Origin of the sequence: uncultured Tenacibaculum sp. (assembly GCF_947499065.1) — a bacterium.
Taxonomy (GTDB): Bacteria; Bacteroidota; Bacteroidia; order Flavobacteriales; family Flavobacteriaceae; genus Polaribacter.
The window spans coordinates 1-57671 of record NZ_CANMMT010000014.1 but is presented as its reverse complement, the minus strand read 5'-3'; the positions used below and the strand labels follow the sequence as shown (position 1 = coordinate 57671).

The window sequence follows — 57671 nt, the reverse complement described above, 5'->3', positions numbered from 1 at the left end:
GTAAGAGTAATGAATCTGGAGTGATGACAAGACCTATATGGCAATTAATGAATAAACTTCCTATGTTTGAAAAAAACATAAAAGGAGATCTTAAAAACTCAGAATGGTTAGAAGAAAGGGTAGTAAATATACCAAGCAGTGTTAGAATTAATGAGTAAGCCTGAAATTGTTTTAATAGGAGGAGGTGGGCATTGTATGTCCGTTATTGATGTTATAGAACATGAGAATAAATATACAATTAAAGGAGTTTTAGAATCTAGTACCGAAAAAAATAATGTTTTAGGATATCCGATTTTAGGAACAGATGATTTAATTGAAGGTTTAGTAAAGGAAGGAGCTTTCTTTTTAATAACAGTAGGACAGATAAAGTCATATCAAATTAGAAAAAAAATTTCGGAAAAGTTACAGAGTTATGGCGCACAAATTGCAACAGTAATTTCTCCAAGAGCGTATGTGTCAAGACATTCTCATATAGGAAAAGGTACTGTTGTAATGCACGATGCTATAGTTAACTCTGGAGCAAAAATTAAAAAACATTGTATTATTAATACAAAGGCAAATATAGAACATGGAGTTCTTATTGAAGAATATTGTCATATATCAACATGTGCTGTTGTTAATGGCGATTCTATTGTAAGAGGAGGGACATTTATAGGAAGTAATGCAACTATATCAAACGGAATAACAGTTAAAGAAAATAGTATAATTAGTGCTGGAGAATTTATAAAAAAATGAAGAGAACATTAATAATAGCTGAAGCTGGAGTAAACCATAATGGTAGTATTGAACTCGCAAAAAAACTTATAGATGTTGCAGTTGAAGCAAAAGTTGACTTAGTTAAATTTCAGACTTTTAAAGCAGATAGCATAGTTAGTAAGAAGGCTAAAAAAGCGGATTATCAGATAAATAATACGAAAGAGGCTGAGACAACTCAATATGAAATGCTTAAGAAATTAGAATTAAGTCATGAAGACCATATTGAGTTAATAAAATATTGTAGAGAAAAAGGGATAGAGTTTTTTTCTACCGCTTTCGATACTGAAGGTGTTAGCTACTTGGATAGTTTAGAATTACCGTTATTTAAAATACCTAGTGGTGAAATTACCAATTATCCATATTTAAAATCTATTGCTCAAAAACAAAAGCCAGTTATCATTTCTACAGGTATGTGTAATTTGTCTGAAATTGAGCAAGCTATTAATGTTATTATTGAAAATGGAGTGCCACGTTCTAAAATTACCGTTCTACATTGTAATACAGAATACCCAACACCAATGAAAGATGTTAATTTAAAGGCAATGAAAACTATCGAGAATGCATTTGGTGTAAAAGTAGGTTATTCAGATCATACGTTAGGAATTGAAGTGCCTATAGCTGCAGTGGCTTTAGGAGCTTCTGTGATTGAAAAGCATTTTACTTTAGATAGGAACTTACCGGGGCCAGATCATAGGGCTTCATTGGAACCCTTAGAGCTAAAAAATATGGTGTCAGCTATTAGAAATATTGAAAAAGCGATGTCTGGTAATGGGATTAAAAAACCAAGCGAAAGTGAAAGTAAAAATAGAAGTATAGCAAGAAAAAGTATCCATATAAAAAATAAGATAGAAAAGGGAGAGGTAATAAAAGAGGAAGATATTATTTCCCTGAGACCAGGTGATGGTATTTCGACAATGAGATGGAATGAGGTAGTAGGCAAAAAAGCTAATGCAGATTTAGATGAGTTTCATAAAATAACATGGAATGATTTAATATGAGAGTAGGTGTTTTAACTAGTTCAAGAGCAGATTTTGGAATTTATCAACCATTAATAGATGAATTAATCAAGGATAATAGTTTTCAAATAGAAATAATTGCTTTTGGAACTCATTTATCTAAATTTTATGGCTATACATTAGATAATATTAATAAGTTATATAGCGGTATAAAAGTACACAAGATTGGTTCTTTAATTCAAGGTGATGATGAGGTTTCAATAGCTACTTCTTTTGGTTTAACAGTACTTAAATTCGCAGATTTTTGGAGTTTAAATAATTATAATTTAGTTTTTTGCTTGGGTGATAGATTTGAAATGGCAGCGGCTGTACAAGCTGGTATACCTTTTAATGTTAAATTTAGTCATATACATGGAGGAGAAACAACATTAGGGGCAATAGATAATATATATAGACACCAAATATCACTAAGCTCATTATTACATTTTACATCCACTAAAGCGTATAAATATAGAGTTGAAGAATTGATAGAGTGTGATGAAAATATTTTTAACGTTGGAGCACTAAGTTTATCAAATATAAAAAACTTCAAACCAATAAAAAAGGAAGAATTATTTTATAGGTTTAATATAAAAGATGAACCTTTTTGTCTTATAACATTCCATCCAGAAACGAATGCTTTTAAAAAAAATGAGCAATATGCATTGGAAATGCGAAAAGCATTAGAAGAAATATCAAAAGAAATAAACCTTGTTATAACGATGCCTAATGCAGATACAATGGGGACAATTTATCGAGATCAATTGTATTTATTAGAGAAAAACAATAATAATGTCTTTCTAATAGAGAATTTTGGGAAAGAAAATTATTTTTCAGCAATGTTCTATGCAAGTTTTTTATTAGGAAATACATCAAGTGGTATTATTGAAGCTGCTTCTTTTAATAAATACGTTGTAAATGTAGGTAATAGACAAAAAGGTAGAGCACAGAGTAATAATGTTATCAATTCAAAATTTAATCACAAAGATATTATAGAAGCATCTAATAAGAGTTTAAATCTAGGTGTTTACAGTGGTGAAAACATATATTACAAGGAAAACTCTGCAAAAAAGATTGTAAATAAAATAAAGAATTATGAGAAGTTATAAGGATCATTTACTTTTAGACTCAAGTACTATTAAGGAAGCATTATTAAAATTAGATATATTAGCGAAGGACGCTATATTATTTATTGTTAATAAAAATCAAGAGCTAATAGGTTCGTTGACAGATGGTGATGTTAGAAGAGGGTTGTTAAAAGGAATAACTATAGATAATGTGGTGACAGATATTATACAGTCAAACCCTAAGTTTATTAGGAAAGGGGAGTATGATATTGAGAAAATAATAAAATATAGAGAAGAAAATTATAAAGTTTTACCCGTTATTGATAAAAAAGGGGTTGTGTCTAATGTTGTTAACTTCAGGGTGTTAAGGTCTTATTTGCCTGTTGATGCTGTAATAATGGCTGGAGGTAGAGGTAGTAGATTGCAGCCTTTAACTAATGATACACCTAAGCCTTTACTAAAAGTAGGTGATAAAGCCATAATGGAGCATAATGTAGATCGGTTAGCTTTATATGGTATTGATGATTATTGGTTTTCTGTTAAGTATTTAGGAGAACAAATCGAAAGTTTTTTTGGAAACGGAGAAAATAAAAATCTGTCTATAAATTATGTGTGGGAAGATGAACCACTTGGGACAGTTGGAGCTGTATCTAAAATAGATGATTTTAAACACGATTATGTTTTGCTAACAAATTCAGATATTTTAACAAACTTGGACTACGAACAGTTTTATCTTGATTTTATAGAAAAAGATGCTGATTTTTCTTTGGTTTCTATTCCGTATCATGTTAATATTCCCTATGCTGTACTTGAAAAAGGAAATGATGGGTGTGTAACAAACTTTAAAGAGAAACCTACTTATACTTATTACTCAAATGGAGGAATCTATTTAATGAAAAGATCTGTGCTAGATTACATTCCAAAAAATCAATTTTTTAATGCTACTGATTTAATGGAAAAATTAATAGAAGAAAATAAAAAAATTATTTCTTACCCGTTAGCTGGATATTGGTTAGATGTAGGTAAACATGAAGATTTTAAGAAAGCTCAAGAGGATATCAAAAAAATAAAGTTTTAATTAGATGAACATAATAATTACAGTTTGTGCTAGAGGTGGTTCAAAAGGTATTCCAGGGAAAAATATAAAAGAGATTGGAGGTAATCCATTGATTTATTATACCTTAAGGCTAGCTAAGGAGTTGAAAAAGAAAAGGACTTTAGACAACATAGATATCATTTTGTCTACAGACTCTAAGGAGATTAAATCTGTTGTAGAAGGATTAAATATTAGAGAGATCTGTTTAGATTACGTTCGTCCAGCTAAATTAGCTACTGATGATTCTGGAAAATTAGATGCTATAATAGATGCAAAGGACTTTATGGAGCAAAGAACAAAAACTAAATATGATTATTTAATAGATTTAGATGTTTCTTCACCTTTGAGAACTATTGAGGATATAGAGAAAGCATTAGATACAATAGTATTAGATAAAGAAGCGTATAATATTTTTTCAGTGAATAAAGCTCATAAAAACCCTTATTTTAATATGGTTGAGAAATCAAATGAGGGGTATTATGAGTTGTGTAAAAAAGGTAATTTCTTAACAAGACAATCGTCTCCAAATGTTTTTGAAATGAATGCTTCATTTTACATATACAGAGATGTGTTTTTTAAAGAAAACCTGAATTCAGTTATAACAGAGAAATCATTAATTTTTGAAATGAATCATATTTGTTTTGATTTAGATGTTCCTCTAGATTTTGATTTTTTAGAGTTTTTAATGATGAATAATAAACTAACAATAGAATTTTAAAAGTGAAAGTTGTTATAATAGGACTTGGTTCTATAGCTAAAAAACATATAAACTCTCTTCGTAAATTGGATTCAGAGGTAGAATTATATGCCTTAAGACACAGTGAAAAATCTTTCCCATCAGAAGGTGTTAAGGATTTTTATGATATAAAGTTAATAAAAGACATTAACCCTAGTTTTATTATAATATCAAATCCTACATCAAATCATTATAAGACTTTAAAAGAAGTTTTAGAATTTGATATTCCCTTATTTATTGAAAAACCTTTGTTTTCTGGAATAGGAAAAAAAGAACAAGATTTGGTTTCCCTAGTATTAGAGAAAAAAGTGAAAACATATATTGCTTGTAATTTAAGGTTTCACAAAGGAATAAGATATTTAAAAGATATACTAAAAAACAAAAAAATAGAAGAAGTAAATATATATTGTGGTTCCTACCTTCCTGATTGGCGACCTGGTAAAAACTTTAGAGAAATATATAGCGCTAATAAAGAAATGGGAGGAGGAGTACATATAGATTTAATACACGAGATTGATTATTTATATTGGATTTTTAAAGAGCCTAAATTAATAAAAAAGGTATTTAGAAGTAATTCATCGTTAAATATCTCTTCAATAGATTATGCAAATTATATTTGGAATTATGAGACTTTCTCAGTCAATGTTGTCTTAAATTATTACAGAAAAGATCCTAAAAGAACTTTTGAAATTTTAACGGATCAAGGAACTTATTTATTAGACTTGTTAACTAATACAATAACATTTAAAGGAGAAGTAATCTTTGAATCAAAAATGAGTGTAGAAGAGATGTATGTTGAACAAATGAAATTCTTTATTAGTAAAATAATTCCAGGCGATGAAGAAATGAATACTATAGATGAAGGATATAAAATATTAAAATATGTACTTGAATAAAAAAGTAATTGTAATCACAGGAGCTGCTGGGCTTTTAGGAAGTGAGTTTTGTAGAGAAGTCATAGATAACGAAGGCGTTTTAATAATGGCTGAATATGATGTAGAAAAAGCTAATGAGTTAAAAGAAGAATTGAAAAGTGATAGGGTACATGTTTATCAAACGAATATAATATCAAAATCATCTGTAGAGAACTTAGTTAAGAATATTCATGAAAAATTTAATCGAATAGATGCTCTTGTTAATTGTGCTTACCCAAGAAATAAAAATTATGGAAGGCATTTCTTTGATGTAGAATACAATGATTTTTGTGAAAATGTAGGGATGAATTTAGGAGGATATTTTTTAACATCTCAGGTGTTTTCAAAATATTTTTTAGAACAAGGTTATGGTAATATAATAAATATATCTTCCATTTATGGAGTCATAGCACCTAGGTTTGAAGTATATGAAGACACAGAAATGACTATGCCTGTAGAGTATTCAACTATAAAGTCTGGATTGTTACATTTAACAAAATATATGGCTAAGTATTTTAGAGGGAAAGACATACGTGTTAACGCTATTTCTTTAGGAGGATTAGAGGATGGGCAGCCGAAAGCTTTTATTGAAAGTTATAGGGAATTCTGTTTAAATAAAGGAATGCTTAGTCCAAAGGATATATCAGGAACTTTATTGTATTTATTGTCTGATTTATCTAAATACGTAAATGGCCAGAATATAATAGTAGATGATGGGTTTACTTTATAGATTTTTAATAAAAATTAATTGTCATAATATACCAAAGTGTTACTTTTGCAAGCAAGTTTAATAAAAGCAAAATGAGTTTCTTAACTCAGATATTATAGAGAGAATAGTAACTATGTTTTTATTAAATTGAATGGAGTGCTCTAGAAATGATTGAGTTTAAAAAGATAAAGATTAAAAAAATAATTAAAAGCTAAATGATTGAATTACTGAATTACCCGTTTGATAATAATATGATTCTTAGAAAGCGTAGAAAAATACGTAAAGAATTGTTAAAAGAGCCTATTAAAAAAGAATTAAAAGTAGCCGTTTTAGGAGGGTCTACAACTAGTGAGATAATAAATATCATTGAATTATTTTTACTAAAAAATGGTTTTTCAGTGTCTTTTTATGAATCAGAATATAATAAATATTACGAGGATGCAGTGTTTGAAAATGAAGAATTATTAGCGTTTAAACCTGATGTTATTTATATTCATACAACTCATCATAATATAATAAAATTTCCAGATTTAGGAGCTAGTGAAGAAGACGTAGAAACTATGTTAGAGAATGAAGTTTCTAAATTTAAGAGTATTTGGGATTCGCTGAAAAAGTATAACTGTCCTATCATTCAAAATAACTTTGATTTGCCTATAAATAGAAGTTTAGGTAATTTAGATTGTTATGATATTCATGGGAAAACGTACTTTTTAAATAGGTTAAACCTTAGTTTTGGAAAAGAAGCTAGAGAGAATAAGTCTTTGTATATTAATGATATAAATTATTTGTCAACTTTAGTAGGTTTAAATAATTGGCATGATAAAAATTTGTGGTTTACAGCGAAATATGCAGTTGGTTTTGATGCAATACCAACTTTAGCCAATAATATTGTTAGTATTGTCATGTCAATTTTAGGAATGTCTAAAAAGTGCCTTGTGCTAGATTTAGATAATACTTGTTGGGGAGGAGTTATAGGAGATGATGGTTTAAACGGTATTAAATTAGGTAATGAGACTGCAGCTGGTGAAGCTTACATGAAATTCCAAAATTACGCAAAAGAGTTAAAGGGAAGAGGAGTAATATTAGCTGTTTCTTCAAAGAATGATCACGATATAGCAAAAGAGGCATTTACACATTCAGATAGTGTTTTATCGTTTGAAGATTTTACTTCTTTTAAAGCCAATTGGGAACCTAAATATTTAAACATAGAAAAAATAGCTAAAGAAATTAATATTGGTTTAGATAGTTTGGTTTTTATAGATGATAATGCAATGGAGAGAAATATTGTAGAATCTCAACTACCAGTAGTTTCTGTGCCAAATGTTGGAAACGATGTGTTAAATTATATTGATTTCATAGAAAGAAATGGATATTTTGAAACAGTAAACCTTTCTGCGGATGATATTAATAGAAATAGATTTTATTCAGATAATAAACAGAGAGCTAAGTTAGAATCTACTTTTGAAAATTATCAAGATTTTTTAGGCTCTTTGGATATGAAATCAGAAATAAAACCATTTTCTAGTGTTTATATAGAAAGAATAACTCAATTAATAAATAAAACTAATCAGTTTAATTTAACAACTAAGCGTTATAAGCTAACTGAGGTAAATGAGATAGCTGCAAGTGAAAAATTTATACCTTTATACGGTAAACTTACTGATAAGTTTGGTGATAATGGATTGATTTCTGTTGTAATAGGAGAAATAGTAGAAGATGTTTGTGTTGTTGATACTTGGTTAATGAGCTGTAGAGTATTAAAGAGAGATATGGAGTTTGCTATGTTAGATGAGTTAGTTAAAGAATGTAAAAACAGAGGTATAGAGAAAATAAGAGGGACTTATAAAAGTACACCTAAAAATAAAATGGTGTCGAATTTATATCCTGATTTTGGGTTTGAGTTTATAGAAGAAAGAATAGATGGAGCCATGATTTGGGATTTAGAAATAGATAATTACATAAAAAAAGACATAAAAATAAACTAAAATGACTAGAGAAGAATTATTTACAAAGGTAGAAGAGATATTTAAAGATATTTTTGATGATGAATCACTTGTGATACAAGATTCTACTAATTCATCAGATATAGATGAATGGGATTCTCTTAACCATATAAACTTGGTAGTAGCAATAGAAAAAGAAATTGGAATCAAATTCAATTTTGATGAACTTGCTGAGTTAAAAAATGTTGGGGCGATGATTGATTTAATGATGAAAAAAAAATAAAGTTTTAGACTTTGTTTTTATTGCGTAATAAAAAAGTAAAAGTAAAAGTAAAAGAAAATGAAAACATATTCATTTCTAGATATTAAAATAGGATTGAAGCATTCGTTTGAAGTAGAAGTAAATGAAGAAAGAATGCGAAAGTTTTATGAGATATCAGGTGACAATAATCCTATGCATATAGATGAAGATTATGCTAAAACTAAAGGAATGAAAGATAGAGTTGTTTATGGAATGTTAACATCTTCTTTCTATTCAAAATTAGTTGGTGTTTATTTGCCAGGAAAGTTTGCTTTACTACATTCTATAGAGGTACAGTTTTCAAAACCTGTTTTTATAGGAGATAAATTAACTGTAGTAGGAGAAGTGACAGCTATTAATGATTTGTTTCGCCAAATAGAGGTTAAAGCTTATATTTTAAACGATAATAATCAGAAAGTATCAAGAGCAAAAATTAAAATAGGATTAGTAAATGAGTAATATAATATTTATTACAGGAGCTTCTTCAGATATTGGAGTAGGACTTATAAAAAATATAGTTGAAGAATGTGTAATCGTAGCACATTACAATAGTAATGAAGAAAGGTTACTTGAGGCTCAAAAGGAAACTAAAAATAAAATAATAACTATACAAGCAGACTTTTCTTCAACGAGTAGTGTGGTTTCCATGTTGGATGAAATAGAGAATAATATAGGAATACCAAATAAAATTATACATTTAGCTTCTCCAAAATTTGAAAATATACGTTTTAGAAACGTCAATTGGAGTGATTTTGAAAAAGAATTAACCGTTAGTTTGGGGTCAATTACGCAAATTTTGAATAGATTTCTTCCAAAGATGGCAATCCAAAAAAGAGGAAAGGTACTTACAATATTATCTAGTGTAACAATAGGAGTGCCTCCAAAAGCTTTAGCTCAATATACTAGCGTGAAATATGCAGTATTAGGTTTAATGAAGGCGCTGGCGTCAGAATATGCAAGTAAGAATATAGCAATAAATTGTATATCTCCTTCTATGGTTGAAACACAATTCTTGTCTCTTCTTAATGAAAGAATAGTTGAATTTACAGCTGAATCTCATCCACTAAAAAGAAATGCTACAGTATCAGATCTTATTTCAGTAATGTTGATGTTAATTTCAGATGAGACAACTTATATAAATGGTGTTAATATACCTGTTACAGGAGGTAGTAATTTTTAATTAGTTATGAGTATAGCTTTAGCTTCTCAAGAAGATATTAAAGATATAATGTCATTTATCGATTCCGAATGGAAAGAAGGACATATTTTATCAAGAGATCAAAACTTTTTTTTATACGAACATAGAGAAAAGGATAGGATAAATTTTGTTATTTCGAGAAATCTAGAAAATAAGATAGACGGAGTTTTAGGTTTTATTCCTAGTGCTTTGGGAGAAGTTTCAGATGTTTGTACAGTTATTTGGAAGGTTTCCAAATCTAGTACAACCCAAAACCCTATTTTAGGTATCCAGCTATTACAGTTTTTGGAAACCCAAAAGATAGTAAGAAATGTATTAAGTTTAGGAATAAATCAAAAAACGATTGGGATATATAAATATCTTAATATGTATACTAATTCACTTGATCAGTTTGTAATAATTAATAAAAATATTAAAGACTTCAAGATTGCAAAAATTAATAACCTAGATGATAGGTTATTAGTTAATAAGTTAGTTAGTTTAAAAGAAAACTATGTTGTAAATCGTGTAAAAAACGATGTTGAACTGTCTAGTTTTGAGTTCGAAAAATATAGGGAGTGTATTCCTTATAAAAATAAAGAATATTTTTATAAACGGTATTTTGAACATCCTATATATGAATATCAGATTTATGGGGCATACTCAAATGAAAGTATTGTAAGTCTTATAGTGACAAGAGTGCAAACTTGTAATAATTCAAAAGTGTTAAGAATTGTAGATTTTCTAGGAGAGGAAAAATGTCTTCCTAATTACGGAAGGTTTTTTTCTGATTTGATAGAAGAGAAAAATTATGAGTATGCAGATTTTTATTGTTTTGGCTTAGAAAAAGAAAAAATGATAGAGGCTGGTTTTCAGTTAGTTGATTGTTCGAGTGAAGATTTAATAATACCAAATTATTTTTCACCTTTTCTACAAAAGAATGTACAAATGCATTTTTTTACTAATGCAAATGAAATAAAATCTTTAAAGCTTTTTAAGGCTAATGGAGATCAGGATAGACCTAACTAATAAATATACTATGTCTGAATTAAGCGTTGTAATGTATCATTACGTAAGGGAAATAAAGAATTCTTCTTTTCCTGATATTAAAGGCTTGGAGCTTAAAGATTTTAGGGAGCAGATTAAATATCTTAAAGAAAATTATAATTTCATAACAACTGAAGAGTTAATTGAAAGTGTATATAATAATTATAAGCTGCCACCAAAATCTGTATTACTTACATTTGATGATGGTTACGTAGATCATTATACAAATGTATTTCCTATTCTTAAAGAGTTTGGTATTCAAGGAAGTTTTTATATACCAGCTAAAACGGTAAAAGAGCATAAAGTTTTAGATGTTAATAAAATTCATTTCATTCTAGCTTCAGTGCCTGATAAGAGTAAAATAGTAGCAGATATTAAGGATTTGTTAATAGATATTAAAGAGAGACATGATATTAATGACTTTGAATATTATTATAAAAAATTAGCTATTGAAAGTCGTTATGATACTGCTGAGGTTATTTTTATTAAAAGATTATTGCAGGTAGAGTTAGAAGAGGAAATCAGAATGGAGATAGTTGATTTTTTATTCAAAAAATATTTAAAGGTTAGTGAACCCAATTTTGCTAAACAATTATATTTGAATGAAGATCAGATTAAAGAAATGATAAGTGAAGGGATGCATATTGGTTGTCATGGTTATAATCATTATTGGTGGAATAGATTAAAACCAAATGAGTTAGAAAAAGAAATTGATCTGTCTTTAGATTTTTTAGAAAGTTTAGGGGTTGATTTATCTAATTGGACAGCAGCTTATCCATATGGTTCACATAATGAAGATGTAGAAATATTCTTAGAGAAGAAGAAGTGTAAGTTAGCGTTTACAACAAAAGTAGGGATAGAAAATGCTTCATTAAGTAATAGATTACAATTAAAAAGGTTGGATACTAATGATATTACTAAAGAACAACTTCTCAATAAAAGATTATTATAATAGTTGGCTAATATTTTTTTAAGGTGTTTTTATCAAATAAATTAATAATAATAGAGATGAGTTTGCCTCATAAAGCTCTTTAAAAAGAGAGGATTTCAGTTGCTGTTTTAAAAAGTGTTTTATGACTAAAAAAAAAGAGACTCCCATAAAATCGATGTTATGGAGCATTTTAGGAAGATATCTGCCTAGTTTGATTCAAATAGTGTCTACTATTATTATAGCAAGGCTAGTTACCCCAGCAGAGTTTGGAGAAGTAGCTTTAATAACAGTATTCATTCAAATAGCCAATTTACTTATTTCTTCTGGTTTTGCTGAAGCACTAATTTTCAAGGGTAACAATACTAATACCCTTTATTCTTCTGTGTTTTTTTTAAATATATTCATATCAATATTTCTTTATGCTCTGTTGTTTTTATTTTCAAGCACTATTGCAGAATTTTATTCTATAGAAAGACTAGAACTTTTAACGAAAGTTGTAGGGTTAAATATTATTGTTTACTCTTTTACATACATTCATAGAGTTTTGTATATGATAAATCAAGATTTTAAAACCCCTGCAATGGTGGTATTATTATCTTCATTTATAGGAAGTATAACAGGGATCATATTAGCTTATAATAATTATGGTGTTTGGGCATTAGTTTGTCAAACTCTACTGATTAATATAGTTCAATTATTGCTATTTTGGAAAATAAATCATTGGAAACCAAATCTAGTGTTTTCCAAAACAGAAATAATGGAAATAATTCCTTACTCTTCAAAAATATTATTTAACAATATAGTGCAGGTTTTATACGATAATGTTTATACTTTGGTTATAGGTAAGGTTTTTTCGTCAAAAGTTCTAGGGTATTATAATAGAATGCAAACTCTTGTGTTTTTTACTACAACTAATTTCATGTATGCAATAGAGAGTGTTTTTTATCCAATGTTATGCAAAAAAAAGGAAGATATAAATCACATAAAAGAATCTTACGAAATCTTGATGAGAATTTCTACATTTATAGCTTTCCCAATATTAGTAATTTTGATAAGTTTGGGGAAGTTTATTATAATCATATTACTTTCCGAAAAATGGTTAGGGAGTTTGCAGATTTTGAAATTAATTTCGATAGCATATTTATTCATACCTATCATTTACATGAATAACTCATTTTTAAAAATAATAAACAAACCTAATGTTTTGTTTTATACAGGTGTAGTGAAAAAAATAATAGGAATGTTAATTTTATTTTTAACTATTAATTATGATATAGAGTTTGTAATGTATGGAATAATACTTTACAGTGTAATTGATTCTATAATATCAATGGTTGTAATTCATTTACTTATGAAAGTAAGTGTATTTAAACAAGTATATTTTATGTTGAATAATATAATTTTAAATACAATATTGTTTTTTGTTTTAACATATGTTTCATCTTTTATGACTGGAGCGTTTATGAAGGTTCTAATAAGTCTGATTGTGGGAGTTATGGTTTATATAACTATTCCTGTTTTTTTGAAAATGAAAGAGTTTCAAATTTTCAATAAAATAATTTTAAAGAAAAGATAGAAAATGGATGTTATTTTAAGTGTACCTTTATTTGTGTCATTTTTTTTAATGTATAAAAAATATAAGAAAGCATATCTTTCTTTAATTTTTTTACAATTTGTATCCTTGTTTTTACAACCATTTGTAGGTAATTCAACTGAATTTGATTCTACAAAAACTTTGTTGAATATTATTTTTGTAAACCTTAATTTATTTTTAATAATAGCTCCATGGAGTTACTCAAGTTTTTCAGTAGTTTGGATAGAAGATAATAATTATTTTCTTTTTTTTAAGAAAATGCTGTACAGAGTTCTAAGGTTAAATTTAGTACTTAATGTTTTTGTATTGGTAATTGTCTTAATCTACATACCAGACATTGCTGCTTTCAAAGCACAACAAGCTTTTAAGGATTTGTATGAGAGTATACCTTATTTTGCAAATATATTTAGATACGCATTTGTTTCACAAAATTTAGGATATGTAGCCATACCTATTTTTTTTCTGCACTTAAGCAGGGGTGAGTATAAAAAAAGTAAAATAGCATTACTTTATGCAAGTTCGTCTTTGCTATCTGGTTTTGCATTCTATTCAAGAGCACAAATTTTTACGTTTGTATTAATCTTCTTTATCTATTTTTTTCTAATAAAAAATACACTTCCACTATTTTTGCAAAGAAAAATAGGAGTAATACTAAAACGAGTGTCGGTAATCATTGTTTCATTATTTTTACTAATTACTGTGGTTAGGTTTTCAGCAATGGATTATTATTCTGATCGTATACCTAAGAATTCAATAATACAAAATCCTATTATATATAACATAGTAGATTATGCATCTCAAGGATATTCGAATGGAATTAATCAATTAGAAGTATATTCAGAAGAGAAAAATTTAGGAGGAGAACAATTATTTCGTGATGTTTATCAAATATTAAACTTTGTAGGTTTAAAAAAATGGGATTCAAAAGAGTCCCAAGCTATGATTGACAAAGCATATAATTATGATGGAGGAGCTTTTAATGGTTATACTTGTTATTTAGTGTTTAATACTGGGTATTTTATAACAATGTTAATAAGTTTTGTTTTTTATTTAGTTATCAAGTTTAAATTGAAAGGAAAACGGAAAATACCTATCACTTCATTGTATGGAATTGTTTTGTTGTTGATTATACCAGTAGTTTCAATATTTTATTGTGGTTATTCACTGTTGTATTTCCCTTTTTTGTTTTTATTGTTTGTTAAAGTCCTATATTTTTTTAAAAAATAAATCTAATGAAGAAAGAAATGTTTAATGGTTACCTTTATGGATATTTAAATGAATACTATTTAAATAAAACTTATCTAACAGAAGAAGTTGATTTTTCATACAAGAAACTGAAAGTTAATAAAATATTGAGTTACTTGAAAATTCCTTCAAAATATTTTCAGAAGTTTTCTAGTTTTATTTTAATTATTTCAAAAATAGAAATAACTATTTCGATATTAATTTTATTCTATAGGTTAGTCAAGTATAGTTTAAAGTATATGTTTACTTCTAAAAATTATATTAAAAATTCAAAACTGATGCTAGGGTTGAATTGTGATAAGATGGTTTTTTTTAAGATGTTGGAAAGCGTTAATGTAACCAAAGATGATTTCGTTATAGTTGAAATTCCAACTGTGAAGACAAAATATACAGATTTTAAAAGAATCTCTATTTTCAAAGGTATAAGGTTTCTCGATATATTGAAGTCATTTATGTTTTCTTTAGAAATGGTGTTTTTGATGAAAAAAAAATATGGAAGAAGAGATTTTCTTTTTAGAGCGCATTCATCATTTGAGTATTTTTTATGTTATTTTTTTGTAACAAGAAGTGATAGAACGAATGTTTATTATTTTGATGCTTTAATAGATAGGTGGGCTTATTTATTAGGTAACATAAATCATACAACATACCTTATACAGCATGGAATATTGGGTGATGCATTTAAAAAGTTGAAAAAAATAGGTTCTGTAAATTACGCATATTATATAGATGAAGAGCAAAAAGAAATATGTGAAAAAAAATTATTTGAAAATAAACCTGTAGCCTATTTTAGAAATAGTTTGAAGTTTAATTCGAATGAGAAGCTTGTAAAAAATGAATTTAAAAACGTGTTACTAATTTGTAACATGATTTTTTACGAAAAAGAGAAAGAAATTATTAAAGATTTAGAAAAAAAAGAAATTAACTTGTACGTAAAACCTCACCCAGCAGATTCTTACGATCCGTATAATAAATTATTAACTAATAATAATTTTATTTTACTAGAAAAGAAGGATTTATTAGAAGTAGATGTAGTAATTTCTTATATTTCGACGTTAGCTACAGAGTATGAAAAAAATAATACTTTAGTGCTTAGATATTCAGATGAATCTTTTTTAGAAGATTATAATAAAGTTTTTGGAAATAATAAAGTTAAAGCTTAAAACTATGTGATATTATTCGCATTGTTTAATAGATAATAAATAAAAGTTAAAATTAAAATAAAACAATTATGGGAAAGTACCAGATCTGTACTAAAACAATAATGGATACATCGGATCCTAATATTATTTTTAACGAAAGGGGAGAAAGTGATTATTATACAAACTATATAGAAAATATATTACCGAATTGGCATACTGATGAAAGAGGGTATGCTGAATTAATGAAAGAAGCAGAAAAAATAAAAAAAGACGGTAAAGATAGAGATTTTGATTGTATTATAGGGTTAAGTGGAGGACTAGATAGTTCCTATGCTGCTTATGTAGCAAAAGAAATAATGGGTTTAAGACCTCTTATATTTCATGTTGATGCAGGTTGGAATACAGATAAGGCAGTTGGAAATATAGAAAAGTTAGTTAACGGACTAGGCCTAGATTTGTATACAGAAGTTATCAACTGGGAGGAAATGAAAGATTTACAAGTTGCTTTCTTAAAATCTCAAATAGCTGATCAAGATCTACCACAAGATTATGCTTTTTTCTCTGCGTTATATAAATTTGCTAAAAAACATAAGATAAAATATGTTCTAACAGGAGGTAACTTTTCAACAGAATGTTGTAGAGAACCAGAAGAATGGGGAGGTTTTCCAGGAATAGACACTACTTTAGTAAAAGATATTCACTCAAAATTTGGAAAAAGGCCATTAAAAACATTTCCTTTGGTAGATATACTAAATTATAAAATTTATTACAGGTATGTTTTGGGTATGAAAGTATTTAAGCCTTTAAATTTAGTTCCATATATCAAGAAGGATGTAGAGCAATTTTTATTTGATAAATACGGATGGGAAAGTTTTCAACATAAGCATCATGAGTCTAGGTTTACTAGGTTTTATGAAGATTATTGGTTGCCTAGAAAGTTTGGTTATCATAAGAGAAAAGCTCATTTTTCAAGTTTAGTATTAACAGGGCAGATGACAAGAGAAGAAGCATTAGAAAGAGTCTCTAAACCAGAATTGTCAGAAGAGTTCTTATTAAAAGAGTTTGAATATGTAGCCGATAAATTAGACCTTACGAAAGAAGAATTACAAGAAATATTCGAAGGAAAGAATAAAACATTTAGAGATTATAAAACTAAAATCAAGTTTATTAATTTCGGTGCCAAAGTAATGCAGAAATTAGGATTAGAAAAAAGATTATTTAGATAAATAAATGATAACAATAATAGATTATGGAGTAGGAAATATCTTTGCTTTCCAAAACGTTTATAAGAGATTGGACATACCTACCAAGATTGCAAGAACAGTAGATGATTTAGAAAATGTGGAAAGGTTAATATTACCAGGTGTTGGTCATTTCGATTATGCAATGTCTCAACTTAATAATTCTGGAATGAGGGAGCGTTTAGATGAACTTGTAATAAAAGAAAAAAAACCAGTCATAGGAATTTGTGTTGGAATGCAAATGATGGCAAATAAAAGTGATGAAGGTGATATGGAAGGCTTAGGTTGGGTAAATGCCGATGTCAAAAAGTTCGATGAATCTACAATAGATTATCATACTAAATTACCTCATATGGGATGGAATGATGTAGAACCAGTATTAGGACATCCTTTATTTGCTGGACTAGAGAAAGATGCAATTTTTTACTTTTTACATACTTATTATTTTAATTGTAAAGAAGCTAGTTCTAGTATAGCAACATCTGAATATGGTATAAAATTTACAAGTAGTATACAACATGAAAATGTTTACGGAATTCAATTTCATCCAGAAAAGAGTCATAGTTATGGAGAGATACTATTAAATAATTTTGCTAATTTATAGATTATATGCTTAGACCAAGAATTATACCTAGTTTATTAATACATGATAAAGGATTAGTTAAAACAGTTAAGTTTAAAAATTCTAAATATGTAGGAGATCCTATTAATGCAGTAAAAATATTTAATGAAAAAGAAGTTGATGAATTAGCAGTTTTTGATATTGATGCAACTGTATTAGGAAAGGAACCTGATTATACGTTAATAGAAAAGTTAGCCAATCAATCGAGAATGCCTATTTGTTATGGAGGAGGAGTAAAAACTGTAGAACAAGCTCAAAAAATATTTGGATTAGGAATAGAAAAAATAGCTTTAAGTTCAGCTGTGATAGATAACCCAAATTTGATTTTTGATATCTCACAAAGAGTAGGTAGTCAAAGTGTTATTGTAGTCTTAGATGTCAAAAAAAAGATGTTTGGAGGATATGAGGTTTTTATACATAATGGTAAAAAGAGTACTGGAATAAATCCTTTTGACTTTGCCAAGAAAGCTCAAGAACTAGGAGCTGGAGAAATTATTATTAATTCGATAGATAATGATGGAGTAATGAAGGGATATGATTTTAAGTTAATAGATAAAGTAAGAGATGTAGTTAATATACCAATGACTATGTTAGGAGGGGCTGGAACAATTGAAGATATTAAAAAAGCAATTGATAGATATAATGTTATAGGTGTTGCAGCTGGTAGTTTATTTGTATTTAAAGGAGTATATAAAGCAGTGTTAATTAATTACCCTTCAAGGGAAGAAAAAAGAAAACTATATTAGAAAATGAAATTTAAAGATAAAACATTACTTATAACAGGAGGCACTGGTTCTTTTGGAAATGCTGTATTAAACAGATTTTTAAATACAGATCATTTTAATGAGATACGTATTTTTTCTAGAGATGAAAAAAAACAAGATGACCTAAGAAGAAAGCTGTCTAATCCAAAAGTTAAATTTTATATAGGTGATGTAAGAGACCCATTGTCTATTGAAACTGCGGTTAGAGGTGTAGATTACATATTTCATGCAGCTGCGTTAAAACAAGTACCATCTTGTGAGTTTTTTCCAATCGAAGCAGTAAAAACTAACGTTGTTGGAACAGAAAATGTACTTGAAGCAGCTATAAAAAATAATGTAAAAAATGTAGTTGTGCTAAGTACAGATAAAGCTGTATATCCAATTAATGCTATGGGGATTTCTAAAGCTATGATGGAAAAAGTATTAGTGGCAAAATCAAGAAATGCTGGAAATACTATTGTTTCAGGAACCCGATATGGAAACGTAATGGCATCTAGAGGCTCTGTAATACCATTATTTGTTGATCAAATAAAAGCAGGTAAAGACTTAACGTTGACAGACCCTAGCATGACGCGTTTTATGATGACACTCGAAGATGCAGTAGATTTAGTATTGTTTGCTTTTGAAAATGCAGACCCAGGAGATATGTTTGTTCAAAAAGCACCTGCAGCAACTGTAGAAACATTGGCTAAAGCTTTAGTAGAAATGTATAATGGAACGAGCCAATTAAAAGTTATAGGGACGCGTCACGGAGAAAAACTATACGAATCATTACTTACTAGAGAAGAAAAAGTTAAAGCTCAAGATATGGGAGATTACTATAGGATTCCTGCAGATAATAGAGACCTTAACTACGCAAACTATTTCTCGGAAGGAGAAATAGATATGAACTCTGTAGAAGATTATCATTCACATAATACGGAAAGACTTGATGTAGAAGGAATGAAAAAGCTGTTATTAAAACTAGACTTTATCAAAGATGATCTTAACATGTAATGGAAAACAAAGCGCCTAAACTTATTAAAGGAGGAAACTTTAGTGATGAAAGAGGAAAACTAGATTTTGTAAACGATTTTGATCTTTCTCCAATAAAACGTATGTATTTCACTACACATTATAATACAAATGTTGTTCGTGCATGGCAAGGGCATATCACAGAAAGTAGATGGTTCTTTTGTGTAAAAGGAAGTTTCACAGTAAAACTAGTACAAATAGACGATTGGGAAACCCCTTCAGATACTTTAAAAGTACATGAGTTTGAACTCTCAGAAAACAATCCGCAGGTACTGTATATTCCAAACGGATATGTTAACGGATTTCAAGCATTAGAAGACAACTCAAAATTAATGATTATGGCGAACTATGGGCTTAATGAAATAGAAGATGACCAAGTTCGATTTAATAATACTAAATGGACAACATGGTACAAATAAAAGTTGGAATAACAGGACAAGGAGGCTTCATGGGAAGTCATCTTTTTAACTTTTTAGCGACAAAAGAAGACACAATAGAACGAATTCCTTTTCAAAGAAATTACTTTGAAAACAAAAATGCACTACAACAATTTGTAGCATCATGTGATGTTATTGTTCATATCGCAGCAATGAATAGGCATGAAGACCAACAAGTTATCTACGATACAAATGTTGGCTTAGTAAAAAAACTTGTTTCAGCTTGCGAAGCTGCGAAAGTAACACCAAAAATAATCTTCTCTTCTTCAACACAAGAAGAACGAGATAACCTTTATGGGAAATCAAAAAGAGATGGAAGACAACTTTTCGAAAATTGGGCAAAAGGGCAAGGAGGAAAAATAGCATCTTTAATCATTCCAAATGTATTTGGTCCTTTCGGAAAACCATTTTATAATTCCTTTGTTGCAACATTCTGTCATCAAATAATAATAGGAGAAGAACCAACAATATTAAATGATAGTGAGGTAAATCTAATTTATATTAATCAGTTATCTGAAGCTTTTTATCAAGAAATTATTAAAGAGAATACTGAAGAAAATATAACGTCATATACTGTACCTCATACAGCTACTAGAAAAGTGTCAGAAATTTTAGAATTATTAAAAGAGTACAAATCTCAATATGTAGAAAAGGGACAGGTTCCTAAGGTAAATATAAATTCTTTTGAGCTGGATTTATTCAATACATTTACTAGCTTTATTCCTAAAGATTATTTTCCAAAAAAATTCACTAAACATACTGATAATAGAGGGGAGTTTGTAGAGATTATACGTGCAGGAACTTCTGGACAATCTTCATATTCAACAACAGTTCCAGGAATTACTAGGGGAAATCATTATCATACAAGAAAAGTAGAACGTTTCGCAGTAATAAGTGGTAAAGCATTAATAAAACTTAGAAAAATCGATTCAGATGAAGTTTTTGAATACTTTTTAAACGGAGATGAACCTGCTTATGTAGATATGCCAATATGGTATACACATAATATCACTAACGTAGGAGATACAGAATTAATAACCTTATTTTGGATTAATGAACCATATGACCCAACAGACGCAGATACATATTTTGTTGAGGTCTAATAATATATAAAAATGAAAAAACTAAAAGTAATAACCGTAGTAGGAACACGACCAGAAATTATTCGACTTTCTTGTACATTAATAGCTTTAGATACTAATGCAGCAATAGAACATATATTAGTACATACGGGTCAAAACTATGATTATGAACTCAATGAAATTTTCTTTGAAGATTTAGGTTTGAGAAAACCAGATTACTTTTTAAATGCTGCTGGAAAAAATGCAACAGAGACAGTTGGGAATATATTAATTGCTATAGACCCTATATTAGAACAAGAATCACCAGATGCATTCCTAGTATTAGGTGATACAAATTCATGTTTATGTGCTATTCCAGCAAAGAAACGTAAAATCCCTGTATTCCATATGGAGGCTGGAAATCGTTGTTTTGATCAACGTGTTCCAGAAGAAACTAATAGAAAAATAGTGGATCATGTGGCAGATATTAACTTGACTTATAGTAGTATTGCTAGAGAATATTTACTTAGAGAAGGACTTTCTCCTGATAGAGTTATAAAAACTGGAAGTCCAATGTATGAAGTGCTTCATAAGTTTAAAGCAAAAATTGAAGCTTCAGATGTATTAGAAAAGTTAGAACTAGAAAGACATAAGTTTTTCGTAGTATCTTCTCATAGAGAAGAAAATATTAGTAATCCCAAAAACTTTGAAGGATTAATTGAATCTTTAAACCTGATTGCTGAAAAATATGATTACCCTATTATAGTTTCTACTCATCCCAGAACAAGAAATATGCTCAATAATAAAGGAGTAAAAACACATAAGAATATTCAGTTTTTAAAACCATTAGGTTTTTCAGACTATAATGCCTTACAAATGCACTCGTTTGCAGTATTATCTGATTCTGGTACTATCTCTGAAGAATCATCTATATTGAATTTTCATGCATTAAACATAAGAGAAGCACATGAACGACCAGAAGCTATGGAAGAAACATCAGTAATGATGGTAGGAATGAATCCAGAGCGTATAATGCAAGGTTTAGGCGCTTTAGAAAAACAATTAAGAATGCCAGAACGAAATTTTAGAGAAGTCTATGACTATTCGATGCCAAATGTAAGTGAGAAAATGGTAAGAATTATTATTTCATATACTGATTATATAAATAGAGTAGTTTGGTCTAAATACTAAGATAAAAATGAAAATACTTTTTATTTCTCAATATTTTTATCCAGAAAGTTTTAAAGGTAACGACATTGTTTTTGATTTTGTTAAAAAAGGATATGAAGTAACAGTACTTACGGGAAAACCGAATTATCCTAAAGGAGAATTTTATGAAGGATATAGTTTTTTTGGAAAAAAAGAAGAAGTAATAAAGGGGGCTAAAATACTTAGAGTCCCTTTGTTTCCAAGAAGGAGTGGTAAAGCAATTCCATTAATAATTAATTATTTGTCGTTTATTTTATTTTCGTATTGGGCTGTTTTATTTAGAGTAAAAGAAAAATATGATGTCATTTTTGTTCAACAATTGTCTCCAGTTACCATGGCTCTTCCTGGTTTATGGGTAAAAAGGAGGCAGAGAATTCCACTTTTTTTATGGGTTTTAGATTTGTGGCCTGAAAGTATTACTGCTACAACAAACGTAAAAAAGGGAATTATCATTAATTTAATAGAAAGATTAGTCAGGAAAATATATAGAGAATCGGATATAATATTAACAAGTTCAAAATCTTTTGAAGATTCCATACGAGAAAAATGTGAAAACAAAAATAAAAAAATTGAGTATTTTCCTAATTGGGCAGAAGATGTTTTTGTTGATATCAAAGAAAATGAAGAAGAAATTCCAGATTTACCAAATGGCTTTAATATTATGTTTGCGGGTAATGTGGGAGAGTCTCAAGGTTTTGAAACAATACTTAAAGCAGCCAAAAGAACAGAAGAGTATGGGATTAATTGGATTATACTAGGAGATGGAAGAAAAGTAAGTTGGATAAAAAGTGAACTTAAAATAAGAGAGATTAATAATGTACACTTATTAGGAAGATTTCCATTAAAAACAATGCCACATTTCTTTAAAAAAGCAGATGCAATGCTTGTGTCATTAAAAGATGAACCTGTTTTTGCAATTACAGTACCGGCCAAAGTTCAAGCATATATGGCTTCAAGTAAAATAATTTTGGGTATGTTAAATGGAGAGGGAAAAGAATTAATTAATGAGTCTAAATGTGGATTTGCAGTTGATGCTGATGATACTGAAGCGTTAGTTGAAAAAAGTATAAAGCTTTCTAAGTTATCTGATGAAGAGAAGAATAGAATGTCTATAAATTCAAAAAAATACTATAATGAGAATTTTAAAAAAGAGGTATTGTTTGAAAAATTAGAAAAATTAATCAGACTTCAAAAAAAATGATGAATTCATATTTTTACATACCTGTATTTTTTATTATTGCAACTATATATATAAAGATAGCAGAGAATTTTAATATAGTAGATAAACCAAACCATAGAAGTTCTCACTCTACTCCAACTATAAGAGGAGGAGGTATTTTATTTTACATAAGTATTTTAACCTTTTTCTTTATATCTCAATTTCAATACCCATATTTTATATTAGGGATTTCATTGATAGCATTTGTGAGTTTTATTGATGACATAATTACATTAAGTTCTAATGTTAGATTACCGTTTCAATTTTTAGCAATTGGCTTATGTCTTTTTCAAGTTGGATTACCAATAAATAATTTATTTGTGGTAATACCATTACTTATAATTGGAGTAGGTTTTATAAATATTTATAATTTTATGGATGGAATTAACGGGATTACAGGACTCTATACCATAGTTAACTTAGTGTTTATTTATTTAATTAATGCAAACGAAAGAATAATTAATGAAAGTTTAATAGTTTATGTTCTAATTTCAGTAATTGTTTTTGGTTTTTATAACTTTAGGAAAAAAGCAAGAATGTTTTCAGGTGATATTGGAAGTATTTCCCTAGCAGTTTTGTTGTTTTTTATAGGGGTGTCTTTTATTAGGGAACTTGAAGCTCCTATTTTAATATTAATGATGGTTGTTTATGGAACAGATGCATTAATAACCTTAGCTTACAGGAAATTTATAGGAGAAAAAATTACAGAAGCCCACAGAAAGCACATTTACCAAAAAATGGTTCATGTTTTAAAAATACCACATTTATCAGTTGCATTTATTTATACTTTTTTTCAATTGGTAATTAATTTCGTGGTATATCTTTATTATAAAAAACCAATAGATGTACAGCTTTATATAACAATTTTAGTTATTTCAATTTCAGTTTTATTATATTATCTAGCTTTTAAATATATAGAGAAAAGAGAAATAGAAAATGATTACTTAAACTAAGATTGAATGAAAGGAATAATACTAGCAGGAGGATCGGGAACACGCTTATATCCTATAACAAAAGGAGTGTCAAAACAGTTATTACCGATTTACGATAAACCAATGATTTTTTATCCCTTGTCGGTATTAATGCTTGCAGGCATAAAAGAAATATTGATTATCTCCACTCCAGATGATTTACCAAATTTTCAAAAATTACTTGGAAATGGAAGTGATTTAGGACTAAGCATAACATATGCTGAACAACCTTCTCCAGATGGATTAGCACAGGCATTTATAATAGGAGAAGAGTTTATAGGTAATGATGATGTTTGTATGGTTCTAGGAGACAATATTTTTTATGGTCATGGACTACCTGAAATGTTGAAATCGGCAATTAGGAATGTAAAAAAAGAGGGAAAGGCAACTGTATTTGGGTACTATGTGAAAGACCCTGAAAGATATGGTGTAGTTGATTTTGATTCTAATGGAAATGCTAAGTCGATTATTGAAAAACCTAATGTACCTAAATCTAATTATGCTGTAGTTGGATTGTATTTTTATCCCAATAATGTAGTTAGTGTAGCTAAAAATGTAAAACCATCAGAGAGAGGAGAGTTAGAAATTACATCAGTAAATCAATATTATCTAGAAGAAGAAGAACTGAAGGTTGAATTAATGGGACGAGGATTTGCTTGGTTAGATACAGGAACACATGACTCTTTGTTAGAAGCAAGCCAGTTTATAGAAACCATAGAAAAACGACAAGGGTTAAAAGTAGCTTGTTTAGAAGAAATAGCCTTATATATGGGATACATTTCAAAGGAACAGGTTAAAAAACTTGCAGAACCTTTAAAAAAGAGCAGCTATGGTCAATACCTTTTAAACTTGATAAAAGAATAATGCAGTTTATAAAAACAAATATTCCTGAAGTTGTAATAATCGAACCTACAGTTTTCGGTGATGAGAGGGGGTACTTTTATGAATCATTTAAACTACTTGAATTTGAAGAGAATATTCAAAAAATTAAGTTTATTCAAGACAACGAATCAAAATCTAGAAGAGGAGTTTTAAGAGGTTTACATTTTCAAAAGCCTCCTTTTTCACAAGCTAAATTAGTACGATGTGTTAAGGGGAAAGTTATAGATGTAGCTGTTGATATTAGATTAGGTTCACCCACATACGGTAAACACATTGCTATTGAATTATCAGATAAGAATAAAAGGCAGTTATTTATACCAAGAGGATTTGCACATGGTTTTGCTGTTTTATCAGAAGAAGCAATATTTTCATATAAAGTAGATAATAATTATGCGCCAGATTATGATTCAGGTATAAAGTGGAATGATAAACGACTGAAAATAGACTGGAAATTAAACTCAGAAGAAGTAATTTTATCAGAAAAAGATAAAAACTTAATATCTTTCAAAGATTTTAAGAGTCCTTTTAATTATTAGGTATGAACATATTAATTACTGGTAGTAATGGTCAATTAGGATTAGAAATAAAAGATTTATCTTCGGATTATTCTGAGTATAATTTCTTTTTTGAAAATTTTAAAAATCTTGATATAACAGATATTGAAAAAGTAAAATCTTATATTTTAAATAAAAAAATTCAAGCAGTTATTAACTGTGCAGCTTATACAGCAGTAGATAAAGCAGAGATAGAAAAAGAAAAAGCAGAGAAAGTTAATTATATAGGTGTTTCTAATTTGATTAAGGCAATTGGATTAGTAGATGGAAAGCTAATCCATATTTCTACCGATTATGTTTTTAATGGAGAAAGTGTTCTTCCTTATAAAGAAGAAGATAATGTAAACCCTATAAATGTTTATGGTAAGACAAAGTTAAAAGGAGAAACTGAAATTTTAAAATCGTCAGTAGAAGCAATTATAATTAGAACATCATGGTTGTATTCTATTTATGGTAATAATTTTGTTAAAGCAATGCTTCGTTTAGGGAAAGAAAAAAAAGAGCTAAATGTTGTATATGATCAAATAGGAGTACCAACTTATGCAAAAGATTTGGCTAAAGTTTGTTTAGATATTGTGGTAAGAAATGAAAAAATAGATAAAAACTCTAAAATATATCATTATTCTAATGAAGGTGTTACATCTTGGTATGATTTTGCAAAAGCTATTATGAAGCTTTCCAAAATTGATTGTAATATTTACCCAATTGAAACTAAACAATATCCTACACCAGCAAAAAGACCAAATTTTTCCCTTTTAAATATTTCTAAAATTAAAGAAGATTTTAATATAAAAATACCTTATTGGAGAGATTCATTAAAAGATTGCATTGATAGCATAAAAAACGAATAGAATGAGAAATATATTAATTACTGGAGGTGCAGGTTTTATCGGTTCGCATGTAGTCCGACTATTTGTTAATAATTACTCAGAGTATAATATTGTTAACTTAGATGCTTTAACTTATGCTGGTAATTTAGAGAACCTAAAAGATATCGAAGCATTATCTAACTATACCTTTATTAAAGGTGATATTTGTGATTATAACTTTATAAAAGAAGTATTTGCTAAATATAGCATTGATGCTGTTATTCATTTAGCAGCAGAATCTCATGTAGATAGATCTATTAAGAACCCATTTGCTTTTGCCCAAACAAATATTATGGGAACACTAAATTTATTAGAAGCGGCAAAAAATAGTTGGAATAACGATTTTGAGAATAAGTTATTTTATCATATTTCAACAGATGAAGTGTATGGAAGTTTAGGAGATAAAGGTCTTTTTACGGAAAATACACCTTATGACCCTCATTCGCCATATTCTGCTTCTAAAGCTTCATCAGATCATTTTGTAAGAGCATTTTATGATACTTATGGATTACCTATTGTTATATCTAATTGCTCTAATAATTATGGTTCTTATCAATTTCCTGAAAAATTAATCCCTTTATTTATAAATAATATTTGCAATAATAAGCCGCTACCGGTATATGGTAAAGGAGAAAATATTAGGGATTGGTTATTTGTAAATGATCATGCTAGGGCAATAGATGTTATTTTTCACAAAGGAAAGTTAGGAGAAACCTATAATATAGGTGGATTTAACGAATGGAAAAATATAGATTTAATTAAAGTACTAATTAAAACGGTTGATAAAATATTAGGTAGAGAAGAAGGTGCTTCTGAAAAGTTGATTTCTTATGTTAAAGACAGAGCAGGTCACGATTATAGATATGCTATTGATTCAACAAAGTTAAAAGAAGAATTAGGGTGGGAGCCATCATTACAGTTTGAAGAAGGAATTGAAAAAACAGTGAAATGGTATTTAGACAATAATGCTTGGGTTGATAATGTTACAAGTGGAGATTATCAAAAATATTATAAAGAAATGTATGAATAAAAAAAGCCGATGTAAATTTTACATCGGCTTTCATTTTTATTTTAATCTTTCTAAGCTTAAATCTTTGTTGTATTTTACTATAAATAAGCCTCTATTACTTGTACTTCCAAAAGTTTTCTTACGATAATCGAATTTATTTTCTAAACGAAGAGAAACACCGTCTTTAAAAGTATCTGTTAAGCTTTTTCCAGAAGCTAATCTTATCAAAACATCATAAGTAATGTCAAATCCTTTAATGGCGTAATCAGAAGGTATAGTATTATTTTTTTCAAAGTAGTTTTTGTTGAAAATCATTACATCATTAGAAGAATCATCAGCAAAAACATTAGAAACATATGTGAAATCAATACTAGCTAATTTATTGTTTTCTATTTTATCATACGCTTTACTTTTTTCAATAGCAAATACTTGTACTGTTGTATCATCAGGTAAACCAATCATACTATTTAAAACATCAGCAATGGCTACATTATTATCGGATGTGATAATAACCCAATTATGTTTTTTGGGATTCATTTTTTCTGTAAAACGTTCTCTTTTAATGTAACCGTCTTTTGGTTTTAAAATATGAACGTTTTTAATTGAATCATGACTTTTTAAATTACTAGCAATTTTAGTTATCCTAGAGTTTGAATTAGACTTACCATCACCAACAACAAATACTTCTTCACCATTATACTTATCTTTTAAATAAGAAATTAAAAAATCAGTGTATTTATCTTTTTCAGGAGCTGTTTTAACCAATTTAGAAGAAGAAAAATTTTGTTGCTTACTTGAAAAATGAGGAAAAACTACTGGCGCGCTAACTTTACGAGCAATTATTTCTGCTTTATTAGAATAAAAAGGTCCAATGATAACATCGCTATTATCTAATTGATCTTCTTCTAATATTGAATTAACATTACTACCTCTGTTTCCTGTATCGAAAACATTCAAATTAACCATTACTCCTTGTTTTTTTATAGAGTCAATAGCCATTTCAGCTCCCATATAAAAATCAGTAACCATATTAGCTAAAGAAGCTGATTTATTATTTTTCTTACTAAAAATATCTTTGGCAGATAAAGAATCGTATTCTTTTGCTTTAAAAGGTAGTAAAATAGCTAAGTTTATAGAGGTGTTTTCTTGAATAGTATCTTTATAAAAAGTAAAATTTTCATCTGAGTTAACTTCTTCTATAGGTTTAATTTTTAAGAGCTGACCAATAGAAAGGTCGTTATTAACAATATTAGGAAACTCAGGGTTTAATCTAATCAGATCATCTTTAGAAATATTATAAAATCGTGTTAAGCTATATACAGTTTCTTTACTTTTAACCGTATGGGTTAAAAACTTTGCTAAAACTTCCTCACGATCAATAGTTATAACACTTTCTGTAGCTTTAACTTTTAAAACTTGACCAATACTTAAGTCATTATTTTTAATACCTGGATATTCTGGATTCCATTTAATTAAATCATCTTTAGAGATATTATACTCTTTAGTGATTCTGTATACTGTTTCACCAGCTTTTACTGTATGTGTTTCGTATTCGTAAACGGTTTGCTGAAATACTTCTTCAGTATTTTCATCATTGTTTTCGTTAGATTCTGATTCTACAGTTTCTGTATCAGTAACAATAGGTTGTTCCTCTGTGTTTTCTGAAGAAGATGAAGAAACTTCTTTTTTTATTTCAGGATTTGGAATTACAATTACCGTATTTGGGTCAGGTCTTCTACTCACGTCTGGGTTTAAACGAAGTAGGTCTTTGGTTTTCATGTCAAGACGTTTCGCAATGTCGCGCATTGTTTCACCATCTTTCACTTTGTAAGAGACATATCGTTTCTGTTGACCACAGGAAACGGCAAAAGTTAAAATACAAATTAAAAGTAAAAATTGTAATTTCTTCATCTACGTTGTTTTTATTTTTAGGGGGTTATTCCCATTCAATTGTTGCAGGTGGCTTAGAGCTAATGTCATAAACAACTCTATTAACACCTTTTACATTATTAATTATTTTATTTGATGTTTTTTGTAAAAACTCATAAGGTAAGTTTACCCAATCAGCAGTCATACCATCGGTACTTTCAACAGCACGTAAAGCTACTACTTTTTCGTAAGTTCTTTCATCTCCCATAACTCCAACTGAGTTTACAGGTAATAAAATTGCTCCAGCTTGCCATACCTTATTATATAATCCGTCTTCTTTTAATCCATTAATAAAAATAGCATCAACTTCTTGTAATATCCTAACTTTTTCAGCCGTAATATCACCTAAAATTCTAATAGCTAAACCAGGGCCAGGAAAAGGATGACGTCCTAATAAGTCTTTATCAATTCCCATTGATGCTCCTACACGACGAACTTCATCTTTAAATATCATTCGTAATGGCTCAACTATTTTTAGTTTCATAAAGTCAGGTAATCCACCTACATTATGATGACTTTTAATTGTTGCAGAAGGGCCTCCATTTACTGAAACAGATTCTATAACATCTGGATAAATAGTTCCTTGAGCTAACCATTTTGCATCTTTAATTTGAGAAGCTTCATCATCAAAAACATCAATAAAAACTTTACCTATAGCTTTACGTTTAGCTTCAGGGTCACTTAATCCAGCAAGTTCATTCAAGAAACGTGCCGAAGCATCAACCCCTTTTACATTTAAGCCCATACCTTCATATTGTTTTAATACGTCGGTAAATTCATTCTTTCTTAATAATCCATTATTAACAAATATACAATGTAAATTACTTCCAATAGCTTTATGTAATAATACAGCAGCTACTGTTGAATCTACTCCTCCAGATAGTCCTAAAACAACCTTGTCATTTCCTACTTTAGCTTTTATGTTGGCAACCGTTTCATCTACAAAAGAAGAAGGTGTCCATGTTTGAGCTACCCCTGCTATATTAACTAAAAAATTTTGTAATAATTGTTTCCCATCTGTTGAATGGTAAACCTCAGGGTGAAATTGAATAGCATAAGTTGTTTCTCCTTCAATCTTATAAGCTGCATTTTTTACATCGTGTGTGCTAGCTAATAAAATTCCATTAGTAGGTAAGTCTTTAATTGTATCTGAATGACTCATCCAAACTTGACTTCCTTCAGAAATTTCGTTGAAAAATTCTTCTTCTTTTTTAATGAATGATAAATTGGCTCTTCCATATTCTCTGGTATTTGAAGGAGCTACAAGTCCACCAGAAAAATGAGCTAAATATTGGGCCCCATAACAAACAGCTAGTAAAGGTTTTTTGCCTCTAATTTCAGATAAATCTGGATGAGGTGCTTCATCAGAACGAACAGATGATGGACTTCCTGATAAGATAACAGCTTTAAAATTGTTTAAATTTTCTGGTATTTTGTTATACGGATGAATCTCACAATAAATGTTCAATTCTCTTACTCGGCGCGCAATTAATTGCGTGTATTGCGATCCGAAATCTAATATAAGTACGTTGTGTTGTTGCATGTGCAAAAATAGTACTTAGATTTTAGATTTGTAGTATTTGATTTTAGATTTTTTGAAGTTTTTTAATAACGATAAACGATTGCATTAATACTCATTCCTGAACCTACAGAAGCTAACATGATTATATCTCCTTTTTCTACCTTTTGATTTTCTATTTTACCTTTTAAAACTAAATCTAATAATGTTGGAACAGTAGCTACAGAACTATTTCCTAGTTTATGAATACTCATTGGCATAATACCTTCTGGAGTAGGTTTTTTATACAGTCTAAAGAAACGTTTAATTATAGCTTCATCCATTTTTTCATTTGCCTGATGAATAAATACTTTTTTTACTTCATCTACTGCAATACCACTTTTATCTAATGCTATTTTCATAGCATTTGGTACATTGTTTAAAGCGAATTCATAAATTTTACGGCCATGCATTTTTATGTATCGCACATCCTTATCATGACTTTTATTATAAGATTTACCAAAAAATAAATAGAATGCTTCTTCTTTAGTAAATGTTTGACTAGCATGACTAATAATTCCAGATTCAGAACCTTCTTTTGCTTCAACAATACAAGCTCCTGCACCATCACTATATATCATAGAGTCCCTGTCGTTTTGATCTACAACCCTAGATAATGTTTCAGCACCTATAACTAAACATTTTTTTGCTATTCCGGCTTTGATAAAGGCTTGGGCTTGAATAACTCCTTCTATCCAACCTGGACAACCAAATAAAATGTCGTAAGCGACACAGTTTGGGTTTTCTATTCCTAATTTGTATTTAACTCTAGTAGCTAAACTAGGTAATATGTCGCTTTGAATTGCGTTGCTCTTTACATCACCAAAATTATGAGCTAAGATTATATAATCTAGTTCTTCTGGATTTATATTTGCATCTTCAATGGCTTTCTGAGCAGCAAAATATCCTAAGTCAGAAGCATTATATTCATCTTTAGCATAACGACGTTCTTCAATTCCAGTAATCGATTTAAATTTTTCAATAATTACATCATTTGTACTAGGGAAATCAGAGCCATCCTCATTCAAAAACTGATGATTAGAAAACTCTGCGTTTGTTTTTTGAATTGAGGTAATATATGTTCCTGTACCTGTAATTACTGATGATGTCATTAGAATTCTTTAAGGGTTAAAGAATACAAATAAAGCATTTTTAATTACATTAACACCTTAATTGTCAGTCAATTTTTTAGAATTATCGAATTCTTAAAAAAGAATAGTATAATTATTTATATTACAAAAAAAAGATGGTTTTTCTATGTTTGTTGTTTTTATAAATATGAACTGTCAAAAGAAAAAGGCAATAAAGAAAGTAATGATTCTGTTTTTACAATTTTACCAACTTCTCCCATAAAAAGAATTTCCATTGGTTCTTTTTGGTTGATTTCATATTCAGATAATGTTTGTCTACAAGCACCACAGGGCCCAACAGGTTTATCTACTTTTGTTTGTGTTGATGCAGCAGTTATAGCTAATTTTTTGATTTTTATTCCAGGGAATTCTGAGCCAATTTTCCAAATCCCGACTCTTTCAGCACACATACCAGAAGGATATGCAGCATTTTCTTGATTATTTCCTAAAACAATTTCTCCATTTTCTAATAAAAAAGCAGCGCCTACATTAAATTTAGAATAAGGGGCATAAGCCTTAGCTCGAGCTTCAACAGCTTTATCCATTAACATTCTATCTTCCTGAGATAATTCTTCTACACTATTATAAATAACAGCCGAAGATTTTACTTCTATTTTTTCCATAAGAAATAGTATTGGTCAAAAAAAGCAGTCGTCAAGACTGCTTTTAAATTATGTTACGAAATTAAAAAAAAAATACTAAATTTTAGTAATCTTCGTAGATTTCTCCTAAATCAAATGATAAAGAGAATCTTAAAGTATTTTCTAATGGGTTATTTACTGCAGAAGTATTAACTAAATACGATAAATCTAAAGTAAATGATTTAGCTGTAAATCCTGCTCCTAAAGTAAAAAATTGTCGTTGACCTTTTTCTTCACTTTCATGAAAATAACCTGCTCTTGCAGCAAAAGCATTATTGTATAAATATTCAGCTCCTAAAGCCCATGTTACTTCTTTTAACTCTTCTCCAAAGCTTCTATCTCCTAAAGAAGTAAACATTCCATCAAACCAGCCTCTAGTAGATTGAGTACTACTTGAAGGAACTAATAGTTTTGTGAATTCTAAATTTAAACCTAATGTGTTTTGGCTATCAAAAATAAAGTCAAAACCTCCTCCTAATTTGGCATTAGTTGGAATGAAGTTTTCTTGACCAGGAGTGTATTCAACCTTTGGACCAATATTAGCAATATTGAAACCTAAACGATAACGACCATTAAAACTTCCATAATTTTTTTCATCAGATTGATAATAACCAGAAATATCAACTGCAAATGAGTTAACAGCATCTATACTATTATTAGTAACATCTAAATTAGAGTTTATATATTTTAATCCAATACCCATTGAAAATTTTTCACTTAGTTTCATTGAGTATATACCAGTAATAGCAAATTCACTTGGGTTTGTATAACCTAAACTTTGAGCTAAATCTGTTGTTAGTTCTATTTTACCTAAAGAGAAATATTTAATATCAACACCCCAAGCAGCATTTTCTTTAAATCTATTTACATAAGAAGCATTTCCTATAAATATATCGTCCGTTAAATTACGCAACCAAGGAGTATAGTTTAAACCAATGCTTATTTTATTTTGGTTAAAAGCTGTTTTAGCAGGGTTGTGAAAAATAGAGAATGCATCAGCTGATGTAGCTACACCTACATCTCCCATACCGCCAGCACGAGCGTCTGATGAAATTAATAAAAATGGAGTAGCTGTTGTGATTCCACTTGATGTTGATTGTGCTTTGATTTGAAGGGCAAAACATGCAAAAAACAATAAAATTGATAATTTTTTCATGTAAAAATTTGATTATTAGTTCGGCAAATATATGATTTTCTTAAAAAAATGCTAAAATCTGTTAAATTTTAAACACTATCTTAACGATCATAGGATAAAATTATTACATTTTTTTGAAGAATAGTTAAAAATATTTTAAAATATTTTATTTCTGCCTTTTTTTTGTTTTTGAAAGTGAGAGTCTTAGATATTTATTGCGTAAAATAATAAAAATTAATGCTAGATATTTAATCTTTTTCTTAGATTCGTAATACTAAACTTAAAAAATGGTCGTTTGTAATCTTGCAAGAGCAACTTTCTAATACGAGAAATTGTAGATAAATTAGTTGTAAGAAATTAGAAATATTGTAAATTGCGGCACCCTTAAAATAGTTAAAAATACATGAAAAGTACCTTAAAATTATTTAGTTTGTTGGCTATCACTAGCTTATTGATTACTTCTTGTAAAAGCAATAGAGGTGGTTCTAGTGATGTAGATCCTTTTACAGGATGGAGATTTAATGATCATAATTATGGAAATATAATAAAAGGATCTTATAACCCTAATAAAGATGTGCCTATGAATATGGTTCATATTGAAGGAGGTACGTTTACAATGGGGTTAGTTCAAGATGACGTAATGTTTGATTGGAATACTACTCCTAAGAAGATGCATGTTCGTTCATTTTATATGGATGAAACTGAGGTAACTAATTCTGCTTATGGTGCATTTATGCAGTACACTAAAAAAGTATTCCCACCAGAAGAGGCTCAATTCAAAAATATATATAAATCTGTTCTACCAGATACTTTAGTTTGGAGAAAAGGATTAGGTAATACAAATTTATTATCAGAAAGTTATTTAAGACACCCATCTTATGCTGAATATCCAGTTGTTGGTGTTAGTTGGTTACAAGCAACTAAGTATTGCAAGTGGCGTACAAATGCTGTTAACTTAAAGATTTTAATGGATAAAGGTGTTATTAAAAATATTTTTAAAGAGGATTCATTAAGTTTCAAAGGGAAAAACAATTTTGATACAGATACTTATTTAACCAATCCTTATGCATTATTCGAAGGGGATTCAACAATTTATAAGAAGGGGATTCCTGTACCAAGAAAGAAAGGTGATCCTAAACCTAGTAAAGATGAGTTTTCAGGAAGACAAGTTACTTCATCTGATGGTATTTTATCTCAAAAGTTTAGACTTCCAACAGAAGTAGAATGGGAGTATGCTGCTAAAGCAATGTTTGAAAATAGAGAGTACAATAACATTAGAGGGAGAAAGAAGTATTCTTGGAATGGAAAGTACACTAGAGATAGAGATAAGAGAAGAAGAGGAGATCAGTTAGCTAACTTCAAACAAGGAAAAGGAGATTATAGTGGTATAGCTGGATGGAGTAGTGATATGTCTGATATTCCAAATGCAGTTAGAAGTTATCCTCCTAATGCTTTCGGATTATATGATATGTCAGGAAACGTTGCTGAATGGGTAGAAGATGTATACCGTCCAATTATCGATTCTGAAGCAAATGATTTCAACTACTTTAGAGGAAATGTATTTACAAAAAAACTAATAGATCAAGATGGTAAAGTTGTAATAGTAGGAGACGAAATTGGTGATATTGAATATGATACATTAGAGAATGGAAGAATTGTACCTAAAGATTTACCAGGAAGTGTAAAGTATATTCCAATTACAAAAGAGGATACTTACATGAGAAGAAACTACAATCTTGCTAATAACTCTAGTTTAGGTGATGGAGATCAAGCTTCTTCTAAGAATTATGGATTAGATAAAGATCAATTAGATCCTAAATCTAGAATGTATAATTCGCCACAAAAACCTGAATCAGAAAAAGATTCTTTAGGAAATGTTATCAATAATTATAAATATGACGCTAAAACAAGAACAACTTTAATTAGTGATAAATCTAGAGTGTATAAAGGTGGTTCTTGGGCAGATAGAGAGTATTGGTTAGACCCAGCTCAGAGAAGATATTTCCCAGAATATATGGCAACAAACTTTATAGGTTTTAGATGTGCTACTGATAAAATGGGACCTATGATGATGAACAAGAGAAAGACTGCAACGCCTAAGTATGCTAAAAGAAGAAGATAGTTTTTATCTTATAAATTATAAATTAAACCTCATTGAAATTCAATGAGGTTTTTTATTTTTACAACATGGATATAAAGGAATTATATAGTTTGTTTATTCAACATGGTTTAGTTGATACTGATACAAGAAAAATAAGAAAAAACACAATGTTTTTTGCACTTAAAGGTGATAACTTTAATGGCAATAAGTTTGCTTCTGAAGCATTGACTAAGGGAGCTAAGTATGCAGTTGTAGATGAAGTTGAATATAAAACAAGTGATAATGTAATTTTAGTAGATAATGTGTTGAAAGCATTACAAGATTTAGCGAATTATCATAGAAATCAACTAAATATTCCTATTATTTCTTTAACAGGTAGTAACGGTAAAACTACTACAAAAGAGTTAATTAACACGGTACTATCTTGTAAATTTAATACAACAGCTACAAAAGGTAATTTGAATAATCATATAGGAGTTCCTTTAACCTTACTTTCGATGAATACTAATACTGAAATTGGAATTGTTGAAATGGGAGCTAATCATCAACAAGAGATTGCATTCTTATCTAAAATTGTAGAACCTAATTATGGCTATATTACCAATTTTGGTAGTGCTCATTTAGAAGGTTTTGGGTCTATAGAAGGAGTCATTAAAGGAAAATCAGAATTATATGATTTTATAAAAGATACTAATGGAAAGGTTTTTTTAAATTCAGATGATCCAATTCAAGTTGAAAAAACTAAAGAGATAGATGTTATAAAGTTTGAGGAATCTATTAAATTTATCGAAGCAAATCCATTTGTTAGCGTAGGTTTTAATAATGAAGTTATACATAGTAAATTGATTGGTAGTTATAACTTTGCAAATATATCTGCTGCAATTACCATAGGTAATTATTTTAAAGTGCCTAAAGAAGAAATTAAAAAAGCTATAGAAAGTTATATTCCTTCTAATAATAGATCTGAAATAATTGAAACAGAGAAAAATAAAATAATTTTAGATGCTTATAATGCCAATCCTACAAGTATGAAAGCTGCTTTGGATAGTTTTATACTATATAAATCTAACCATAAAACGATTATTTTAGGAGATATGTTTGAACTTGGTGAGTTTAGTGAGTTAGAGCATCAAAAAATAGTTGATTTTGTTTCTAAAGCTAATTTTGATAGTGTTTTATTAGTTGGGAATAATTTTTTTCAAGCAGAAACAAATTATCAAAAATTTAAGACTTTAGATGAGCTAAAAAAATACCTTCAAGATGCACCTATTAAAGGAAGCTCAATTCTAATTAAGGGATCTAGAGGTATTGCTTTAGAAAATATATTGCCGCTGTGTTAAATGTCGTTTTCCATATGAAATTTGACTAGATTATCAATAGGACGTTGAATAACATCGGTAATAATTAGATTGTTCTTAGAAGCTACATTTTCTAATATATCTCTAAAGTAATATGCTATAGACCCTATAAAGTAAATAGGTGTTTCACTTCCTTTTTGGTATGGTAATATCCTATATTTAAAAAACTCTTGAAATCCCTTTTTAATGATTTTTTTAATGTATTTCTTATCCTTGTAATCAAACATAAATTTCGCAAAAGAAGCTAAATACATATTTGGATTTGGCTTTCTATAGAGATTCATTTTAATAAAGTCTGCATCAACATTGAATTCATTCTCAAAAGATTTAGCTATTTTTTGAGGCATTTGTTTATAATAATAATCCTTCAGTAATTGTTTACCAAAGTAGTTACCACTAGCCTCATCCATAATAGTATAACCCAATGAAGGAGTAATCATTTCCATATTATTACCATCATAATAACAGCTATTTGATCCTGTTCCTAAAATACAAACAGTAGCTGGATTTTGAGCTGAACTAGCATACACAGCAGCTAGCATGTCTTCTGATATGTTTATAGATGCATTTATGAAAATGGATTTTAAAACATCATGTAAAATTTTAATAGGTATAGCTGTTCCGCAACCAGCTCCATAAAAATGAATTGCTTCAACTGCTTCCTTAATGTTTATAAGCTGAAATATATTCTCAATTCTATTTAATAATTCTTCTTTTGAAACTACAGCTGGATTTAAGCCTAAAGTTCTTACTCTAAAAACCTCTTCTTTATTATTGTCTAAAGCAATCCAATCTGCTTTTGTAGAGCCACCATCTGCTATTAAAATCATTATATTTTATTTAGTTTTGCTCAAATATATACTATCAAAATAAGTTGTACAATAGCTGTATTCATCTCAATCGATTTCGTTGTAAAAAAAGGTATAGATTTTGTTGAGTAGAGGTGTATTATTAGTGTAAATTTGTAAAATAATTAAAAGATAAAATAAAAATATGTTGTTTTTTAAGAAAAAAGAGATTCCTTTAAATGAACTTTTTCCAGATGGGTTTATCGATATACATTCTCATTTACTTCCTGGAATTGATGATGGAGCCAAAGATTTAGAAAATTCAATTTCTTTAATAACTAAGATGCATTCTTATGGAATTAAAAATTTTATAACTACACCGCATGTTTTAGGAGATGTTTATCCAAATTCTTCTAAGGTAATTAAAGATAAATTAGAGGTAGTTAGAGCAGAATTAAAGAAGCAAGGTTATGACGATATAAAAATAGATGCAGCGGCAGAATATATGATGGACGAGCAATTCGTTGAAAGATTAAAGGAGGATGATATTTTGACCTTAAAAGATAACTATATCCTAGTTGAGATGTCATATTTCAATGCTCCATATAATTTATATGATGTTTTATTTGAAATTCAATCAAAAGGATATAAACCTGTTTTAGCTCACCCAGAACGTTATAATTTTTATCATAATGATTTTCAAAATTATTATAAATTAAAAAAAGCTGGATGCGTTTTTCAACTAAATTTATTGTCGTTGACAGAACAATATGGTAAAGGTGTACAAAAGACCGCACAAAAATTATTAAAAGAAAATATGTATGATTTTGTAGGGACAGATACACATCATCACAATCATCTTAAGTTATTGAATAAAGTAGGAACAACTAAAATAAAAAAACAAATAGAACATTTGTTAAATAATAATAAAAAGTTCTTATAAATAAAAAAGGAAGCAATTTGCTTCCTTTTTTATATTTATAATGATTAACTAAAGATTCTTTTATACCAAGGTAAATCTACATCTTCAGGGATACCATAACCGTATCCATAACCATAACCGTAACCGTAACCACGTTTTAAATCAACATCATTTAAAATAATAGCTAAGTTAGGAAGTTTTTTATCTCTGTATAAAGTTTGAGGAACTATTAACATACGTTTATCCAAATAATTAGCTCTTGTAACATATAACACTAAATCTGCATGTTTTGAAATAAGCATAGTATCTGTCACTAAGTTAACAGGGGCAGTATCAATAATAACATAGTCATATTTTTCTTCTAACTCTGTGAAAATATCCCCAATCTTTTTAGACATTAATAATTCTGCAGGATTTGGAGGGATAGCTCCAGAAGCAATAATATCTAAACTAGGAATTTCATCAATAGAAAACTTTAAAGAGTCTAAGGTAATACTATTGTTAGTTAAAAAGTTAGTAATACCTTTTCTATCAGGAATTTCAAGATACTCTGTGATTTTAGGAGCTCTTAAATCCATTCCTACTAGAATAACTTTTTTACCAGATAAAGATAAAGAGGCTGCTAGATTTATAGATGTGAATGATTTACCTTCACCACTAGTAGTAGAAGTAACGAATATAGTATTTCCTTTACCTTCCGTTTTCTGAGTTAACATAAAGTCTAAGTTTGTTCTAATTAATCTGAAAGCTTCAGCTGTACTTGAACGAGCACTTGAATTAATAACAATTTTTTCTTTAGTAACAGAATGTGGTATGTCTCCTAAATAAGGAATTGAAGTGTGTTCTTCGATATCTTTTTTAGTATGAACTTTAGTGTCTAAAAGATCTCTTAAGTATATTATTACAATAGGAATTATTAACCCAAATATAAGAGATGCTAAATATATTGTTTTTTTGTTAGGACTTACAGGAATGTCCGAAGCATAAGCTTTATCTATTATTTTAGCGTTAGGTATAGCTGTAGCTGTTAAAGATATAGCAGTTTCTTCCTTTTTCTTTAATAAATAAGTATACAAGCCAGCAATAATTTCTTGTTGACGAGCAATATCTAAAAATTCTCTTTCTTTAGTAGGTATAGAAGATATTTTAGAATTAAATCTACTAGATTCACGTTGTAAACTATTTACTTTAATTTGAAGTGACTTAATGGTGTTTTCAAGGCTTCTTTTTAATGAACTCTTTAAGGAAGAAATATTATTTTGAACTTCTATTAAAACAGTGTTTTTTTCACCAGCACTTTTTTCTAAACGTTTTAACTGTGATATTAATAGGTTATATTCAGTAATAGATTTACCGATGTTAGCATCAGTTAATCCCAAGTTAGCTGGAAGATATTCATTGTTTAGTAATTCTTCGCTTAATGATTTAGCTAGACTTAATTCAGTAGATGCATGAATTAAGTTTTGACGGTTCAATGTTTTTGTTTCTAAAGTTAATTTAGCTTCAGTTTCGATGTCAGCAATATTATTTTTACTTTTAAATATTTGTACCTTATCATCAATTCCAGCCAATTCTTTACCTACATTATTTAAGCGGTCAATAATAAAGTCATTGGTTTTTTCTGAAACTTGCTTTTTATCTAGAATAGCATCATTGTTATACTGAACAATTAATTCATCCAATATGTTTTCTGCCTTTTCTTTAATTATTGATTGTAAAGATAATTTAACTACGCTTGATCTTTTGTTTATCGGAGAAACCTTTATGTTCTTTCGATAGTAATCAATAGTTTTATCTAACGAGTTGATAATTACTTTTATTTTTTTTCCTAAAAATTTATTGAAGAATTTATTATTTTTTATTATTTTAAAATTACCAAGTTGATTATTTTCAATAATTCTATTAAATGAATTTTCTGAAATAAAATTACCATTTTCATCATATAATTTAAAATTATTAACAGATAAGATTTTGATATTCAATATAGTATCTATTTTATTTAATTTAGTTGACAAGGAGTCACCTGAAACAAAGGAAATAGGTGTTTTTTTATAAATTTCAGATTTTTTGATTCTCCCTTCCGTAATATACTTAAGGTTTAAGTTTAATTTTTTTATAACACTATTAATAAGTTTTCTAGATTTAATAATCTCAATTTCATTATCAATGTTTTTGTTTGAACTACCAATAATACCAAGATCTCCAAAGGCAGCAAGTTCATCAGAAACACCACCTTTTTTATCATTTTTAATTAAAATTGTTGAAGTTGTAATGTATTTAGGAGTACTGTATCTTAGGTATAAAAAAGCTACTGAAATTGAAATTATAATACCTAAAATAAACCATTTCCAATGAATTAAGTATTTTTCCAATTCAGCCCTAATATTAATTGTATCGTTATCTGAAATTTGAGAAGAATATTGTTCGTTATTCATGTTTGTTTACCTTGTTAGAATAGAAATTAGAGAAATAATAACAGAACCTATTGATATAAATAAACCAGTATTCTGATTATAAGATGCAGATTGAGAAGCTGCTTTATTAGGTTTGACATATACAATATCGTTTTGTTGTAAATAATAAGCAGGAGAAGTGAAAATATTATTAGATCGTAAATCTAATTTGTAAGTTGTTATCTTATTATTTTCTTCTCTTTTAACTTCAATATTCCTTATTCCAGATATATTCAAATCACCAGCTAAACCTACAGCTTCAAGAACTGAAACTCTTTCATTGGGTATAATAAATTTACCTGGTTTTTTTACATCTCCTAAAACAGTAACTGAAAAATTGGAAATTTTTATGTTAATTGTAGGATTTTTTATATAATCAGGAGATAGTTTTTCTTTTAGAAGATTAATTGCTTCTGTTCTAGTTAAACCACCAATTTTTATCTTTCCTAAAACAGGGAACTCTATAAAGCCTTCTTGATCAATAATGTATGATTGTTGTTGAGGGGGAGCTGCTAAATTATTTGTAGTAGTTGTATATGTTACTGCAGCTAGGTTGAAAGGTTTTACAGCTTCTAAATCTAATGCCGAAATGTTTATTTGAATTAAGTCACTAGGTTTAAAAGTTATTTTGTATTTGTTATTTATTAAAGATTGATTTTCTTCATGGTTTTGAAAATAAACAATTTTCTTTTTTGAAACACATGAAGTAATTGTTAGCATGAAAATAGCTAACAATATTTTTATAACTTTAGGCATAGGTGAAATTTTTTTTGCGAAAGTACTAATTTAATTTTTTCTAACAATATCTAATTTTTCATAGACAGAGTTATTTGATTTATATTCTGGTACAATTTCTTTTATTAATTGTACTGTTTTTTGATTGTTATGATTTTTATTAGCGATACATAATTCAATGATTTTATCTTTTATGAATTCAAAATCTAACTTTTGATTCTTAGCAATCATGATTTTTTCATGATAAGTAGGCGATGTGTTTTCCCCGTTAGCTAATAATTCTTCATATAACTTTTCTCCAGGTCGAAGTCCAGTTATTTTTATATCAATATCTTCAGGGTACTTTAATCCAGATAAATGAATCATCCTTTTGGCCATATCAAATATCTTAACAGATTGTCCCATGTCGAAGATATAAATTTCTCCACCATTACCCATAGTGCCTGCTTCTAATACTAAACGACAAGCCTCAGGTATTGTCATAAAATAACGTGTAATATCTTTATGAGTAACAGTTAAAGGGCCACCGTTTTCAATTTGTTTTTTGAAAAGAGGTATAACAGAACCATTTGAACCTAAAACATTTCCGAAACGAGTAGTCGTAAATTTAGTATTATGGTTGTTAATTTTACTTAAACAACTAATATACATTTCAGCTACTCTTTTTGAAGCTCCCATAACATTAGTAGGGTTTACTGCTTTATCTGTAGAAACCATTACAAAACGTTCAACGTTATTTTTTATTGCTAAATCAGCTATGTTTTTTGTTCCGCCTATATTTATTTTTACAGCTTCATATGGACTTAACTCCATTAAAGGAACATGTTTGTATGCAGCAGCATGAAAAACTTTTTGAGGCTTATATTGCTCAAATATCTCAGACATCCTTTTTTCATCTCTTACATCTGCTACGATAGAGGTAAAGCTATTTTTGCCTTTTTGTATTAACTCTTGTTGTAAATCATATAGTGCAGATTCCGCCTGGTCTATTAAAATTAAGTGTTTTAATTCATAAGAGCTTAATTGCCTTGAAATTTCAGAGCCAATAGAACCAGCTGCGCCTGTAACCAAGATTGTTTTATAACTAACTTCTCTTTTAACAATTGGGTTATCTATTGATATAGGTTTTCTATCAAGTAAATCCTCTATTTTTACACTTTTTATTTGATTAGCTTCTAAATCACCATCTATCCATTTTGAAAGAGGTGGAACAATTTTAACTTTAACACCTAACGCTAATAAAGAATCAGTTAAATACAGTAATTTTTCAGGCTTAGCATTTTGTATAGAAATAATAATTTCATCAATTTGTTTAGTCTCAATGAAATTTTGGTCTATTCTTTTACCTTCAAAAATCTTAATTCTATTGATTTTTTTTCCAACTTTTTTTTCATCGTCATCAACAAAGCCTATTATTTCATACTTGTTTTTAGTATCTCTATTTAAAGCACCATATGTAATTAAACCAGAATCTCCAGCTCCATAAATTAATACGTTTGTAATAGTATCTAATTCTGTAGAAATAATTTCAAAAAAAGCTTTAAATACATAACGACTAACAACTAAAATTAAGACAGAAATCAAATAATGAATTATGACAATTGATTTAGGTATTGTAAAACTAGGGAAAATCTTAAAAGTGTTATTTATTAAAACAACACTGATTGTAATCATTGAAAGTAGTGTAACGCCAACAAAAACGTTAAAAGCATCTCTAGTTCCTGTATGTCTAATAATCCCTCTGTAGGATCCAACAATAAGAAAACTTACAAGGGATATAATGGCTATAAATGGAAGTTGATAATATAAATTATGAACATCGAAATTTAAACTAGCATTAAAACGAACGGTATATGCTAACAAAAAGGATATGCATACTAATAGAATATCTATAATTAATACAACCCATCGAGAAGCGTATTTCTCAAAGGCTTTTAAAACTAATTTTCTTACCATCGATTAATTGTTAGACGTTAAAAGTACAAAAAATAAAAAATTAAATCTTTTTCATTTGTTGTTTCATCATTTGCATTTGCTCTTTTAGCATACCATGCTTGTCAAGTTTTTTAGCTTCAGCCATTAAATTTGTAGCTTCACGTTTTCTACGTTTAGTCATAGCAATACCAGCTAATTGTAGTTTAGCCATTGCTAAGTCATGATCCATTGCTAGTCCTAACTTTACGGCTTTTCTTAAAAATTTTTCTGCTTGAGTAATATTTGTTTGAGAAAGCATAATACCATGAAGATAATTGAAGTATCCTTCTTGCTTTTTAATTAATGCACTTGAAGGATTTTTAATATAACTAAGCCATTTCTTAGCTCCTTCAAAATCTTGCTTTCTTAATTTTAGAAAGGCTAATAAAATAAATTCGTTTTTAAAATAAAATAAGATGAATATCCCTGCTAATAGTAATATAGATATACCATTCATTATGTGGCCTTGAGTAAATTCATATACTGACCAAATAACAGTTAATCCAGCTAAAACTAATTTTATATTTTTATTGAACATAATTTCTTTTTTTTAACAACGCGCAAAAGTACGTTATTCTTATTTATTTATAATTATTTTTTGTAAAACTTCTTGTGTTTAAACCATGCAATTAAACCAATGATAAAGACAAAAGATACAGAATAGTATACTGAATTTGGAGTAATTACTTTATCTCCACTTGCATAAGAATGTAATCCTGATAGGTAAAAATTAACTCCAAAGTATGTCATCATAACAGAAGCAAATGCAATAATTGACCATAGATTAAATGTATATTTGCTACGTAACCCAGGGATTAAACGCATATGCAATACAAACGCATATATCATAATTGATATTAAAGCCCAAGTTTCTTTTGGGTCCCATCCCCAGTAACGTCCCCAACTTTCATTTGCCCACATTCCACCTAAAAAATTACCAACAGTGAATAAGACTAAACCAACAGTTATGGCCATTTCATTTATGGTTGTAAGCTCATTTAGGTGTAACTTCATCTTCTTTTTGTTTTTTTCATTTGTAAAAATGATTAAGAATAAAGAAAATATACCTAAAATCATACCTAAGGCAAAAGGCCCATAACCAGAAACAATAATAGAAACATGTACATATAACCACCACGAGTTTAATACAGGTACTAAGTTAGCAATTTCAGGATCTAGCCAGTTTTGATGAGCAAAAGATAATATGATAGCAGTTAAAAATGTGGTAGCCGCAATGGTTAAAGAGGATTTCTTACCTAAAATTAAGCCAAAAAACATAGAAGCTAATCCTACAAAGATTATGGTTTCATATGCGTTACTCCAAGGAGCATTACCACTAATATACCATCGCGCAGCTAAACCTAATACATGCGTAATAAAAAGAATGATTATTATTCCTATAAAAACTTTTATGGCATAATTAATCCAAGGCTTATTATTGAATATTTGGAAGAAAACGAATATAATCATTAGTAAACTAACATATCCGTAGTATTTAGCCAGCTTTACAAAAATATTAGCTTTATTGTAAGCGATTTCCAATTGTATTTTATCTTGAGTAGGAATTACTTTTGAACCAAATTTTCTCTGGAACTTTTTAATCCCATCTAAAATTTTATTAGTTTCTGTGTAATCTCCTGTTTTTTTAGAAGCTTGTAATAATTGAAAATATACAGGTAATGATTGACGAACAAATACAGAGTCAGTTCCTCTAAAATTGGCTTGTGAAGTTTCAGGTTGCGATACCCATTTATTATTTTCATCATTTGGAATTGGGTATATTCTTAAAATACCACCACCTAAAGCCTGAGATAGTAACCAAACTCTACGCTCTATTTTTATAGCGTCTTGTTCTAATTTACTTTGTATTCTTTTTTTCTGAGCTTCAATTACTAAATGACTAATTTTTGAAGTTCCATTTTCGTCGTAAAAATCAATAAAACGAGCATATTTAGTATCTTTAGGTAGGCCTAGAACTTCACGAATTTGCGTATTTCCTATTTCTAAATAAATAAAAGGAACATTTAACCAAAACATAGGAGCTTCAGTTATAGAAACTAAAATTTGACTAGGAGTTAAACCTTTAAAATTATCTGTGTGTGCAACTTTTCGTACTAATTCAGAAGCAAAAGTATGGGCAGGTTTCATTCTTCCACCTGCGTCTTGTATTACTAATTGACTAAATAAATCAGCATGTTTTTTGTCAACTATTGATTTTTGTAATATGGAATCAATTTGAGTTTCTGATAATTCTTTTGGCTTATGTGTGTTGTGTTGAGAAAAAGCTATAGAACTAATTAATAATAGTATAATTGAAAGTGTAGCTTTTTTAGTTCGTATTTTTTCTAACGATTTTTTTAAATCGTAAAAACGAGTGTTTTTCACAAATAAAGAAGCGATTAAACCAAAAAATAATAGGAAATAACCAATATAAGTTACAGTTGTACCCCAAGAATCGTGATTTATAGAAAGGTGAGTTTGTTCAATTTTTTCACCAGCATTTAAGTAACTTGATTGAAATAAACGATATCCTTTATAGTGTAAAATATTATTCATAAAAATTCTAAAATCAAAAGTTTCATCTTTATCAAAAACAGTAATTTCACTAGCAAAAGAAGCTGCGTTTTCTGAACCAGGATATTTTTCTAACTGAAAATCATTTAGTTTTATACTGAAAGGAGTTACACGCTGTTTAGCACCATACCAAGCTCTAAAATTTAAATCTCCAATTTTAAATTGCTTTTGCCCGTCTACATTAAACTGTCCCCCTGTTAATTCGATACGTTCAGTTTTTCCATCTGTAGTTACATCAAAAATAACCATGTCGTATTTTTTATTGTCTTTTTTTCCTCTAACAGTTTTAATGTCTCCTTTAGTAGGGTACTGAGGAACTACAAAAGGTAAACCAGAAACATTGTAAAGTGAACGTAGTTTAAAGTCTTGAATAGTATCTTGTTTTACAAAACCTTTTTGTTGAGTAGCCATTACTTGGTAGTTACCTGCAGATTTTGTAATTATTTTTAAAGAATCATTTCTTTTAAAAATATTAATATTAGCATTTCCATCCTTGGCGTCAAAACCAACTAAAATATTGTGAATATTTTGAATTTGGCCACGTTTAATATAGTGTTCATGTCTACTTCCACTAGAACTCTCAACAAATTTGATGTGTTCTACTCCGTTATCATCCTCGATAAATTTCTTTTCTACCCAAGGAATGTAATCAACAAGTTTAAAGTCTATTTGATGGTTTTTACCATCTTTTTTAGGTTGGAAATACTCTGTAAAACTAGCGGAATTACTTCCCCAAGCTGATAATAAAAGTTTGTTGTTTGTTTCTTTTTGAAACTGATTGTCGTCTATAATTACGTTAAGGTAATTGATGTCTGAGAAAAAAGTATTTGTCGTTTCTCCTTCGTCAATAATCATTAAACCTTCATAACTGATATAACGGGTAATTCCAGCTCCAATTAAAATAAATAAGAAAGCTACGTGAAATAATAAAACAGACCACTTTTCTTTTTTGTATAATTTGTATCTGAAAATATTACCAAAGAAATTGATAGTGAAAAAAATCATAATTAATTCAAACCACCAAGTGTTGTAAACTAAAGCTTTTGAGGTTTGAGTACCATAATCGTTTTCTATAAAAGTAGCAACTCCCATGGCAATTGAAATAGCAAAAAACAACACGGCCATCAGGCGAGTTGAGTAAAGAATATTAAGAACTTTTTTCATCTGTAAATCTGATAAATATAAAACTTCGCAAATTTACGGATTAAAGCTGTAATAAAATTATGATTTCAATCATTTTTAAGGGCAAAGGAGTGTTAAAGTAAATAGATTACTTTCCTATTGTTTCTCCCATTTTAACAAAAGTCTCAATACGATTTTTTGTGTTTTCTATAATGTCTTGATCTATAGCTAATTTTTCTTTGTTTACTAAAAGAACAATAGTTGAGCCTCCAAAAGCAAAATATCCCATTTCGTCACCCTTTTTTATAGGAGTGTTTGCAGTGTAAGTTTCAATAATACTTCCTACCATTGTTGCTCCAACTGGTGCTATGACGATGTCTCCTTTTTCTTCTGTTGATAAAATACAATATTCACGTTTATTTTCGCAAAAAACCTTTGTGAAATTAGAAGCTAAGGCATATGGAGAAACAGAAAAATAATCACCTTTTATTTTTGTCATTTCTGAAGGAACTCCATCAAGAGGAAAATGATATCTGTGATAATCATTAGGGGCTAATCTTAAGATGATCAAAGAAGAATTTTTGTGTTTTTCTGCTAATTCTTCGTTGCCTAAAAATTCTTTAAGTGTAAATTTTCTACCTTTTACAAAGAAATTGTGGATATCAGAAATGTTTTCAAAGGCCAACATTTTTCCATCACCTGGAGAGACAAAGTCAGGGTTTATCGGTCTGGCATTGGGTTTTAATTTTCTGTAAAAGAAATCATTGAAAGAAGTAAACTCAGAAATAGATTTTTCGGCTTCGTTTATATCAATACCTAGCTGTGCTACAAAACTTTCTATTTTTTTTGTAGACTTAGGTTTGTTCATTTTTTTACCATACCAAGAAGATAAAAACTTACGTTTAGCTATAGGTAAAATAGCCATTTTACCGAATGGGTTATTGTATAATAGTTTTAGGAAAGCTTCTCCAGGAGGAGTTTCTATAATTGTGTTACCAGATTCTCTATCAATGAATTTTATTTGCATGGCTTTATTCTTCTATACTGTCAATTAAAATAGTTAACATGTCAATAGCTGCTTGTGCTATTTTGGTTCCAGGTCCAAAAACACCTACTGCACCAGCATCAAATAAGAACTGGTAGTCTTGTGCAGGAATTACTCCTCCAACAATAACCATTATATCTTCACGTCCATATTTTTTAAGTTCAGCAATAACTTGTGGTACTAATGTTTTATGACCCGCTGCTAATGAAGATATTCCTAAAATATGAACATCGTTTTCAATGGCTTGTTTAGTTGCTTCGATTGGGGTTTGAAAAAGAGGTCCTATATCTACGTCAAAACCTAAGTCGGCATATCCTGTAGCTACTACTTTTGCTCCACGATCATGTCCATCTTGCCCTAATTTGGCAATCATAATTCGAGGTCGCCTACCTTCTAATTCAGCAAATTGATCAGCTAGTTCAGTTGCTTTTTTAAATAATTTGTCGTCTTTTATTTCTTTACTGTACACGCCTGATATGGTTTTGTGAACTGCTTTATGACGCCCGAAAATACTTTCCATTGCATCGGAAATTTCACCTAAAGTAGCTCGTTTTCTAGCAGCCTTTACAGCTAAATCTAATAAATTACCTTCGCCAGTTTTAGCACATTCGGTTAATTTAGTTAAAATCTCATCAACTTCTGTTTGATTTCTTTTAGCTTTTAAATCGTTTAGCCTATCAACTTGAGATTGTCTTACAGCTTCATTATCTACCTCTAAAATATGTAAAGGGTCTTCTTGTTCTAGTTGGTATTTATTTACACCAACAATTACATCTTGACCACTGTCTATTTTTGCTTGTTTTTTAGCAGCGGCTTCTTCGATACGCATTTTAGGAATACCTTTTTCAATAGCTTTAGTCATTCCGCCTAGCTCTTCAACTTCTTTAATTAAGTCCCAAGCTTTGTTTGCGATTTCTTCAGTCAATTGTTCAACATGATAACTACCAGCCCAAGGATCAACAGTTTTGGTAATGTTGGTTTCCTGTTGTAAGTATATTTGTGTGTTTCGAGCAATTCTAGCAGAGAAATCTGTAGGAAGTGCTATTGCTTCATCTAAGGCGTTGGTGTGTAAGCTTTGTGTTCCTCCAAAAGCTGCTGCCATAGCCTCAATAGTTGTTCTTGCTACATTGTTAAATGGGTCCTGTTCTGTTAAAGACCACCCACTTGTTTGACAATGTGTTCTTAAGGCTAGTGATTTTGGGTTTTTAGGGTTGAACTGTTTTACTAGCTTAGCCCATAACATTCTACCTGCTCGCATTTTTGCGATTTCCATAAAATGATTCATTCCAATGGCCCAGAAAAAAGAAAGGCGAGGAGCGAAGGTGTCAATATCCATTCCTGCTTCTAATCCTTTTTTGATGTATTCTAATCCGTCAGCTAAAGTGTAAGCTAATTCAATTTCTGCTGTGGCACCAGCCTCTTGCATATGGTATCCAGAAATAGATATTGAATTGAATTTTGGCATATTTTCAGAAGTGTACTTGAAAATATCTGCAATAATTTTCATGGATGGAGTAGGTGGGTAGATATAGGTGTTACGGACCATAAATTCTTTTAGAATATCATTTTGAATAGTTCCAGTAAGTAATTTAGGTTCTACCCCTTGTTCTTCTGCAGCAACAATATAAAAAGCAAGAATAGGTAATACGGCTCCATTCATTGTCATAGAAACCGACATTTTATCTAAAGGTATTTGGTCAAATAAAACCTTCATGTCTTCCACAGAATCTATAGCTACTCCTGCTTTACCTACATCTCCTTGAACACGTTCGTGATCTGAGTCGTAACCTCTGTGGGTTGCTAAGTCAAAGGCAACTGAAAGTCCTTTTTGTCCAGCGGCTAAATTTCTTCTGTAAAAAGCATTACTTTCTTCAGCTGTTGAAAAACCGGCATATTGTCTAATAGTCCATGGTCTACGGACATACATTGTTGAGTATGGGCCACGTAAATTTGGAGCAATCCCTGCAACGAAATTTTCATGAGGGAAGCTTTTGCTTTCTATATCTTGGCTTTCTGCTAGTTTTATATTTGATATATCTTTTCTACTCATTACTTAATCGTTCTTGTTCTAACTTTTCAGCTAATCTTTTTTGAATAATTGGCTGTATTAGAGTTTTTTCGTTTCTAGTTTTTACAAAAGGGAATAATTCTAAATCGTTTTTCATTAAATCCTTTTCGTTTTGAATTTTGTTAGTTCCTAGTAAAACTAATTCGCCAGAATCGAACTTTTCTTGTTCGTTGTCTGCTGATTCTTTTATTTTTCGTTGAATAGTTCCTTCTTTAAGTTGTTGTAAGAAGCCTCCTCCTTGTTCTATCGACTTAAAAATAACTAAAGCATTCTGTGCTAATTGTTGTGTGATTGCTTCTATATAATAAGCGCCATCGGCATAATTTTGAGCGTTAGCTAATTCGCTTTCTTGCTGTAAGATTAATAGCTGATTTCTTGAAATTCGTTCACCAAATTCGTTTGAGTGGTGAAAAATATCATCATAAGATATATTGCTAACCGTGTTGGCTCCACCTAGTATAGCACTCATGCATTCTGAGGTGGTACGTAGCATGTTTACATTATAGTCATATAATGTTTTGTTTCGTGAGCTTGGTTGAGCGTAAATATGTGCTTTTTGATTTTCAGTATTGTATTCTTTTAAAAGAGCATCCCATAGAATTCTAAAAGCTTTTAGTTTAGCTATCTCAAAAAAGTAGTTGCTTCCAACTGAAAAATTGAAATGTATTTTATTGATTATATCTTTTCCGAAGTGATTTAAATATTCATTTGCATGGGCTAACGAATAAGCTAATTGCTGGGTAATATTTGCACCTGCATTTTGATATATTGAAGCATTTACGCAAATAGAGTTGTCGGTAGAAGAGATAATTCTTTCTAGTTCTTTGTGATCATTGTTTAGGTTGCTAAACCAATTTCCAGAATTAGCAAGGTTTCCAATTATATCTATATTGAAATAACAGTTTTTAGAATTGACAAAATCCGATAATTCAATAATGAAATCTGATTCTAAAAATTTTAAATTGAAATAAATAGCAATGTTTTGAATGTCGATTTTATCCAGTAGAACTTTATAATTGAATTTACTCTTAGCTTTAAATTCTATTGATTTAGCACCTCTATTTAATGAATCTAAAGCGAAAGCATTTGCTTTTTTTTCATCTTCAACGAAGATAGATTGGCATACTTTAAAGCCTTCACTAGAAGTGTTTGATTTTAATTGTGTTCGGTCTTCTTTTGAATAAAAAGGCTTTACGGTAATTCCTTCGTTAGTTTTCCAAAGAAGTGTTTCGTTGTAATCAGCGCCTTTAAGGTCTACTTGGATTTTTTGTTTCCATTCTGCAGGGCTAATTTCGTTGAATTCATTAAATAAATAATTACTCATTATTTCTGTATGGTATCAAATTCAATAATATATATGTCTTCATTCTCTTTCTTCATCAAGTATTTTTCACGAGCATAGCGTTCTAGTTGAAGAGAATCTTTAAGTTTTTCGATTGTCTCTTTATCTTTCTTAATTTTTTTTTGGTGGTAGTCAATCCAGGTTTCAAGTTCCTTGATTTCTTTATTGAACTCTCTATGGGTAAGATATGAATTTTCATCTAAAAAAAGCATCCAGAAAACAAATATTGTTAAGATAATAACATATATGTTAGTTGCTATTTTAAAGGATGGTTTGTTTTTTAGTGATTTTAAATTCATCTTATAAACGGTCGTTAATTACTGTTCTAACGATATCTATAGCTACAGTATTATACCTATCGTTAGGTATTATAATATCTGCATAATTTTTTGTTGGTTCAATAAATTGTTGATGCATAGGTTTTAAGGTGCTTTGGTATCTGCTTAAAACTTCATCAATGTCCCTACCACGCTCTTTTATGTCTCTTCTTACACGTCTAATTAAGCGTTCGTCTGCATCGGCATGTACAAAAACTTTAATGTCGCAAAGGTTTCTTAATTCTTTACTGTTAAAGATTAAGATTCCTTCAATAATTACAACCTTGCGTGGGTGTGTTTTAATAGTGTCTTTAGTTCTGTTGTGAGCTACAAAAGAGTACACAGGTTGTTCAATTATTTTATTGTTCTTTAAATCTGTTAGGTGTTGAACTAATAAGTCAAAATCAATAGCTCTTGGGTGGTCAAAATTTATCTTAGTACGCTCATCGTATGTTAAGTTGTCGGTTTGGTTGTAGTATGAGTCTTGCGAGATTACACAAACTTCGTCTTGTGGAAGTTCGTTAATTATTTGATTTACTACAGTAGTTTTTCCACTTCCAGTTCCACCAGCAATACCGATAACAAATATATTTTTCATTGAGTTTAATTAAGATAAAATTTTCAAGACAAATTTAGGAAAATATGTAAACAAAAAAAGCGCTAACTTAAGTTAACGCTTTTTGTTTCTGAGCCGATGAAGGGACTCGAACCCCCGACCTGCTGATTACAAATCAGCTGCTCTAGCCAGCTGAGCTACATCGGCCTTTTCCTTTAAGGCGCTGCAAATATAGAACGTTTTTTGATACTGCCAAAAACTTTTTTCACTTTTTTTTTAGAGTAAAAATCGAGAGGTTTTTTTGAGGTTTGTAACTGTTTGTTTTTTAAAAGTTTGAGTTTTTTTTTTGAATGCTAATTTTTTTTTCGAAAAAATATTGAAAAATATGATTCAGTTAAAATTATATCAATTTTTAAAGGCCGAAAGGATTACTTTGAGTTTTATAAACATGGTTTTTTAGTTTACATTTTATGTAACTCTAGTTTAGAAATACGATAAATAGGGGAAGAGATGCTTTTCTCAAAAAAATGTTTGGGAGCGAATAGTTTTTAAATCTTAAAACCATTCGTCGATACTTTTTTGTTATTCAACGAAGTAAGAATTAGTTTAAACTAGTATTCAAAAAGCCCAGCTTTTATTTGAATAATATTGGGTATAGATTTTAGCCAAAAAACCGTTTTTGATTCTCTGAAAAATGGATAAAAAAAATAAATCTTCTAAAAAACTATATTTAAAATAGTAAAGTAGAGTCAAAGAACTTTCTCCATTTAAAGAGTAATGTTTTTTAATCTAAATACTGCTACAAAGCTATAAATATATACAGAAGTTTTATGAAGTAGGGGTAAGGTTAAATTGTTGTTTTTCTTTGTTTTAGGGTGGTTTTGGTTTGTGGTGGGGCTTATGGGGATGTGTGAAAGAGATGAGGTTTTACGTAAGTTAAATTATTAATATATGTATAAGTTTTTTGTTTAGAATATTTAGTGAAATTGGAATTAGATAAACACTATTTGTTGTATAGGAAAAACACTTTTCTGTAAAAGAAAAACACTATTTAATACAGGAAAAACACTATGTAGTATGGGGAAAAAATACTCAATTCAAAAACAAGTATCAAAAATTGGTGCTTACAAAAGGCAAAATAAGGTAAAAAAAGGACCTTCTTTTTTTAAATCCAATGAAGGAATAGAAAAATTTCTTTTCAGCTAATGTGTCTTTATAAAAAAATCTACAAAGAAGTAATGGAACAAAAATATTGTGAAATGGTGTCTAAAAATTTAGATACTATATAAAACTGTACTTCATTTTGAGAAAATTGAACCTACTATAAATTATGTTGTCAATAGCAAAAACAAACAAATATTTATATGAAATATAATTATAAACAGTAATAAAATCCCGAATAAATATGAAAACATAAATACATTATTTCTACTCAATTAATTCAAATATCATTTTAAAAATTTAATAAACCTTACATACATGAGAAAAGAATATTCCCTAATAAATAAATCTTTTAATCTAAAGATAATAAAAGGTAGAGGACCTGATATAATAGCGCTTTTTACTTTTGTTGTCTTTTTTGTATTTACTTTTTCTAGTAATATATATGGTCAATCTTGTAACTTAATAGTAAATGGTGATTTTACCAATGGAAATACTAATTGGTCGGATAGTTACCCTACAAGTCCTATAACAGGGCCAATGTCATATACTAGCGGAGTTTCAGGTAGGTTAAAAGTTAATGTTGATAATGACGGAAATTTAGAAGCAGGAAATGTGCTTTTAAAAAATAATACAGCGTTTAATTTAAACTCAGGAACAAATTATACGTTTTCGGTAGATCAATTTCAAGACACGGGTACAACAAATGTAAATTTCGCTTGGGTGTTGCTAGATAATAGTAATAGTATTGTTCAAACGATTCATACATTTTTTACTAATCCAGGAGGTACAGGAACTACACAGGTAGCTAATTCTAATACAAATTACTCGTACTCTTTTACTGTAGGAGCTACAGCAAATTACCAATTAGCGTTGGTTTGGGAAGCGCTTGAAGATGGTGCAGGTCGAGATGTAAACATAGATAATATATCTCTTCAAGTTACAGGGGCTTTGCCTCCTACAATTTCCCTTGTGTCAAGTTCAGTCAATGCAACATATGGTGATACTTCTGTAGATTTAGGTTATACAGCGGTAACAAACAGTCCTAATCAATATAGTATAGATTTTGATGGAACAGCCCAAGGAGAAGGTTTTTCAGATGTAAATGCAGCTTCATTGCCTGCGTCACCAATAGTTATTACTGTTCCAGCTACAGCAGATGCAGGAACTTATAATGCTGTATTGAAATTAATAAATTCAACTACAGGTTGTGAAAGTGCCAATGTACCAATTACAGTAACTGTAGATCCCAAAGCATTGACTATTACAGCTACAGGTCAGAGTAAAGAGTTTGGGAATACTTTATCAGGAGGAACTGGGTATACAGACTTTACTTCAAGTGGATTAGTTAATGGTGAAACGATAGGTTCAGTTACAGTGTCTTATGTAGATGGTGATGCGGCATCTGATGCCATAGGAGTGTATACTAATGCGATTGCAATTTCTTCTGCAACAGGGGGAACTTTTACGCCTAGTAATTATAGTATCAATTATGTTGCTGGGGACTTAACAGTTACTTCTGATGTAATTAGTGTGTCTAGTCCAACTGTTTCTGAAGGAGATAGTGGAACAACGAATGCTAATATAACCGTAACATTAAGTTCTCCTGCTCCAACAGGAGGAACGACTGTGTATTATACCGTAGTGCCAGGAACAGCAGTAGCGGGTGTGGATTATACTGCGCCAGCGGCAAATGCAAGAATAATTATTCCTGCAGGAAGTAGTACGGGTACTATTAGTATTCCAATTATAGGAGATACTACAGTAGAAGCTAACAAGTCTTTTACAGTTCAAGTTACTAGAGATTTAATTATAAATGCAGGGTTTCAAGCTGGAACTACTGGATGGACTACAGTATCAGGAACGCCGAATTGTACAGGAAGTTTTTCTTTTGAAGTAAATGCGGAGACAGTTTATGGAGGAAGTGTTGGTACGAATCAAGTTTTAGAAGTAGATTGTTTATCTCAAGGGTATCAGGATTTTCCAACGGTAATAGGAACTACTTACGATGTTAGTTTTATAACATCAAGAAGAACAGCAGGAGGTTCACCGGCTTCTGTTAATGGAACAGTTACTGCGCAAAATAATAATGGTGGAGTTTTAACAAATTTAAATAGCACTACTGTAACAAGAACTAATACTACTTTTGGATATACATCAAGTACATTTTCTTTCACAGCAACTGGTACTACATCTAGAATATTATTTACTTCAACATTAACAGCTACATTAGGTTTAATTTTAGATGATCTTTCAGTGGAACCACAAGTAGCAGATGCTACATCTACTGTTACAATTACTGATGATGATACTTCTGTTGCTATAGCGGCAACAGATGCCGTAAAAGTAGAAGGAACATCAGGTTCAACATCATATACTTTTACAGTAACTCGTAGTGGAGATACTAGTGGGACTGGGTCGGTGAATTATGCTGTAACAGGTAGTGGAGCAAATCCAGCTGTAGCGGCTGATTTTGGAGGAGCCTTTCCAAGTGGTACTGTGAATTTTGCGGCAACAGAAACAAGTAAAGTAATTACGGTGAATGTAAGTGGAGATACTACTGTGGAATCAGATGAAGGGTTTACAGTGACTTTATCTAGTCCGGTTAATGCAAATATTTTAACGGCTACAGCTATAGGGACAATCACAAATGATGACCCTACAATTACGTTTAATGATATAACAGTTACTTATGGAGATGCTAATTTTAATTTAGGAGCAACTTCGAATTCTGGAGGTGCAATTACATATTCTATCATTGGTGCTCCTAATGGTACTGGTTTATTAGGAACAAATAATCAAGTAGTGTCTATAGGAAATGCAGGTACGGTTACTATAAGGGCTACTGTAGCTGCTAATGGAGTATATGCTTCAGGAACTAAAGATATTACGTTAACAATAGATCCAAAAGCCTTAACAGTTTCAGTAACAGCAAACAGTAAGACTTATGATGGAAACAATGATGCTACGGTAACTTTAGGCGGAACCCCATTAGTAGGAATTGTAGCAGGTGATGTTGTAAGCATTGGAGGTTCACCAACAGTTTGGGATTTTGCAAGTGTTGATGTAGGAACTGGAATATCAGTAACCGCTACCACAGGAAGTTATACTTTAACAGGAACGGATGCAGGCAATTATACAGTCACTCAACCAAGTGGCTTAACAGCAGACATTACAGCTAAAGCCTTAACGGTTTCAGTAACAGCAGACAGTAAGACTTATGATGGAAACAATGATGCTACGGTAACTTTAGGCGG

50 protein-coding genes and 1 tRNA gene (1 of these 51 running past the window's edge) are annotated in these 57671 nt (G+C 29.5%); 34 read left to right on the top strand and 17 right to left on the bottom strand.

Going from position 1 to position 57671, the window contains the following annotated elements; translation table 11 throughout:
* The 30 genes from Q0958_RS17900 to rfbB all read left to right on the top strand — a co-directional run.
* Positions 1-158: the end of a LegC family aminotransferase gene (locus Q0958_RS17900; protein WP_299125728.1), read on the top strand. The gene continues 997 nt to the left of window position 1, outside the view; 158 of the gene's 1155 nt are visible here — the last part of the coding sequence; its start codon lies off the left edge, out of view; its stop codon occupies positions 156-158.
* Complete coding sequence (locus Q0958_RS17895) at positions 151-735, top strand: NeuD/PglB/VioB family sugar acetyltransferase (RefSeq protein WP_299125690.1); 585 nt, start codon at positions 151-153, stop codon at positions 733-735. Before Q0958_RS17900 ends, Q0958_RS17895 begins: the two co-directional genes overlap by 8 nt.
* Positions 732-1754 carry an N-acetylneuraminate synthase gene (neuB, locus tag Q0958_RS17890; RefSeq protein ID WP_299125687.1) on the top strand — a complete coding sequence of 341 codons (1023 nt, stop codon included), beginning with the start codon at positions 732-734 and terminating at the stop codon, positions 1752-1754. The genes Q0958_RS17895 and neuB overlap by 4 nt, the downstream gene beginning before the upstream one ends.
* Positions 1751-2860: a UDP-N-acetylglucosamine 2-epimerase gene (gene neuC / locus Q0958_RS17885; protein ID WP_299125684.1), complete on the top strand. Its 1110-nt coding sequence runs from the start codon at positions 1751-1753 to the stop codon at positions 2858-2860. Before neuB ends, neuC begins: the two co-directional genes overlap by 4 nt.
* A complete protein-coding gene (locus tag Q0958_RS17880) occupies positions 2847-3896 on the top strand; it encodes a nucleotidyltransferase family protein (RefSeq protein ID WP_299125681.1) in 1050 nt (349 codons plus the stop codon). Before neuC ends, Q0958_RS17880 begins: the two co-directional genes overlap by 14 nt.
* A gap of 4 nt (positions 3897-3900) precedes the next feature.
* Positions 3901-4632 carry an acylneuraminate cytidylyltransferase family protein gene (locus Q0958_RS17875; RefSeq protein ID WP_299125679.1) on the top strand — a complete coding sequence of 244 codons (732 nt, stop codon included), beginning with the start codon at positions 3901-3903 and terminating at the stop codon, positions 4630-4632.
* A 2-nt stretch (positions 4633-4634) separates the two neighbouring features.
* Positions 4635-5546, top strand: a complete 912-nt coding sequence (locus Q0958_RS17870) for a Gfo/Idh/MocA family oxidoreductase (RefSeq protein WP_299125677.1) — start codon at positions 4635-4637, stop codon at positions 5544-5546.
* Positions 5533-6294, top strand: coding sequence for an oxidoreductase (locus tag Q0958_RS17865; RefSeq protein WP_299125675.1), 762 nt, complete (start codon positions 5533-5535; stop codon positions 6292-6294). The genes Q0958_RS17870 and Q0958_RS17865 overlap by 14 nt, the downstream gene beginning before the upstream one ends.
* 194 nt (positions 6295-6488) lie before the next feature.
* Positions 6489-8258, top strand: coding sequence for an HAD family hydrolase (locus tag Q0958_RS17860; RefSeq protein ID WP_299125672.1), 1770 nt, complete (start codon positions 6489-6491; stop codon positions 8256-8258).
* 1 nt (position 8259) lies between these two features.
* On the top strand, positions 8260-8499 hold the full coding sequence (locus Q0958_RS17855; protein WP_299125669.1) for an acyl carrier protein: 240 nt from the start codon (positions 8260-8262) through the stop codon (positions 8497-8499).
* Positions 8500-8556: 57 nt separating this feature from the next.
* Positions 8557-8976 (top strand): MaoC/PaaZ C-terminal domain-containing protein, encoded by a 420-nt coding sequence (locus tag Q0958_RS17850; protein WP_299125667.1) that lies wholly within the window; start codon positions 8557-8559, stop codon positions 8974-8976.
* Positions 8969-9697 (top strand): SDR family oxidoreductase, encoded by a 729-nt coding sequence (locus Q0958_RS17845; RefSeq protein ID WP_299125665.1) that lies wholly within the window; start codon positions 8969-8971, stop codon positions 9695-9697. Before Q0958_RS17850 ends, Q0958_RS17845 begins: the two co-directional genes overlap by 8 nt.
* A 6-nt stretch (positions 9698-9703) precedes the next feature.
* Entirely contained in the window at positions 9704-10723 is a 1020-nt protein-coding gene (locus Q0958_RS17840) for a hypothetical protein (protein WP_299125661.1), read from the top strand.
* Complete coding sequence (locus Q0958_RS17835; protein WP_299125658.1) at positions 10698-11693, top strand: polysaccharide deacetylase family protein; 996 nt, start codon at positions 10698-10700, stop codon at positions 11691-11693. The genes Q0958_RS17840 and Q0958_RS17835 overlap by 26 nt, the downstream gene beginning before the upstream one ends.
* Before the next feature lie 121 nt (positions 11694-11814).
* Positions 11815-13248, top strand: a complete 1434-nt coding sequence (locus Q0958_RS17830) for a lipopolysaccharide biosynthesis protein (protein WP_299125656.1) — start codon at positions 11815-11817, stop codon at positions 13246-13248.
* A 3-nt stretch (positions 13249-13251) separates the two neighbouring features.
* A complete protein-coding gene (locus Q0958_RS17825) occupies positions 13252-14493 on the top strand; it encodes an O-antigen polymerase (RefSeq protein ID WP_299125654.1) in 1242 nt (413 codons plus the stop codon).
* Between the two features lie 5 nt (positions 14494-14498).
* Positions 14499-15674 (top strand): hypothetical protein, encoded by a 1176-nt coding sequence (locus Q0958_RS17820; RefSeq protein WP_299125652.1) that lies wholly within the window; start codon positions 14499-14501, stop codon positions 15672-15674.
* A gap of 68 nt (positions 15675-15742) precedes the next feature.
* Positions 15743-16879, top strand: a complete 1137-nt coding sequence (locus tag Q0958_RS17815; RefSeq protein ID WP_299125650.1) for an N-acetyl sugar amidotransferase — start codon at positions 15743-15745, stop codon at positions 16877-16879.
* A 4-nt stretch (positions 16880-16883) separates the two neighbouring features.
* Positions 16884-17498 (top strand): imidazole glycerol phosphate synthase subunit HisH, encoded by a 615-nt coding sequence (gene hisH, locus Q0958_RS17810; protein WP_299125647.1) that lies wholly within the window; start codon positions 16884-16886, stop codon positions 17496-17498.
* A gap of 5 nt (positions 17499-17503) precedes the next feature.
* A complete protein-coding gene (locus tag Q0958_RS17805) occupies positions 17504-18262 on the top strand; it encodes an AglZ/HisF2 family acetamidino modification protein (protein WP_299125645.1) in 759 nt (252 codons plus the stop codon).
* Positions 18263-18265: 3 nt separating this feature from the next.
* Positions 18266-19276, top strand: a complete 1011-nt coding sequence (locus Q0958_RS17800; RefSeq protein WP_299125643.1) for a polysaccharide biosynthesis protein — start codon at positions 18266-18268, stop codon at positions 19274-19276.
* Positions 19276-19713, top strand: a complete 438-nt coding sequence (locus tag Q0958_RS17795) for a WxcM-like domain-containing protein (protein WP_299125641.1) — start codon at positions 19276-19278, stop codon at positions 19711-19713. Before Q0958_RS17800 ends, Q0958_RS17795 begins: the two co-directional genes overlap by 1 nt.
* Positions 19701-20834, top strand: a complete 1134-nt coding sequence (locus Q0958_RS17790; RefSeq protein ID WP_299125638.1) for an NAD-dependent epimerase/dehydratase family protein — start codon at positions 19701-19703, stop codon at positions 20832-20834. Before Q0958_RS17795 ends, Q0958_RS17790 begins: the two co-directional genes overlap by 13 nt.
* Before the next feature lie 12 nt (positions 20835-20846).
* Entirely contained in the window at positions 20847-21983 is a 1137-nt protein-coding gene (wecB, locus tag Q0958_RS17785) for a UDP-N-acetylglucosamine 2-epimerase (non-hydrolyzing) (RefSeq protein WP_299125635.1), read from the top strand.
* A gap of 7 nt (positions 21984-21990) precedes the next feature.
* The gene (locus Q0958_RS17780) at positions 21991-23202 is read left to right on the top strand and encodes a glycosyltransferase family 4 protein (protein ID WP_299125632.1); all 1212 of its coding nucleotides are present in this window, start codon (positions 21991-21993) and stop codon (positions 23200-23202) included.
* On the top strand, positions 23199-24173 hold the full coding sequence (locus tag Q0958_RS17775) for a glycosyltransferase family 4 protein (protein ID WP_299125629.1): 975 nt from the start codon (positions 23199-23201) through the stop codon (positions 24171-24173). The genes Q0958_RS17780 and Q0958_RS17775 overlap by 4 nt, the downstream gene beginning before the upstream one ends.
* Positions 24174-24179: 6 nt before the next feature.
* The gene (gene rfbA / locus Q0958_RS17770; RefSeq protein WP_299125624.1) at positions 24180-25055 is read left to right on the top strand and encodes a glucose-1-phosphate thymidylyltransferase RfbA; all 876 of its coding nucleotides are present in this window, start codon (positions 24180-24182) and stop codon (positions 25053-25055) included.
* Positions 25055-25609 carry a dTDP-4-dehydrorhamnose 3,5-epimerase gene (gene rfbC / locus Q0958_RS17765; RefSeq protein WP_299125622.1) on the top strand — a complete coding sequence of 185 codons (555 nt, stop codon included), beginning with the start codon at positions 25055-25057 and terminating at the stop codon, positions 25607-25609. The genes rfbA and rfbC overlap by 1 nt, the downstream gene beginning before the upstream one ends.
* A 2-nt stretch (positions 25610-25611) precedes the next feature.
* Positions 25612-26478, top strand: a complete 867-nt coding sequence (gene rfbD / locus Q0958_RS17760; protein WP_299125620.1) for a dTDP-4-dehydrorhamnose reductase — start codon at positions 25612-25614, stop codon at positions 26476-26478.
* A 1-nt stretch (position 26479) separates the two neighbouring features.
* On the top strand, positions 26480-27526 hold the full coding sequence (gene rfbB / locus Q0958_RS17755) for a dTDP-glucose 4,6-dehydratase (protein WP_299125617.1): 1047 nt from the start codon (positions 26480-26482) through the stop codon (positions 27524-27526).
* 36 nt (positions 27527-27562) lie between these two features.
* Here rfbB and Q0958_RS17750 read toward each other — a convergent pair whose 3' ends face one another.
* From Q0958_RS17750 to porV, 5 genes are all read right to left on the bottom strand, one after another.
* On the bottom strand, positions 27563-29416 hold the full coding sequence (locus Q0958_RS17750) for a LysM peptidoglycan-binding domain-containing protein (RefSeq protein WP_299125615.1): 1854 nt from the start codon (positions 29414-29416) through the stop codon (positions 27563-27565).
* Positions 29417-29441: 25 nt separating this feature from the next.
* Complete coding sequence (guaA, locus tag Q0958_RS17745; protein WP_299125613.1) at positions 29442-30977, bottom strand: glutamine-hydrolyzing GMP synthase; 1536 nt, start codon at positions 30975-30977, stop codon at positions 29442-29444.
* Between the two features lie 62 nt (positions 30978-31039).
* Positions 31040-32104, bottom strand: a complete 1065-nt coding sequence (locus tag Q0958_RS17740) for a 3-oxoacyl-ACP synthase III family protein (RefSeq protein WP_299125610.1) — start codon at positions 32102-32104, stop codon at positions 31040-31042.
* Positions 32105-32262: 158 nt separating this feature from the next.
* Positions 32263-32745, bottom strand: a complete 483-nt coding sequence (gene cdd / locus Q0958_RS17735) for a cytidine deaminase (RefSeq protein ID WP_299125608.1) — start codon at positions 32743-32745, stop codon at positions 32263-32265.
* A gap of 82 nt (positions 32746-32827) precedes the next feature.
* Positions 32828-33919, bottom strand: coding sequence for a type IX secretion system outer membrane channel protein PorV (gene porV, locus Q0958_RS17730; protein ID WP_299125606.1), 1092 nt, complete (start codon positions 33917-33919; stop codon positions 32828-32830).
* A gap of 382 nt (positions 33920-34301) precedes the next feature.
* Between porV and gldJ the strand changes: the two genes are divergently transcribed.
* The gene (gene gldJ / locus Q0958_RS17725) at positions 34302-36020 is read left to right on the top strand and encodes a gliding motility lipoprotein GldJ (protein WP_299125603.1); all 1719 of its coding nucleotides are present in this window, start codon (positions 34302-34304) and stop codon (positions 36018-36020) included.
* A gap of 65 nt (positions 36021-36085) precedes the next feature.
* Positions 36086-37339 (top strand): UDP-N-acetylmuramoyl-tripeptide--D-alanyl-D-alanine ligase, encoded by a 1254-nt coding sequence (murF, locus tag Q0958_RS17720; protein WP_299125601.1) that lies wholly within the window; start codon positions 36086-36088, stop codon positions 37337-37339.
* Here murF and Q0958_RS17715 read toward each other — a convergent pair.
* A complete protein-coding gene (locus tag Q0958_RS17715) occupies positions 37336-38187 on the bottom strand; it encodes an N-acetylglucosamine kinase (protein WP_299125599.1) in 852 nt (283 codons plus the stop codon). The two genes, murF and Q0958_RS17715, sit on opposite strands and share 4 nt — an antisense overlap.
* Positions 38188-38350: 163 nt before the next feature.
* Between Q0958_RS17715 and Q0958_RS17710 the strand changes: the two genes are divergently transcribed.
* The gene (locus Q0958_RS17710; protein ID WP_299125597.1) at positions 38351-39088 is read left to right on the top strand and encodes a CpsB/CapC family capsule biosynthesis tyrosine phosphatase; all 738 of its coding nucleotides are present in this window, start codon (positions 38351-38353) and stop codon (positions 39086-39088) included.
* A gap of 44 nt (positions 39089-39132) precedes the next feature.
* Here Q0958_RS17710 and Q0958_RS17705 read toward each other — a convergent pair whose 3' ends face one another.
* The 11 genes from Q0958_RS17705 to Q0958_RS17655 form a co-directional block, all read right to left on the bottom strand.
* Positions 39133-41502, bottom strand: a complete 2370-nt coding sequence (locus Q0958_RS17705; RefSeq protein WP_299125595.1) for a tyrosine-protein kinase — start codon at positions 41500-41502, stop codon at positions 39133-39135.
* A gap of 6 nt (positions 41503-41508) precedes the next feature.
* Positions 41509-42276, bottom strand: a complete 768-nt coding sequence (locus Q0958_RS17700) for a polysaccharide biosynthesis/export family protein (protein WP_299125592.1) — start codon at positions 42274-42276, stop codon at positions 41509-41511.
* A gap of 30 nt (positions 42277-42306) precedes the next feature.
* Entirely contained in the window at positions 42307-44211 is a 1905-nt protein-coding gene (locus Q0958_RS17695) for a nucleoside-diphosphate sugar epimerase/dehydratase (RefSeq protein WP_299125589.1), read from the bottom strand.
* A 40-nt stretch (positions 44212-44251) separates the two neighbouring features.
* Positions 44252-44767: a DUF2892 domain-containing protein gene (locus tag Q0958_RS17690; RefSeq protein ID WP_150901383.1), complete on the bottom strand. Its 516-nt coding sequence runs from the start codon at positions 44765-44767 to the stop codon at positions 44252-44254.
* A gap of 53 nt (positions 44768-44820) precedes the next feature.
* Positions 44821-47967 carry a cytochrome c biogenesis protein CcsA gene (gene ccsA, locus Q0958_RS17685; protein WP_299125586.1) on the bottom strand — a complete coding sequence of 1049 codons (3147 nt, stop codon included), beginning with the start codon at positions 47965-47967 and terminating at the stop codon, positions 44821-44823.
* Between the two features lie 106 nt (positions 47968-48073).
* Positions 48074-48952: a phosphatidylserine decarboxylase gene (locus tag Q0958_RS17680; protein WP_299125583.1), complete on the bottom strand. Its 879-nt coding sequence runs from the start codon at positions 48950-48952 to the stop codon at positions 48074-48076.
* Between the two features lie 4 nt (positions 48953-48956).
* Positions 48957-51020: a methylmalonyl-CoA mutase gene (scpA, locus tag Q0958_RS17675; protein ID WP_299125580.1), complete on the bottom strand. Its 2064-nt coding sequence runs from the start codon at positions 51018-51020 to the stop codon at positions 48957-48959.
* Positions 51013-52362, bottom strand: a complete 1350-nt coding sequence (locus Q0958_RS17670; protein WP_299125578.1) for a methylmalonyl-CoA mutase subunit beta — start codon at positions 52360-52362, stop codon at positions 51013-51015. Before Q0958_RS17670 ends, scpA begins: the two co-directional genes overlap by 8 nt.
* Entirely contained in the window at positions 52362-52679 is a 318-nt protein-coding gene (locus tag Q0958_RS17665; protein ID WP_150901388.1) for a septum formation initiator family protein, read from the bottom strand. The genes Q0958_RS17670 and Q0958_RS17665 overlap by 1 nt, the downstream gene beginning before the upstream one ends.
* A gap of 1 nt (position 52680) precedes the next feature.
* Positions 52681-53286 carry a uridine kinase gene (gene udk, locus Q0958_RS17660; protein ID WP_150901394.1) on the bottom strand — a complete coding sequence of 202 codons (606 nt, stop codon included), beginning with the start codon at positions 53284-53286 and terminating at the stop codon, positions 52681-52683.
* Between the two features lie 100 nt (positions 53287-53386).
* Positions 53387-53460 (bottom strand) — tRNA-Thr (locus Q0958_RS17655).
* Between the two features lie 1272 nt (positions 53461-54732).
* On the opposite strand from Q0958_RS17655, the gene Q0958_RS17650 reads away from it, so the two are divergent.
* On the top strand, positions 54733-57671 hold a 2939-nt coding region (locus Q0958_RS17650; protein WP_299125577.1), incomplete at its 3' end, for a Calx-beta domain-containing protein.

Excerpts from the sequence above, each read along its gene's own strand:
- Q0958_RS17895 (WP_299125690.1), top strand. The coding sequence starts at position 151 with ATGAGTAAGCCTGAAATTGTTTTAATAGGAGGAGGTGGGCATTGTATG.
- neuB (WP_299125687.1), top strand. The coding sequence starts at position 732 with ATGAAGAGAACATTAATAATAGCTGAAGCTGGAGTAAACCATAATGGT.
- neuC (WP_299125684.1), top strand. The coding sequence starts at position 1,751 with ATGAGAGTAGGTGTTTTAACTAGTTCAAGAGCAGATTTTGGAATTTAT.
- Q0958_RS17880 (WP_299125681.1), top strand. The coding sequence starts at position 2,847 with ATGAGAAGTTATAAGGATCATTTACTTTTAGACTCAAGTACTATTAAG.
- Q0958_RS17875 (WP_299125679.1), top strand. The coding sequence starts at position 3,901 with ATGAACATAATAATTACAGTTTGTGCTAGAGGTGGTTCAAAAGGTATT.
- Q0958_RS17865 (WP_299125675.1), top strand. The coding sequence starts at position 5,533 with ATGTACTTGAATAAAAAAGTAATTGTAATCACAGGAGCTGCTGGGCTT.
- Q0958_RS17860 (WP_299125672.1), top strand. The coding sequence starts at position 6,489 with ATGATTGAATTACTGAATTACCCGTTTGATAATAATATGATTCTTAGA.
- Q0958_RS17855 (WP_299125669.1), top strand. The coding sequence starts at position 8,260 with ATGACTAGAGAAGAATTATTTACAAAGGTAGAAGAGATATTTAAAGAT.
- Q0958_RS17850 (WP_299125667.1), top strand. The coding sequence starts at position 8,557 with ATGAAAACATATTCATTTCTAGATATTAAAATAGGATTGAAGCATTCG.
- Q0958_RS17845 (WP_299125665.1), top strand. The coding sequence starts at position 8,969 with ATGAGTAATATAATATTTATTACAGGAGCTTCTTCAGATATTGGAGTA.
- Q0958_RS17840 (WP_299125661.1), top strand. The coding sequence starts at position 9,704 with ATGAGTATAGCTTTAGCTTCTCAAGAAGATATTAAAGATATAATGTCA.
- Q0958_RS17835 (WP_299125658.1), top strand. The coding sequence starts at position 10,698 with ATGGAGATCAGGATAGACCTAACTAATAAATATACTATGTCTGAATTA.
- Q0958_RS17830 (WP_299125656.1), top strand. The coding sequence starts at position 11,815 with ATGACTAAAAAAAAAGAGACTCCCATAAAATCGATGTTATGGAGCATT.
- Q0958_RS17825 (WP_299125654.1), top strand. The coding sequence starts at position 13,252 with ATGGATGTTATTTTAAGTGTACCTTTATTTGTGTCATTTTTTTTAATG.
- Q0958_RS17820 (WP_299125652.1), top strand. The coding sequence starts at position 14,499 with ATGAAGAAAGAAATGTTTAATGGTTACCTTTATGGATATTTAAATGAA.
- Q0958_RS17815 (WP_299125650.1), top strand. The coding sequence starts at position 15,743 with ATGGGAAAGTACCAGATCTGTACTAAAACAATAATGGATACATCGGAT.
- hisH (WP_299125647.1), top strand. The coding sequence starts at position 16,884 with ATGATAACAATAATAGATTATGGAGTAGGAAATATCTTTGCTTTCCAA.
- Q0958_RS17805 (WP_299125645.1), top strand. The coding sequence starts at position 17,504 with ATGCTTAGACCAAGAATTATACCTAGTTTATTAATACATGATAAAGGA.
- Q0958_RS17800 (WP_299125643.1), top strand. The coding sequence starts at position 18,266 with ATGAAATTTAAAGATAAAACATTACTTATAACAGGAGGCACTGGTTCT.
- Q0958_RS17795 (WP_299125641.1), top strand. The coding sequence starts at position 19,276 with ATGGAAAACAAAGCGCCTAAACTTATTAAAGGAGGAAACTTTAGTGAT.
- Q0958_RS17790 (WP_299125638.1), top strand. The coding sequence starts at position 19,701 with ATGGTACAAATAAAAGTTGGAATAACAGGACAAGGAGGCTTCATGGGA.
- wecB (WP_299125635.1), top strand. The coding sequence starts at position 20,847 with ATGAAAAAACTAAAAGTAATAACCGTAGTAGGAACACGACCAGAAATT.
- Q0958_RS17780 (WP_299125632.1), top strand. The coding sequence starts at position 21,991 with ATGAAAATACTTTTTATTTCTCAATATTTTTATCCAGAAAGTTTTAAA.
- Q0958_RS17775 (WP_299125629.1), top strand. The coding sequence starts at position 23,199 with ATGATGAATTCATATTTTTACATACCTGTATTTTTTATTATTGCAACT.
- rfbA (WP_299125624.1), top strand. The coding sequence starts at position 24,180 with ATGAAAGGAATAATACTAGCAGGAGGATCGGGAACACGCTTATATCCT.
- rfbC (WP_299125622.1), top strand. The coding sequence starts at position 25,055 with ATGCAGTTTATAAAAACAAATATTCCTGAAGTTGTAATAATCGAACCT.
- rfbD (WP_299125620.1), top strand. The coding sequence starts at position 25,612 with ATGAACATATTAATTACTGGTAGTAATGGTCAATTAGGATTAGAAATA.
- rfbB (WP_299125617.1), top strand. The coding sequence starts at position 26,480 with ATGAGAAATATATTAATTACTGGAGGTGCAGGTTTTATCGGTTCGCAT.
- Q0958_RS17750 (WP_299125615.1), bottom strand. The coding sequence starts at position 29,416 with ATGAAGAAATTACAATTTTTACTTTTAATTTGTATTTTAACTTTTGCC.
- guaA (WP_299125613.1), bottom strand. The coding sequence starts at position 30,977 with ATGCAACAACACAACGTACTTATATTAGATTTCGGATCGCAATACACG.
- Q0958_RS17740 (WP_299125610.1), bottom strand. The coding sequence starts at position 32,104 with ATGACATCATCAGTAATTACAGGTACAGGAACATATATTACCTCAATT.
- cdd (WP_299125608.1), bottom strand. The coding sequence starts at position 32,745 with ATGGAAAAAATAGAAGTAAAATCTTCGGCTGTTATTTATAATAGTGTA.
- porV (WP_299125606.1), bottom strand. The coding sequence starts at position 33,919 with ATGAAAAAATTATCAATTTTATTGTTTTTTGCATGTTTTGCCCTTCAA.
- gldJ (WP_299125603.1), top strand. The coding sequence starts at position 34,302 with ATGAAAAGTACCTTAAAATTATTTAGTTTGTTGGCTATCACTAGCTTA.
- murF (WP_299125601.1), top strand. The coding sequence starts at position 36,086 with ATGGATATAAAGGAATTATATAGTTTGTTTATTCAACATGGTTTAGTT.
- Q0958_RS17715 (WP_299125599.1), bottom strand. The coding sequence starts at position 38,187 with ATGATTTTAATAGCAGATGGTGGCTCTACAAAAGCAGATTGGATTGCT.
- Q0958_RS17710 (WP_299125597.1), top strand. The coding sequence starts at position 38,351 with ATGTTGTTTTTTAAGAAAAAAGAGATTCCTTTAAATGAACTTTTTCCA.
- Q0958_RS17705 (WP_299125595.1), bottom strand. The coding sequence starts at position 41,502 with ATGAATAACGAACAATATTCTTCTCAAATTTCAGATAACGATACAATT.
- Q0958_RS17700 (WP_299125592.1), bottom strand. The coding sequence starts at position 42,276 with ATGCCTAAAGTTATAAAAATATTGTTAGCTATTTTCATGCTAACAATT.
- Q0958_RS17695 (WP_299125589.1), bottom strand. The coding sequence starts at position 44,211 with ATGGTAAGAAAATTAGTTTTAAAAGCCTTTGAGAAATACGCTTCTCGA.
- Q0958_RS17690 (WP_150901383.1), bottom strand. The coding sequence starts at position 44,767 with ATGTTCAATAAAAATATAAAATTAGTTTTAGCTGGATTAACTGTTATT.
- ccsA (WP_299125586.1), bottom strand. The coding sequence starts at position 47,967 with ATGAAAAAAGTTCTTAATATTCTTTACTCAACTCGCCTGATGGCCGTG.
- Q0958_RS17680 (WP_299125583.1), bottom strand. The coding sequence starts at position 48,952 with ATGCAAATAAAATTCATTGATAGAGAATCTGGTAACACAATTATAGAA.
- scpA (WP_299125580.1), bottom strand. The coding sequence starts at position 51,020 with ATGAGTAGAAAAGATATATCAAATATAAAACTAGCAGAAAGCCAAGAT.
- Q0958_RS17670 (WP_299125578.1), bottom strand. The coding sequence starts at position 52,362 with ATGAGTAATTATTTATTTAATGAATTCAACGAAATTAGCCCTGCAGAA.
- Q0958_RS17665 (WP_150901388.1), bottom strand. The coding sequence starts at position 52,679 with ATGAATTTAAAATCACTAAAAAACAAACCATCCTTTAAAATAGCAACT.